This is a genomic window from Accumulibacter sp. (genome assembly GCF_023806635.1).
GTDB lineage: Bacteria > Pseudomonadota > Gammaproteobacteria > Burkholderiales > Rhodocyclaceae > Accumulibacter.
In genome coordinates, this window is sequence record NZ_JAMTDQ010000041.1 from 1 (window position 1) to 56,061 (window position 56,061).

Here is a 56,061-nt window from a genome sequence, read left to right on the forward strand (position 1 = left end):
ACGCTGGCGATCATCGCCGCCGGCTCGATGGCCGGCGTGCCGCTGCTCAACGGCTTCCTGAGCAAGGAGATGTTCTTTGCCGAGGCGGTCAGTTACAGCGAGCCGATCAGCTGGGCGCTGCCGCTGCTGGCGACGGTGGCGGGCATGCTCGCCGTCGCCTACTCGGCGCGTTTCGTGCATGACGTCTTCTTCAACGGCGAACCGGTCGAGCTGCCGCGACAGCCGCACGAGCCACCACGCTGGATGCGCGCCCCGATCGAACTGCTGGTGCTGCTCTGCCTGCTGGTCGGCGTCGTACCGGCGTGGACGGTGGCGCCGCTGCTCGATGCGGCAGCGGGCGCGACGCTGCAGGGCCCGCTGCCGGACTTCCACCTGGCGCTCTGGCACGGCTTCAACAAGCCCCTGCTGATGAGCCTGCTGGCACTCGCCGGCGGCGTCCTGATCTATGCCCTGCGGCGGCCGCTTTTCGCCTGGCAGGAGCAGTTGCCAGCAGTGCACCCGCGCACCGCGTTCGAGCGTTTCTACCGCTTGCTTGCGCTCACCGCCCGGCGCTGCATCTTCCTGCTCGACAACGGCTCGCTGCAACGCTACAGCGCGCTGCTGTTCACCTTCGTCGTCGTGCTCGCGACCTGGGCCCATCTCTCCGGGCCACCCGGCGGCGGCATCAGCGTACCGGCGCTGGTCGCCGACGAGGCAGCAGTCGCCGCGCTCTGCGTCCTGCTTCTGGGCAGCGTGGGCGCAACGGCGCTCTACCGCGAGCGGCTGCTGGCAGTCATCCTGGTCAGTCTCGTCGGCCTGGCGGTGACCCTCACCTTCATCCGCCTGTCGGCGCCGGACCTCGCGCTGACCCAGCTCGCGGTCGAGATGGGGACGATCATCCTGATGCTGCTCGTGCTCTACTACCTGCCGCCGCGCAGCGCACCGAAGAGCAGCGCCGCGCGCCTGTCGCGCGACCTGCTGCTGGCGCTGTTCGCCGGCGGCGGCATGGCCCTGCTGACCTTGTTGATGCTCAGTGCGCCGGTCGCCTCGATCGCCGGCTTCTATCTGCAGGAGTCGGTTCCCGGTGGCGGCGGCGCCAACGTGGTGAATGTCATCCTCGTCGATTTCCGCGGCTTCGACACCCTCGGCGAGATCACTGTCCTGGCGATGGTCGCCCTCGCCTCGCAGGCGCTGCTCGAACGCCTGACACTGCGCTCGCCGGCGCGCGACGCGGACGGTCGCCGCTGGGACAGGGACGTCCATCCGCTGTTTCTCGCCATGCTGACGCGGCCCTTGCTGCCGCTGGCGCTGACCGTCTCGGTATACATCTTCCTGCGCGGCCACAACGTCCCCGGGGGCGGCTTCGTCGCCGGCCTGATCACCAGCGTCGCACTGGTCATGCAGTATCTCGCCAACGGCATCGACTTCGCGCAGCCGCGCCTGCCAGCGAGACCAGCACCGCTGCTGGCGGTGGGCCTGTTGCTGGCAGCCGGCATCGGTGTCGCCAGCTGGCCTTTCGGCCGTCCCTTCCTGACCAGTGCGCACGGGCACGTGCAACTGCCGCTGCTCGGCGACATCGAACTGGCGACGGCGATGGTCTTCGACCTCGGCGTCTACGTCGTCGTCGTCACCGTCGTCGTCACCATTCTCGCGGGACTCGGCCGCCTGTCGCTGCGCGCCCGCTCCGGCGGCGAGGGGCCGGCCTGATGGAAGCGCTGCTGGCAAGCGCGATCGGCGTCCTGACCGCCTGCGGCGTGTTTCTCATCCTGCGCGCCCGGACGTTCCCGGTGCTGCTCGGCCTGACGCTGCTCTCCTATGCCGTCAACCTCTTCCTCTTCGCCAGCGGTCGCCTGCACCTGGATGCGCCACCGCTGATCCGTGCCGGCGCCACCTATACCGACCCGCTGCCGCAGGCACTGGTGCTGACGGCGATCGTCATCGGCTTCGGCATGACCGGCTACCTGGCGATGCTCGCGCTGCGCGCGCTGGCGGAAGCCGGCGACGACCGCGTGGATCCCGGCAAGGATTCGTGATGCACGCCCACCTGCCGATCCTGCCGATCCTCATCCCATTTGCCGCCGCCCTGCTGCAGATGGCCTGCTCCCGCCTGCCGTGGCAGCGCGCCGTCGGATTCGCTGCCACCGTCCTGATGCTGCTGGTCTGCGGCTGGCTGACACAGCTCAGCGATGATGGCCAGGTGCGCGTGTACGCGCTTGGCGACTGGCCTGCTCCCTTCGGCATCGTCCTCGTCGTCGACCGGCTGGCGGCGATGATGAGCCTGCTCTGCGCCGTCCTCGGGCTGGCGACCCTGCTCTACGCGAGCGCCGGATTCGACGAACGCGGACAGCACTTCCACCCCCTCTTCCAGTTGCAGCTCGTCGGCCTGTGCGGTGCCTTCCTGACCGGCGACCTGTTCAACCTCTTCGTCTTCTTCGAGGTCATGCTGCTCGCCTCGTATACGCTGCTGGCACACGGGGGCGGCCTGGCGAGGACGCGTGCCGGCATCGCCTACGTCGTCCTCAACCTCATCGGCTCGGCGCTCTTCCTGATTGCCCTCGGGCTGCTCTACGGCACGCTCGGCACCCTCAACCTCGCCGACATGGCGAGCCGGCTGCTCGGGCAGCAACATGACCCCGCGCTGGCGCGGGTCGCCTTTGCGCTGCTGATCGCCGTCTTCGCCCTGAAGGCCGGCTTGCTGCCGCTGTCGTTCTGGCTGCAACCGACCTACAGTGCTGCCGGAGCACCGGTCGCCGCGCTGTTTGCAATCATGACGAAGGTCGGCATCGTCGCCATCCTGCGCGTGCAGGCGGTGGCGCTGGCACCGGCGATCCCCGATCTCCTCTCCGGCTGGCTGACGCCGCTGGCGCTGGCAACGGTCGGCTTCGCCGCGCTCGGCACCCTGGTCGCCGACCGCCTGCGGGCGCTGGCAGCCTGGCTGGTCCTGCTGTCGGCGGGCAGCCTGCTGCTGACACCGGTGCATGCGAGCCCACAGGTGGTCACGGCGGCGATCTACTACCTGCTGCAGTCGACGCTGACCGGCGCTGCCTTGTTCCTCGTCGCCGGGCTCATCGCCAGCCAGCGCGCCGACTGTGGCGATTACTTCCGTGCCGGCCCGCCGGTCGCCAGCTGGATCCGCATCGCCTTCCTCGTCGTCGCCGCCAGCGCTGCCGGCCTGCCGCCGTTCGCCGGCTTCGTCGGCAAGCTGATGCTGCTGACGACCCTGCGCCAGACGCCGGCCGGAACCGCCATCTGGATCGTTCTCCTTGGCGCCGGTTTCCTGGTCATGGCGGCACTCGCGCGCCAGGGCTGCATCCTGCTCTGGAAGCCGCAGGCGCTGCGCGTTGCCGCCACACCGGCACCGGCGATCGGCTGGCAACGGGCGCTGGCGACGCTGCTTCTGGTCGCCGCGGCGCCGCTTCTGGCGATCTTCGCGGGCCCCCTGAGTGCCTACGCACAGCGCACGGCCAGCCAGCTGCACGCGCCGGGTGCGTACGTCGCCGGCGTCCTCGGGGCGCAGCGATGATGAGGCGCCGCCTGCTGCCACGACCGCTGCTCTCGTTCAGCGTCTTCGTCGTCTGGGCGCTGATCACCAATGCGGCGTCGCTCGCGCTGCTCGTCCTCGGCGCCCTGCTGGCGCTCGTCGTGCCGCGACTGACGGCGCCCTTCTGGCCGCAACCGCCACGCCTCGTCCGTCCACTGTCGGCCTTGCGCTTTCTCGCCGTTTTCGCCTTCGACATCGTCACCGCCAACTGGCGCGTCGCACGGCAGGTCGTCGGCCCGCTGCATCGGCTGTCGCCAGCCCTCGTCGAAGTGCCGCTCGAGCTGCGTGATCCCTTCGTCGCGACGCTGCTCGCCAGCGTCGTCTCGCTGACACCGGGCACGGTCGCCATCGACGTCGATCGGCGAAACTGGATCCTGCTCGTCCATGCCCTCGATGCCCCCGACCCACGGGCACTCATAGCCGAGATCAAGCAGCGCTACGAGCAACCACTGCGGGAGATCTTCGCATGCTGAACGCGGCCCTCGAAATCGCCTTCGTGCTCATCGCCGTCGCCCAGGCGCTCAACCTCTACCGCCTGCTGCGCGGACCCGACCTCTGCGATCGCATCCTGGCGCTCGACACGATCGGCATCAACGCGATCGCCATGCTCGTCCTGTTCGGCATCCGCAGTGCCAGCACCGCCTACTTCGAGGTCGCGCTGTTGCTGGCGCTGCTCGGCTTCGTCGGCACCATCGCGTTGTGCAAGTTCCTCTTGCGCGGCGACATCATCGAATGAACCCGACCAGCGAAGCGAGCGTCGCCGCGCTGATCGTGCTCGGTGCGCTCTTCGTCCTTCTCGGCTCGGTCGGCCTGGCGCGCCTGCCCGACTTCCTGACCCGCCTGCACGGACCAACCAAGGCGACCACTCTCGGAGTTGGCGCGATCCTGCTTGCCTCGGCGATCTTCTTCTCCAGTGGCGGGTCGGCGGCAATCAGCCTGCACGAACTGGCGATCCTCCTCTTCCTCTTCATCACCGCGCCGATCACCGCCCACCTGCTGGCGAAGGCGGCGCTGCACCGACAGGCGGGGACGAGCGACGAGGTCAACGCCGAAACACGCGCCGACGACGGGCACCAGGCACCGGACTGAGCGACTGCCGGTCGCCGGCAAAGGCGGCTCAGGCCGGCGAATGCTAGAATCCGGCTGCGGGCACAGGCCGCACCCGGGACACGCCACCGACACGGCAGGCGACGCGGGGAAACAACAAACGAACAACAAGGAGCAGCCCGCGATGTCCGAGGAAGGCCAGTTCTTTCGCCCGGTGAAGGACTTCTGTCAGCGCCAGGTCGTCACCTGCGCACCCGACGACCGGCTCGTCGATGTCGTCGGAGTCATGCGGGAAAAGAACATATCGAGCGTCGTCGTCCTCGATAACCGCTTGCCGCACGGCATCATGACCGACCGCGATCTGCGCAACAAGGTGGTTGCCGCCGGCCTGGATCCAACGACGCTCAGTGTGCGCGCGATCATGAACAGCCCGCTGTCGGTGATCCGGGAAAGCGATCTGCTCTACGAGGCCCTCTACCGCATGTCACGCCAGCGCATCCACCGTCTGGCTGTGGTCGATGGCAAGGGCAAGCTGTCGGGCATCATCACCGACAGCGACATCATCAGGCTGCAGGCGAACACGCCGCACCAACTCGTCCTCGACATCGAGCGCGCGACCAGCCTCGAGGACCTGCGCAGCGTCTTCGAGCGCATCCAGGGACTGGTCCTGCACATCAGCGACGGCGGCGCCGGAACGCGCAGCGTCCGCGACCTGGTGCGCATGATCGCTCATCTCAACGACCAGGTCCTGCTGCGACTGATCGCCCTGCTGCGCCAGGACCGCTTCGCCGACCTGCCGGCACGCTTTGCCCTCGTCGTCCTTGGCAGCGAGGGTCGCGGCGAGCAGACGCTGCTCACCGACCAGGACAATGCGATCGTCTATGGCGACGAGCTCGGCGCCGATGAAATCGGCCGCATCGAGGACTTCGCGCAGCACCTGATCGAATCGCTGACCGCCATCGGCATCCCGCCGTGCCCCGGCGGCATCATGGCGAGCAACAAGGAATGGCGGCGCAGCCTCGGCAAGTGGCGCGATCAGCTCGCCCGCTGGTTGCAGGCACCAACACCGAAACATGTCCTGAGCTGCGGCACCTTCGTCGATATCCGGACGATCTTCGGCGATCCCTCGTTCGAGCAGGAACTCAAGGATCAGCTCTACACGCACGTCCGGCGCGACAAGCTGTTCCTGATGCGAATGGTCGAGAATACGCTGCGCTTCGCGCCGCCGATCGGCTGGTTCGGCCGCATCAAGGCCGAGAGCGAGGGCGCGCATTCCGGCATGCTCGAGATCAAGAAGGCCGGCATCTTCGCCATCTCGGAAGGCGTCAAGGCGCTGGCGATCCAGGCCGGCAAGCTCGAAGGCAGCACGCACCAGCGGCTCGACATGCTGGTCAGGGACAAGGTGGTCAACCGCAAGATGGCGGCCACCATTTCCGAAAGCTTCGACTTCCTGGTCCTGATGCGCCTGCGCGCGCAGGTCGAAGCCGTGCGTGAGGGACGGCAGCCGGACAACTACGTCGTGCTCGAACGACTCAACACGATGGAACTCGGCCGCCTGCAGCTGGCGCTCAAGGGGGTCGAGAACTTCCAGGCGTTCATAAAGGGCCACTTCGCCCTGCATTTGCTGCGCTGACCTGCAGCGATGATACCGCTCGCTCAGAAGATGCCGGCGTCGGCATCGTCCTCCTTCTTGACACCCGGCTTGCGTCCACGCGCGGGCGTCGGCGGATCGCAGGAAAGGCGACAGCTGATTCCTTCGATCTTGCGGCCCTCGATGAAGCGGGTGACCCGGCAGCAGATCACGTCTCCCGAAGCGGCAAGCTGGGCGATCTGCTCGCGCAGTTCGGCAAGCGGAATGCGCAACGCCTCCGCCATATCGACGTCGAGCTGCTCGGCATGGGCTCGCAGGTAAGCAACAATCGTTTCGGTCATCAGACACCCCCAAGAAAACGCACCTGCCGATGCGGGAAGGCTGCAGTTTGCGCCAGCGACGCCGTTCTGGCAATTCCTGCCGCGGGCACCGGCATCGCCCTGCAGCTTATCCGCAGCACGACTCTGCCAAGCCCGACGATGGAGCGGGCCAAGAGCTGCCGGATGCCCACACTCGATGGCCACTGCCAACGGCACGCCCGAGACGTCCACCGGGGCGGCCGCAGCGCGCCAACGAACGACATGAGGCGCACTGCGAGGGCTGGATTCTAGCGATTGCGCGGCGGCTGTCAATTGCGATGCTGCGCTGCGACAAGAGACGGCTGCCAGCGCTACAATCATGCTTCGTCAGCAAACCGGGAGCTCGCGGCATGCAGGAACAGACCCTCTACCTCCTGCTTGGCGGCGAGACAACCGTCGCCAGGCTTTGCGACCGCTTTTACGAGCTGATGGCGCAGGTACCACAGTTCGCCACGATTCGCGCACTGCATCCAGACGACCTGCAGTCGTCCCGCGACAAGCTGTTCATGTTCCTCTCCGGCTGGCTGGGCGGGCCCGACCTCTATGTGCAGCAGATCGGCCACCCGATGCTGCGCCGCCGACACATGCCCTTTGCCATCGGCGAGGAAGAGCGCGACCAATGGGTGGCCTGCATGCTGCTGGCCATGGAGTCGATCGGCATCGAGGAGAGCCTGCGGGAAAAGCTGCTGGCGGCATTCTTCAATACGGCTGACTTCATGCGCAACCAGCCGGGCACCGTGCAACGGTAGCCGGCGCCGCTGCCTCCATCCGCTGCAGCCGGGCGGGGCGGCCGTGCTAGAATGTCGGCCCTTCTCCAGAGGCCTCAGCCGACATGTCCCGTGCCGTTCGCAACATCGCCATCATCGCCCATGTCGACCATGGCAAGACGACCCTCGTGGACAAGCTCCTCGTGCAGGCCGGCAGCTTCGCCGCGCACCAGCACATCACCGAGCGCATGATGGACTCGAACGAGCTCGAGAAGGAGCGCGGGATCACCATCCTGGCCAAGAACCTGGCCGTGGACTACGCCGGAATCCACATCAACATCGTCGACACCCCTGGCCACGCCGACTTCGGCGGCGAGGTCGAGCGCGTTCTGTCGATGGTGGATGGCGTCCTGCTGCTGGTCGACGCGGTCGAGGGTCCGATGCCGCAGACGCGCTTCGTCACCAAGAAGGCGCTCGCCCTCGGGCTGAAGCCGATCGTCGTCGTGAACAAGATCGACCGCGATGGTGCCCGCCCCGACTGGGTCGTCGACCATACCTTCGACCTCTTCGACAAGTTGGGTGCCAACGACGAGCAGCTCGATTTTCCGGTGATCTACGCTTCGGCAATCAACGGCCACGCGACGCCCGACCTGGCGAAGCCCTCGCCCGACATGCGCCCGCTGTTCGACGCCATCCTGCAGCACGTGCCGCCACCGCAAGCCGCCGGGATCGACGGCCCGCTGCAATTGCAGATCTCGGCGCTTGACTACTCGAGCTACGTCGGCCGCATCGGTATCGGCCGCCTGCAGCGGGGTCGACTGAGGCCGGCGCAACAGGTGACGGTGATGTATGGCCAGGCGGACGCGGCAGGCCGCTTCGAGCATGGTGCGCCAAAGGGCGCCAAGGTGAATCAGGTCTTCGGTTTTCGCGGCATGGAACGGGTGGCGATGGAAGAAGCGGTGGCGGGGGACATCGTTCTCGTCACCGGCATCGAGGATCTGTCGATCGGCTGCACGATCACCGACAGCGAGAGACCAGAGGCGCTGCCGATGCTGAAGATCGACGAACCGACGCTGAACATGACGTTCATGGTCAACAACTCGCCGCTTGCCGGCAGCGAAGGGCGCTTCGTCACCAGCCGGCAGATCGGTGAGCGGCTGCGCAAGGAACTGCTGACGAACATGGCGCTGCGCGTCGAGGAGACCTCCGACACGGACAGTTTCCTCGTTTCCGGACGCGGGGAGCTGCACCTGACGATCCTCCTCGAAACCATGCGCCGTGAAGGCTATGAGCTTGCCGTCGGGCGCCCGCGGGTGATTCTCAAGGAAATCGACGGCGAAGTCTGCGAGCCCTACGAAATGCTCACGCTCGACGTCGAGGAGTCGCATCAGGGCGCGGTGATGGAGGCGCTCGGCTACCGTCGTGGCGACCTGCAGGACATGTCCGCCGACGGCCGTGGCCGCGTCCGCCTCGAATACCGGATTCCTGCCCGCGGCCTGATCGGCTTCCAGGGCGAATTCATGAACATCACCCGTGGCACCGGACTCATCAGCCATGTCTTCGACGAGTACGCAGCGGTCAAGGGGGACATCCCGGGACGCCGCAATGGCGTCCTGATCTCGGCCGAGAAGGGCGAGGCCGTCGCCTACGCCCTGTGGAAACTGCAGGACCGCGGCCGCATGTTCTCGGTCCCCGGCGACAAGCTGTACGAAGGCATGGTGATCGGCATCCACAGCCGTGAGAACGATCTCGTGGTCAACCCGATCAAGGGCAAGCAACTGACCAACATCCGCGCCTCGGGATCGGACGAGGCGGTGCGGCTGGTACCGGCAGTGGCGCTGACGCTGGAATCGGCGGTCGAATTCATCGACGACGACGAACTGGTCGAGATCACGCCGAAGAGCATCCGCATCCGCAAACGCCTGCTCACCGACAACGAGCGCCGGCGCGCGGCACGCGAGGGTTAGCGGCGGCCGAGGTTGCCGCTGACCGGCCGCGCGAGCGGCAGGAGAACGAATGAACGCAAACCGACCCGCTGGCCTGATGCGCGGCAGCGACTACCGCGACTCCCTGCGCCGTTACCGGCCGACGGTCTATCTCGACGGCCACCGGATCGAATCGGTAGCCGACAGTCACGAGCTGCAGCCCGGCATCAACGCTCTCGCCGTCAGCTACGACTTCGCCCACGATCCGCGGCAGGCGCCGCTGATGACCGCACGGCAGACGAGCCGCGGGCGCACGGTGAATCGCATGCTGCACATCGACGAGTCGGCCGCCGACCTGCTGAACAAGATCGAGGCCGTGCGCCTGCTGTGCCAGGAGACCGGCTGCGCGCAACGCTACCTGGCACACGACGCGCTCAACGCGATCCACCAGCTCTGCGCGCGGGTCGACGCCGCAGTCGGCGACAACGAGCGGCGGGCACGCTTTGCCGCGTACCTCGAGCACGTCCAGGACGGCGACCTGGCGCTCGGGATCGCGATGACCGACGCCAAGGGCGACCGTTCGCAGCGACCACACCAGCAGGCAAGCCGCAACAGCTACGTGCACATCGTCGAGCGCCTCGCCACCGGCGTCGTCATTTCGGGCGCCAAGGCGATCGTCACCGGGGCGCCATACATGCACGAAATCCTCGTCATGCCAAGCCGCCACATGGGTCCGGCCGACGCCGATTTCGCCATCTGCTGTGCACTGCCCGTCGATGCAGCGGGCCTGACGATGATCGCCCGCCCGGCCGGACGGCCCGGTGAGAAGCTCGAACATGGTGCCGCTCCGTTCTCGCGCCGGTACGGTCAATCGACCGCCGTCCTCGTCTTCGACCGCGTCTTCGTCCCCTGGGACAGGGTATTCCTCGCCGGCGAGTGGGAGCATTCGGCCTCGCTGACCTACGCCTATGCCACACACCATCGACACAGTTGCATCGCTGCCCGCGCCGGCTTTGGCGATCTCCTGATCGGCGCCGGCGCGCTGATGTGCGAGGCGAACGGCTTCGATCCGGGGACGAAGGCGAGTCTGCGCGAACCGATGGTCGAGCTGATCAAGATCACCGAGGGCTTCTTTGCCTGCGGCGTCGCGGCCAGCGTCTATGGCGCTGCCGACTTGCACAGCGGCAGCTTCATGCCCGATCCGGTCTTCGCCAACATCGGCAAGCTGCTGCTGGCGACCCAGATCTACGACATGCACCGGCTGGCGCACGAGGTCTCCGGCGGCCTGATCGTCGCCCTGCCCGGCCCTGACGAAGACCACAATCCGGCGACGGCGGCAACGCTGGCCGAAGTCCTGCGTGCCAGTCCCGACGTTCCATACGACAGGCGGATCGAAGTCGCGCGCTTCATCGAAGACCTGACGGCGTCGTACCAGGGTGGCTGGTATTCGGTCATCAGCCTGCACGGCGGCGGCTCGCCGGCGGCGATGAAACAGGAGATCTGGCGCAACTACCCGCTCGGCAGCAAGGTCGAGCTGGTCGAGCGGCTGCTCGAGCGCGGTGTCCTGCACGACGAATCGCGTCCGATCACGCGCAACAGGCAACCAGGACGCTGCTGCGCTGCCGGCTGCTCGCTCCCCGGGCAGGCGATGATGGTACCCCTGCCGGCGACTGCCGGTGGCCGCCCGATTGCCGCTGCGGAGGAGCCAGCCGACGAGTAGGCGAGCCCGGCCACGTCAGCAGCAGGACGACCATGTTCGCGAGGTGGTAACATGCGAGCCGCGCCAGGTCAGTGCGGCGCCGCCGGCTGCACGACCCAGAGCCAACGGGAGCCGGTGCCGACATCAGCAAGGGAGGAGAGAACGATGCACAAGGCACACAGGCTGCTGCTTCTGGCAGCACCGGCGCTGTTCGCCGTCACTTCGGCGGTGGCGAAGGAGGGGCCGGATCAGTACCCCAACGGCTCCGAGAACTTCATGGCCGGCGCCCTGCCACCACCGGGAAACTACTTCATCAACTACCTCGGCTACTACGAGGGCGACTACCGCGACAACAAGGGCAACAAGGTCCCCGGCCTGAGCGTCAGTGCCACCTTCGATGCCCTGCGCTTCATCCACGTCACCGGCAACAAGATCCTGGGCGGCGACTGGGCGGTGCATGCCATCGTACCGGTCGCCTACCAGCGCCTGCACACGCCGATTCCCGGCATCGGCAGCGGCAGCACCTTTGGCCTCGGCGACATCGTCATCGACCCGATCATCATTGGCTGGCACTTCCCGCCCGACTGGCACCTGACGGTCGGCCTCGACATCTATCTGCCGACCGGCAAGTACGACGCCAATGATCCGACCCAGAGCATCGGCGCCAATTACTACAGCTTCGAACCGATCGTCGCTTTCACCTACCTCAACCAGAGCGGCTTCGAAGTGTCGGCGAAACTGATGTACAACATCAAGACGAAGAACAACGACACCGACTACCACTCGGGCCAGGAATTCCACATGGATTACCTGGTTGGCCAGCACTTCGGCCCCTGGGGAGTCGGCCTCGCCGGTTATTACCTGACACAGACCACCGACGACGAGCTCGCTGGCCGCAAGGTTCCTCCCGACGGCCGTCGCGGCAAGGTCTTTGCCTACGGACCCGCGGTCCAGTATAACCACAAGGGAACGAGCTTCATCGCCAGCTGGAACCACGAAGTCGGCGTCGACAACCGCTTCCAGGGCAACAAGTTCTTTCTCAAACTCGTCACCGGCTTCTAGGAAACCTGCGGCGATCGGCCGGCGATCGTCTACCCGTCATCGGCTGCCTGGCGACCGCCGACAACGCGCAGCCGCCCCCCGGCGCCGGTTGCGGGTGGCATCAGCCGCAGCAGCAGCACCTCGTCGCCGAGCAGGGCGAGCTGCGCAACACGACGATTGTCGCCCGTATCGCTGTACTCGAAGTCGTAGGTCCGTCGCAGGCGGAGCCGTCCGTCGTCGTCGCGCTGCAGGCGCAGATGCGCCAGCGCCACCGTATCATCGAGCAGCAACAGGCCATCGGCAGCGCAGGCGGCACGTGCCGCGCGCATCGCCGCCGCCCGCGCCTGGAAGCCGTCGAACCAGAGCCAGCCGGCGAGCAGCAGAACGCCCAGGCCGCAGATCTCCAGCCAGGGCATCATCGACTCTGCGGGCGAGGCAGGCACAAGGCGGACGGCGCCCGGAGCCTGCCCGACGACGGACGCCGCAGCGGCCGCATCAGGCAGGCGGCCGCGCAGCGCCGCCTGCCTCCGGCCCCTCCCGGTCCAGCCGCCGGCTGTGGCGAACGAGGCTGCCACTCAGTTGCTCGATGATCTCCGAAGCCGCGTTGACGATCTGCCGCGGCCCGAGACCGACACGATTCATCTCCTTGTAAAACGAGCGCGCGATGATGCGTGCCACCTGGTCCGGGTTTGGCAGTGGGCTCGCCAACGCCTGTCCGATATCCTTCTCTGCCAGGTCCAGGAGCGCCAACTGGGCAAAACGGGAGTTCAACAGACCCTGCAACTGGCGGATCTGGATGGCCTTGCCGACCAGCAGCGCGACGACTTCGAGCAGGTGCAGGTCATCCGTGCCGAAAGCACGTCCGGTGCGATGCGCGCTGACGTTGAGAACGCCGATGACCGAGCCGGCATGGCGAACTGGTACGCAGAGCAGGCTCTTGCGCGGGTCGTCCGCCCGCCGCGCGCAGCTCGCGAACTCGGAGCGGTCGATGTCGGTGACGAGCAGCGCTTCGCCACTGGCGGCGACGCGGCCGGCGATGCCTTCGCCGGCCCGGACATCCTCGAGGTAAGCACGCTCGGGGAGCGGACCGAAGCTGGCACAAACACGCCAGCGAAGCTGCAACTGCTCGTCCTCGCTGCGCAGCATCAACGAACAACGCTCGCTGTCGAGTATCCGCGCGGTCGTTTCGGCCAGCCGCTGCAGGCTGTCCTCGCCACCGGCCTCCTCGAGCAAGCCGGCAAACTGCTTCAGTCGAAGCAGAAGGTTCTCTGTTGCAGCCATCCACGTACCATTTCGCGAGTGCCGCCGCGACAAGCGGTGGCAGATCCATGCAGCGTCAGTGCCGAAAGGCTCATCGCTGCGGGTCGGGGCCGCCGGCAGCTGCAGCGCGGTAGCCGGCTTCGATTTCTTCGCCAACGACGTCGAAGATGCCACGCAGCCGCGGACTGAGGTTGGCGATCACCTGCGCCACGTCCATCATCGCCGGAACACGCAGGCCTCGGTGCTCGGCTGCTGCACCGATCTGCCGGTTGCCGATGCCCAAGTGATCGAGATGTCGGGACAGACGCGGCTCAACGAGAAGGAAGAGCGTATCCAGTCGATGGCGCTCGGCAAGGACGAATACCGCCATGTAGAGACCAACGAGCAGATAGGGAAAGCGCGGCTGCTCGGCGGTACCGAAGCTGGAAGCGAGCAGTGTGCCGGGCGAACCTTCCTCGCCTCGCCGCCGTCGGTAGTCACGCACAATGGCCAGGCGGGATACCTCGGCCGTCCGATCGCGTCTGCCGGCGAGCCGATCCATCAGCACACGGTCCAGCGTATCGCCACAGGTCAACTCGAATGGCAGGCGCTGACTGGCATCGTCCCCGCGGCCGAGAACCAGGCGCACGCAGCCGGCAAGCCGGCCGGACTGCCGGCTGCGGGCAAGGCAATGCAGCGAGTGCGCGTCGTAGTCATCCGTCTCGAGCGCATCGCTCCGCCGCTCCTCCCAGCCGAGATCCTCGCAATAGACCTGATGCCGCAGGCGAAAGGTCTGCTCCTGCTGTTCCCTGCTCAGCGCCGGCAGCATCTCGAAATACTTGCTGAAACCGGCGCCGGTATCGAAGGGGTCGGGAAGACCGCTCATCGCCGATCGCCGCCGCCGAGAACGAAGAACCGCCTCGCCCCGTGAAGCAATCGCCACGCGGCAAGCCGGCGAACGGCCGTCAGGGAGCACTTGTTGCCATCATAGCGGCTCACGGCCGTCCTGCCCGTTGCTGTGGCGGCGCCTCTCCCGGCAGCAACCTGTCCGAAAGCGCCTCCTGATCATCACCGACCAGAAAATACCGGTAGAGGCTCCTGCCGGCAGCCGGATCGTTCTTCCTGCCGCCGTAGAGTTCGATCTGCCGCGCCGCCACCTCATAGTCGAGACGCAGCAGCACCGCTGGCGCGTTGACCCGTGGGCAGTGCCGCTGCTCGCCAATACAGACGAAGTTGGCTCGACTCACGTAGTAGTCGACATGTCGCGGGTTCACCTCGATGATCGCATCGGTGAAGCCCTCTGCTCTGGCACAGGTGTAGAAGACATTCATCAGTGCGGCGACGACCTTTCGCGAATCCACGAAGCCACGATCGATCGCCAGCCTGCTGTACTCGACCAGCCGCCGTCCCTCCCTTCGCAGTCGATCCAACTCGGCGGGATAGAGCTCATCCGCCAGCAGTCCGCCGGGGCCATCGAAACGCAGGGTCGCCGTACCGACCGGCAAGCCATCATTTCCGTAGACCAGACCGGTGATCGTCAGCGCTCCCTCCTTACGGGCCAATGTCGCATCACCGCTCAGCTTGTAGCCTCGCCAGCCGTACATCTTCTCGACCAACACGGTCGCTGACCGGCGACGTTCCGGACTGCTGCCCGCCAGCCGCAACTTGAAACGCTCACGCTCCACCCGGGAAACGTGATCAGCCGCCAGCGACGGGCGCTCGAACGACATCGGCCGCGTCCGGTCCATGACCGAAAACTCCATGACCGTCTTCTGGATGTCGCTGGGCATGGGACCAGTGCTCGCGGGCGCCATCTGGCGTCCGATTCCCAACGTCTCACCCAGTCGTCGAATCCACTTCACGCGTTGCTGCCTCCTCCGGTCACGGAGATCGGATGCTCGCCCGGCGCAGTCTCTCGCAGCCACACCGCTCCGGGCACCCGAGGCTCGCGGTTCTCAGGCCATGTCAAGAGAGGCACCGATCCGCCCAGATGCAAGATGGATTGCCACCGGCAGCAGCTCCGCACCGCAGCTTGGTCACGACGCCCACCCGTTTCGGCAAACTCTCGCACAAAAGCCGCTCGCAGGCAAGACTCCCTCGAAGAAGGCAGCCCTGACGCATGACCCTGCCGAATCGGTCCGGTTTGCCGGGAGCCCCGCTTTTTGCCGCTGAGGCGGTCAGATCGCAGGGGGCTGGCGGCGAGAGGGTACGGGATGTACGGGGAGGCGCGGGAAGAGCCTCTTGAGCCGCTCGCTCAAACGCTCGAAGCCACGCAGCTCGCAATCCTGTTTCTGCGCTTCGGTATCGCCCAGCGCGTGTTCGGGGAACTCGCTGAGCAAGGGGATGACCAGGCCGTTGTGGAAGACGAGGCTGGCATGTCCGCACGCGCCGAACGTGTGGGAAGATCAGGAAGCGGCTGTTGTTGAGCACCCGCGGCAGGTTCTGGCGCCGGGCCTGGGCCCTCCAGCCGATCCACACGTCGCGCTCGGCCACCGCCCGCGCCGCCCCGGACAACAGGGCGCAGCCGACGAGCTGGGCTCCCTGCCAATCGGCAAGTTCGGCGCCGATGCGATCTTTCAGGTGATCAGCCAACCTCATGAGCGCGGCTCCATCGCCTTGACGACGAATCGAGCCTGCAAGTCCTGGCCGGAGATCTTCAACAATGACAGCTCGCTGAACTCTGCTTTCCTCGATCGCCTCCTCCATCACGCCGAAACCGTGGTCATCGAGGGGCCAAGCTACGGGATGGGTGAGCCGCTCGAGCACTCGGCCCGCCAGCGCCCTCGCCAGCCGGCCTACAGGCTTCCGCGCCCCCACCCGGCACGGCCTGCCTGGGCACCGCACCGGCGCGCGCTCTGACCGGCGCGATCCCGGAAGGAAAGGAGCCCGGCAGCCGATCAGGCCGAATGCGGGCCCGGCAGTGGCGACTGACGGCTCCGCATCCATCGCCGCATCACACCGGGCGTAACGGGTACCGGCGCCAACTGCAGCGCATTCATCCGCCGGAGCGGGGACCGGTCCACTAGCGCGTGGCTCAATGATTCTCGCGCAAAGCGCAGGCGATCGAGGTCCTCGCCACACGGCGGGCCGGCAACAACGCGGCCACGATCGTCGCCCCGGCGCCGACGGTACATGCCATGACAATCACCGAAGGCAGGACACGTACCTGTGCCGTATACCCGATAGTCGAGCTGGGAAGCGGCGGCATCGGAATGCCTATGGTCGAAATGAGCGTCGCCAGACCGACGCCGACGACAGCTCCAAGCAGAGCGCCAAGCAGACCGAGAAGCAGGTTTTCGAGAAGGATCAAGCGAAAGATCTCGCCGCCACGGCTGCCCGTTGCCATCAGTGTGCCAAACTCGCCGATCCGCTCGAAGACGCTCATGTTCACCGTGTTGACGACGCTCAGAAACACCATCACAAGAATGATGCCCTGCAGGACGCCGAACTGCTGGCGATACATGTCGACGGCCTTCTGATAGAAGTCGTTCAGCTCGGGCCAGGTCTTCACGTCGTAGCCGTCAGTGCGCAGTCGTTCATCCAGCCGGCGCGCGACCACGTCCGTGTCGGCCGTTCTGCGCAGCGATAGGACGATTCCGGTAACCCCCTTCACCGACAGCAACTCCTGCGCCGCCGCCAACGACATCCTGATGCCGCGCTCATCATACTCCCTCGAAAAACTCTGGAAAACCCCGACCACCTCAAACTCGATACTGTTCAGCGCGCCTTCGGGAGTATTCAGGAGAACGGTCGCGAAGTCGCCTGGTCGCAGCTTGAGCGCATCGGAAACACCCTGACCGATCAGGAGTCCATAGGGGTCAGCCGCCCCCAGTTGCCTGCCGGCAGAGATCGTCAGGAGGCTTCCGAGTCTGGCTTCCCGTTCCGGCTCGACGCCGTCACCGACGACCGCAAGGTTGCTCCGCCCGTTGCTTAGAAGCGCCGAGAAGTTCATTCGACCCATCACGTCATCCACAGCCTGATCCTCGACTATCTCCCGCCGCAGCCGAGGGTGGTCGTCGATCAGGTACTTCTCGGGACTTCGTGCGCCCTGCTCATAGAAGCCCTTGCGGAAGATCTGGATATGCCCTGACTGCGAGTGGATGGTCGTTTCGGCGAGCTGCCAAAGTACGTCTTCGACAAAACCGCCCGCCAGAATCAGTGCTGAAACGCCAAATCCTATCGCTGCCAGGGTCATCGCGCTGCGCAGCTTGTGCCGCAGGATGTTGCGCAGAGCCAACTTGTACATGTTCAGATCTCCCTCGTCCCCTGCGCGCGACGAGCAACCGCCTGAACCGCATAGAGTGGCCCCTCGCGCCCCCGGAGTACGCGCGTGCGAGGGCACGCAGCGGCACGGTCAGCGGTTGTAGCGCAGCGCATCGACGATCACCATCCGCGACGCCTTCCAAGCCGGGTAGATGCTGGCGACCAGTGTCGTCCCGAGGGCCAGCTCCATGGCGCCGGAAATGAGGCGCCAGCTGACCAGGATCTCCCCCTTGTAGCCCTGGGTCATCCCTGGTGGCGGCGGCATCGGGATACCGATCGTCGACACGATGTGCGCCAAAGCGACGCCGACGGACACGCCGACACCTCCTCCAATGACCCCCAGACAAAGGCCTTCAACGACGAACTGGCGCATCACCGCATCGCGGGTCATGCCGAGCGCCATTGAGGTGCCGATCTCCCCGGTACGTTCCAGGACACTCATGATCAGGGTGTTGGAAATGCTCAGCACGATGATGACCGCAATGATCAGCTTGACCATCAACACCTGCCTCGAGAACAACTCGACCGTCTTGTTGTAGAAGTCGGCCAGCTCATGCCAGGGGGTGACGTCGAACGCCTCGCCGGAAAGGCGCTGGCCCAGCTCGTGGGAGACGCCATCGACGCTCTCCGTCCGGTCCAGCAGAGCCACCCAAACGTGCGACCCTTCGGTCCGCAGCAACTGGCGTGCCAGTGCAATCGGCACGCGCAGGGCCGTATCGTCATAGGACTTGGTAACGGTGACAAAGACTCCACGAACGTAGCCCTCGACAGCATTGATGCCGCCCGCTGCGGTACTGGTCAACAGCACGACCTTGTCACCGACTTTCACACCGAGGCTGGCAGCCAGCCCTAGCCCGAGAATCACTCCCTTGTCGTCGTCGGCGGCGAGATTCCTGCCGCGTACCACCGTCAGCGCCCGGCTGACCAGAGCCTCCTGCTCGGAGTCGACTCCTTCTCCGAGAAAGGAAATGCTCGCGTCGCCGTGGCTGATCAGGCCGCCAAAAACAAGGCGCGGAGCAATCGCCCTGACCTGGGGCAAGGACTTCAGGATCTCCAGCTCCAGAGCATCCTTAGGCAAGAGGTAGGAGAACGGGTCGGCATGCCCGGCAAGCTTGTACCCGGGTCGGGTCACCTGAACATGGCCAAGGCGCGACTCGATCGTGCTCTCGCGCATGGCCCAAAATATCCAGTCGATGAAGCCGCCAGCGAGAATCAGTGCAATGATGCCAAAGCTTACCGCAGACAGAGCAATCAAGGCGCGCCGTCGCTGCCTGACGACATTTCTCCAAGCAACCTGGAAGACCAGAACGATGGTCCGCACTGGCTCAGGCCTTCCCGGCGATGAGCGCCTGCAGATCGACACGCAGTGGCCGCGTGCAAGCGGACACAAGATAGGTTAGCCAGGGTCGGGACCCGGTCAGCGGGAGCAGGCAAGCTGTCTGTAAGCGCATGGTCGGCAGGGGGGTAGTGTCCTTACGGGCACTGCGCGCCCAATGCAGAGAACCGCACGAAAGAAGGCTCGACGCGATGCCAAGCAAGGACAACGGCGACTGTCGCACAAAGATCGTCCTAATTCAAGGGCTCGTCAAGCTCGTCAAGCGCCGCAGCGCTGACGGCGCTGACGGCGCTGACGCATGACCTTGCCGAGTCGGAGCTGTTTGCCGGAACCCTCCACTTTCGCCGCTGGCGCGGTCAGATTGCCGGGGGCTGGTGGCAAGAGAGCGCTGGCTGGGCGGGTGGTATGCGGTCCGTGCAGAGGGTGTCGATAGGCAACGGGCGCTCCGGTCTGATCGCTGGACGATCGCTTCCCGGCCCCGGGGAACGCCTCGGCGCGCCCGCGCGATGCGCTTCGCCAACGTTTTCACCGTCGTCTCCACAGGCCAGCCCGAGCACCGGCCGGAGCCCTGCTCCCGCCATCGACCACGTGTTGCATCGCCCCCTTCCGAAGCTCCGGCGGGTCACTCCGATTCATTCTCTTCATGTCCAACCTTCACAAGGTCAAGATAAGAGAACTCTTGGCGTCCATTTCCTGGTACCAGCTCATCTGTCCTGGGTGTCAGATTCTTTTACACCTGCGTCGCCTGCAGCGGGACGAGCGCCCCGCCGGAAAGCTGATTATTCCATAAAACCATTGCCCTACAATTTTCCGACCATATCTGGCCTGTTTCTTGCTTCGTCGATAACGCATACTTATCGATGCGACCACCTCAGGAGAAATTTCAATGAAGGCTTCCAGAATCAAACTGCTCTCCGCAGCCGTGGCTGTGGGATTGGCGCCGGCGGTCGTGCACGCAGCGCCGGTGAAGGTCAACTTCTACAACGATGGCGTCACGGCTGCCGGCGTTGCCCAGTTCGACTGGGCGCCAGCGAACGTGATGGCGCAAGGCGGCAACCAGGCTTTCGCCAACTGGCTCAACTCCGGTGGCGCTTGCCCGAACAACGGATGTGACTTCACGGTCTACGCCCAGGGCCGCCTGCGCGGCCTTGCCAACAGCGCCAACGCCGCCATCCCGACGCCCGGACTGGATGTCGGGTACGAGGTGACCTTCATGATGGCGTTCCAGGAGCGCGTCACCACTGGTATCTCGGCTGGTGGCAACAACGTCGCTCTCTTCAGCTTCCTGCCGGGCGGCACCAACTACTTCAAGATGTATTACGACACCCTCGGTGGTGGCACGGTGAAGTCGAACGACCTCGCGGGTACCGGCTTCCATGATGGCGATCTCGTCTTCGACGGAACCGTGGCGCCACAGGGCGCCTTCGTCTCGAACTTCGCGACCACTGCGAACATCACGCCGATTGGCGGCGCCAATTCGACCACGCCTCCGGCGTGGGGTGCCCAGACGACGGTCAACGGTGCTGGCGCGAGTTCAGCGCTCAACCTTGCGGCCACCGGCGGGCAGACGACTCCCGAAGGCGATGCCTTCTTCCCGAACTTCCAGATCACCTCGTTCCTGATGGACAACATCAGCCAGAATCTGCCCTTCACCACTGTCGACCCGGCACTGCAGTTCGATGACGTGATGAACAATGCCATCTTCGCCACCCCGGCGCAGATCGGCCTGTTGAACGGCGGCACGAGTTTCGACCCCCTCAGCGGCCAGTGGCGCGTCTCCGGCCCGTCGATCATCTTCCAGACGGACCCGAACGGCCCGATCAATGGCCGCGACCTTCCCGAGCCGGCCTCAATCCTGCTCCTCGGCATGGGTCTGGCAGCTCTGCGGGCGAACCGCAAGCGCGAGTCCTGAGCCGCCGTACGCAACGCGGCTGGCGACGCCCCACGGGGCGTCGCCAGAGATGCGGGCACGGCCGCCGTCCTCGTTTCCCCTCCCACCTTCGGAAGCGTGGCCGAAGACCGGGCGTCACCGCTGTGTTGCTGGCGCGGCAGTGATCCAGTCGGGCTCGCGGCTGCCGATTGAGCCTGCGGTCACCCCACGGAAAGTGTCGGAATTTTTTACACGCGCCCCTGAGGACGCCCTGCCGGGTTCCCTAGAGAAGCCCGAAAAATAGTTTTTCTTGCCGTTAAATCAAATTGTTGTTGAATTCATGCCGAGATGTGGCCCGATCCTTGCTAGATGGGACTGCGCACGCGACAGCTGCGACAATCATTGGGAGAAAATCGTCATGACTGTTTCCAAGGTAAAACTTCTTTCCGCAGCGGTCGCTGTGGGCCTGTTGCCGGCGGCCGCGCAGGCCGCGCCGGTGAACGTAAACTTCTACAACGATGGTGTCTCGGCCACCGGCGTTGCCCAGTTCGACTGGGCTCCGTCGAACGTGATGGCTCAGGGCGGCAACCAGGCTTTCGCCAACTGGGTCAACTCCGGTGGCGCCTGCCCGGCCAACAGCTGCGACTTCACGGTCTACGCCCAGGGCCGCCTGCGCGGCCTCGCCAATAGCGCCAACGGCGCGATTGCGACACCAGGGCTCGACTCGGCTTACGAAGTCACCTTCGTGACCGCTTTCCAGGAGCGCATCACGACCGCGGTCTCCGCGGGCGGTGCCAACGTCGCGCTGTTGAGCTTCCTGCCAGGGGGCACGAACTACTTCAAGATGTACTATGACACCTTGGGTGGTGGCACCGTGCAGTCGAACGACCTGGCGGGCACGGGCTTCCATGATGGAGACAAGGTGTTCGACGGCACCGTCGGCCCGCAGGGTGGCTTCATCTCCAGTTTTTCCACCACTGGCTTGGTCGCTCCGATCGGCGGTGCGAACGCGACGACGCCTCCGGCGTGGGCCGGTCAGACCTCCGTCACGGGTGCCGGTGCCAGTTCCGCCCTCAACCTCGCGGTTACCGGCGGGCAGACGACACCCGAAGGTGATGCTTTCTTCCCGAATTTCCTGATCACCTCGTTCCTGCTCGACAACATCAGCCAGAACCTGCCCTTCACGACCGTTGATCCGGCACTGCAGTTCGACGACGTCATGAACAACGTCGTTTATGCCACCCCGGCTCAGATCGGTCCAGTGAATGGCGGTTCGTCCTTCATTCCCGGCGTTGGCCTCGTCGCTTCCGGTCCGTCGATCATCTTCCAGACCGATCCGAATGGCCCGATCGATGGCCGCAGTCTTCCCGAACCGGGCTCGCTGCTGCTCCTCGGCATGGGCCTCGCGGCCCTTCGCGCGGGCAAGAGCAGAAAGGCCTGACAGCGCGATGGCGTTGCTGCCAAGCAAGGCGGGGGCCATCAGGCCCCCGTTTTTTTTTCGCCAAGCGGCACCGACTGCCCGCTGCTGATGTCCTGCCTGCGCTGCTGCCACTGGCGGCCGGCAATCGGATCGGTGATAATGCGCCGGGCTCTTGGGCGGCGGGACCGAGCGGACATCGGGAAGTCGTCGCGCAGCGGGGAGGGACGGCATGCGGATATTGATCACCGGCGGTGCAGGATTCATCGGCTCGCACACGGCCGCAGTTCTGGTACGGCGCGGTCACGCGGTGCGGATACTGGATTGCCTCGACCCGCAGATTCACGGCCCAGGGGCTGCGTTCCCCGCGCACTTGCGCGACTTGGGTATCGAACTCCTGCATGGTGACGTGAGCTGTCTCGATACGGTGTCTACCGCCCTGCATGGGGTCGACGCCGTTTATCACCTTGCCGCCTTGACCGGCGTCGGTCAGAGCATGTACGACATGCGCAGCTACGTGGCAACGAACAATGGGGGTACTGCGACGCTGATTGAGGCGATCATCCGGACGGGAGCCCGGCTCAGGCGCCTCGTGGTCGCATCGTCGCGCGCCGTGTATGGCGAGGGGACGCATCGCTGCCGCGAACACGGTCTGCAACTGGCTCCGCCAAGAACCAGGAGTGATCTGGAGAACGGCTTGTTCGACGTGCGCTGTCCGCTGTGCGGTCAGCCGATGCATTCCGTGGCGACCGCAGAGGAGCGGGTGCTGATGCCGGTTTCCCTGTACGCGTGGACCAAGAGACATCAGGAGGACTACGGACAGTACGCCGCCCAGGTCTTCGGTCTGCCAGTCACCATCCTGCGCTACTTCAACGTCTTTGGTTCGCGGCAATCATTGACCAATCCGTACACGGGAATCGTTTCGATCTTCTACAACCGGCTGGCGCTGGGGCTGCCGATATCGCTTTATGAACATGGCCAGCCTGGTCGGGACTTCGTTCATGTCTCCGATGTGGCGCGGGCCAATTGGCTCGCACTTGAAGCGGATGTAGAGCCGGGAACGGCGATCAACATCGGCACCGGCAGCGAATGCCGGGTTGTCGATGTGGCGCAAGCACTGGCCAAAGCCTGCGGCACGACGGCAACGCTCCTCGATACGGCTGAGTTCCGGGTTGGCGACATTCACTCATGTTTCGCTGACCTCGAACGAGCCACCACGCTTCTCGGCTACGTACCGCAGGTCGATCTGGACGCTGGGATGCAGGAGTTCGTCGCTTGGGCAAGGCTGCAGACTGGCAGCGATGGCTACGACAGGACGGTGGCCGAACTTGCCCGCTTTGGCCTCTTTGGCAAGCCCGGCAAGGAGTCATGACCTCGCTCTCCGGACGCCGTCGGCGCGTCCTTTTCTTTTCCGAAACCGTATCGCTGGCCCATCTGGCGCGTCCTCTGGTGCTCGCCCAGGCTCTCGATCCGCAGCTTTACGAGGTGCAGTTTGCCGCCGGCGAGTCGTTCGCGTTCGCCTTGGCTGGCACCGGCTTTGCCTGTCATCCGATCGAGAGCATGAGCCCAGGGGAATTCATGCAGAGACTGGCGCGTGGCGCCCCGCTGTTCGAACGAAGCCGGCTGGAGCGCTATGTCGCCGAGGATCTGCGAATCATCGAAAAGAATCAACCGGACCTGATCGTCGGCGACTTTCGCGTCTCGCTGGCCGTCAGTGCGCGACTGGCGGGAAAGACTTATGTGACCATCAGCAACGCGCACTGGAGCCCCTACGCCAGTCATCCGGGATTCCCCTTGCCGGAACACATCTCTGCACGCCTGCTCGGCGTCAGGCTGGCCAGCACCCTGTTCAGGAAGCTGCAGCCGATCATCTTTGCCCGGCATGCGCGCCCGCTGAACGCCGTGCGCGAGAAGCACGGTCTGCCTGCGGTAGCCGATCTTCGGCAGGTCTATACCGATGGCGATCATACCTGGTATGCCGACATCCCAACCCTTGCGCCGACTGTCGGGCTGCCGCCGACACACGCATATCTGGGACCGATCATCTGGTCGCCCGAAATCGATCCGCCGCCTTGGTGGCATGAGTTGCGGTGCGATCGGCCGCTGGTGTACCTGAACGTCGGCTCGACCGGGCAGCTCGACGTCCTGCCGGTCGCGATGCAGGCACTGCAGGAAATGCAACTCGGCGTGATGGTGGCAACCGCCGGGCGCAAGGTGCAGCTGCCTACCGGCAACGGTGCGTGGGTTGCCGACTACCTGCCGGGCACCCTTGCTGCGGCGCGATCCGCCCTGATGATCTGCAACGGCGGCAGTGCATCAGTTTACCAGGCTCTCGATCAGGGCTGCCCCGTCATCGGGATTCCGTCGAACATGGACCAGTATCTGACGATGCAGCAGGTCGAGCACGCTGGTTGCGGCATCAGCCTGCGCTCCGGAACGGTGACCGCTGCGGCGATCAGGGCCAGCGTCGCACGCATCCTCGGCGAAGCGGTCTGGCGGGCACGAGCGACCGCCGCCGCCACGGAGATTCGCCAGTTCGACGCCCGTATGCGTTTTCGCAGTCTGGTGTCCGATCTGCTGCGCAGCGGGTCCTGAACTGGAGGTGTGCGGAACCCGTGAAGAAATCTGCGCGAGTGGGGCGCGTTGCCGGGGCAGATGGGGCAGGACGAGGCCCGATCATGCCTGGCGCGCAGTCGATCTCGGCAGCGCGGCGCTAGCCGGCTCGGACCAGAAGTTTGTCCAGCGGCAGCCGCAGCGAGCGCGCCCTGGCAGCCGAGCCAAAGCCAAGTCGGCCCATGAAGATCGCTCGTCCTGCGTGCTCCACGCCAATCGTCTCCTGCAGCCGGGCGGTGAGTTGCACGGCCTGGCCCCACAATGCAGGCGCCACCGAGAATCGCACACCGGCGCGAACATAGGCGGCAAACACCAGCGGCGTGTAGGCGGGTTGAAGCTGCAGGCCGTGATGTGTGGCCGTAAGCCAGAATCGCTGGACTTTCCGGCCGCCTGCAACGAAATGCTCGACAGCCTGCGGCTCGTCCCGGGCCACGATGACGAAATGCGCAGCGCAGGCCAGTGCCGGAATCAGGTCAAGCTGAATCCGGGGCGCCAGCGTGCCCGCCATGAAGCGATTCAGAAAGTCGACTCGCCCCCAACTCTGCATGGCCCATCTCATTGCCCGCGTCGTGACCGGGTCGAGGCCGAGCGCCTGGTCGGGAATGCGGTCTTCGGAGAACCGCGCGCCCCATTCGATGATGTCGCGGTGCACCGGGTACGCCTCCGGCATCGTCAGCCTGATCTGCGCATTGGCAAACAGCAGTCGGGCCATTCGCAGACGATCCGCGAAGCATTCCAGCCACAAGACGCTGTGATCCGGCCCGACGGCAGCCTCGAGCGCCGATTTCTGTTCGGCTCGCAATGGCCTGGTGCTCAGTGGGCGACGCTGGACGCTGCGCACCCGGATCGAATCCATCAACGGGTCGGCGCGGACCCCGGCGCCCGCCTGCAAATGGACGTCGAACGTGGGCCGCGTGTCGGGCAGGTGCATGCGTCTTTGCACCGAGACCACGAATCCGGAGCCACTGGCGGCGATGGTGATGGTTTCGAGGAGAGCGCCGAGCGATACCTGACTGGCGCGTCCAGAAAAATCATAGACGCAATGATCACGGGTGTCGAAACCATGGATCACGGCATGCTCTGGCCCCACCAGCTCAAAGCGCCAAGGCTGGGTATTGTCGCCGCTGGGCGCCCAGCGCGCGAAATCGAGGATATCGGCGAGTGCGCCCATCAACAGCCCCTCAGAGGTAGTGAATCAATCCACTGCGCGAGCGATCCGCGGCGTTGCTCAGTCGCTCACGCCTCGTCTATCGATCTGACATGTCCCGTCGTTCGCTCGCTCGCGCCTTGCATCCCGGCCTGCTCGCGACGACTTCTTCACGAGCCCTCAACCCGAACGCCGCCGCCCAAGAGCGATCATCAACCGCAGGATCGGGTTGGCGTTGCCGCCCGGGCGCCAAGTAGTGACCGCCCTGTTGCGATAGGCGTCGAAATGCACGCCCCGTGGGGCGGCAATGATCTTCCCGCGACCGAGCAGGATCTTCAGCGCCTCGCTCGCCGCGACGCCGGCGCAGAGCGAACAGCCCATCGGCGTCGAAGGGCCCCGACGCCCCTTGAAGTCGATGGTGCTCGGATCGACGAGATAGCTCTGCTGCAAGCGTGCCGGAGCCAGTCCGACAAAGAACCGCAGCCCCATTTCCTCTTCCGAGCAACCGTTCCAGCGGAAGTACTGTTCGAAGGTCATCCCTCCGGGCATGAAGTTGAGCAGGGCAGCTCCCATGCCGAGTGGCGCCACCGTGATCGCCGGCAGGCCGTGTCGGGCACAGCCGTCGAAAACGGCCTTGCGTGCGGCAAAGGCGTAGAAGTCGAGACCGTCCACGTAAACGTCAACGCCGCGCAGGAACTCGTCGACGTTGTCATCGTGAACCCCCTGATCGAAAGTCTCAAACTCGATTTCGGGATTGATGTCGTGCGCCAGCGCAATCAGCACATCCACCTTGCGTCTGCCCAGGGTGCTCATCGTCGCGCCGGCCTGCCGATTGAAGTTGGCCAGATCGAAGCGGTCGAAGTCAGCAACATGGAAACGCCCAACCCCCAGGCGAGCCAGTGTCAGCAGATGTGATCCGCCGACCCCTCCGAGGCCGGCGATGGCGACACGCTTGCCGCGCAGGAGTTGCTGCTCGGCACGCGTCAGCCAGCCAATATTTCGTGAGAAAGCCTCTTCGTAGTCGAATTCCTTGCTCACTGCCTGAGCGGCCCCTCTTTCCCCGGGAAGAGCCGGCACTCTAGCACCATTGACCGAGGATGAAAACCAGGAAGCCGGCCGCCCCGGCCGCCGTGCACCACCGGCGGTCGAAACATGCGGCAAACGACCCGAACACAGGGTACCATTGCCTCGCCCCCGCCACTGACCCAGCGAAGAGGATCGCGTAATGATCGTAACCCCCACCGGCATCGCAGACGTGCTGCTCATCGAACCCAGGGTGTTCGCCGACCAGCGCGGGCACTTTTTCGAGAGCTTCAACGCACGCGCCTTCGCCGAGGCTACGGGCCTCGCCGTCGAGTTCGTGCAGGACAATCAATCGCTGTCGACGCGCGGCGTGCTGCGTGGGCTGCATTACCAGCTTCCTCCGAAAGCGCAGGGCAAGCTGGTTCGGGTCGTGCACGGGGCCGTCTTCGACGTCACAGTCGACCTGCGCCACGGATCGGCGACCTTTGGCCGCTGGGAAGGGCATCGGCTGAGCGCAGAAAACAGGAAACAGCTCTGGATTCCAGCGGGCCTGGCGCACGGTTTCCTGGTGCTGTCGGAGACCGCCGAGTTCCTCTACAAGACGACCGACTACTACTCGCCGGAGCACGAACGAGCCCTGCTCTGGAACGATCCGCAGCTCGGCATCGAATGGCCGCTGCAGGGCAATCCGGTCGTCGCCGCCAAGGATGCCGCAGCACCGCCGCTGAGCGGAGCAGAGCCTTTCCCGTCTGGCTGAGCGCTGCTCTCGCCAGCAGCCCGACGGCGACGTAGCGGCCGGCCCGCTCTCCGGTCAATGCACGGTGCACACCATGCACGGATCGAACGAACGGACGACATGCTGCACGAGCAGGAGCAGCTCTTCGCCGTCGGCCACCTCCAGGCCCGACAGCGCCTGCTCGAGTGGCCCGGGAACACCGGCGGCGTCGCGCGGCGAGAAGTTCCAGGTTGTCGGGGCGACGATCTGGTAGCTGGCGATGCGACCCTTCTCGATGCGCAGCCAGTGGCCGAGCCCGCCGCGTGCGGCTTCGACCAGCCCGGCGCCGCTGGCCCCGTCGGGAATCGCCGCGTGCGCACAGAAGGCTTGGCCAGGTGCCAGGGCATGCACCCAGCGCTCCATCGCCGGCACCACCAGCGCCAGTTCCAGCAGGCGCGCGCAGACCCGTGCCAGGACGCTGCCACCGCTGGCCGCGACCAGAGCCCGCAGCAGCGGCTGCCCGGCGACCAGCTGGCGGGCAAGCGCACCCGTTTCGGCAACCCCTCCTTCGTAACGTGGCGCCTTGCACCAGGTGTAGGCCGCCGGCTTCTCGGCGAACTCGCCCATGAGCGGTCGCGTCTCGCCGCTTGCCGGATGCAGCGCCTGCTCGCCGAACAGCCAGGAATGCGCGACGTCCTCGCTGATCGACCGGGCGACGAGCGGCCGCCAGCCACCGTGCCAGATGCCACGGCTGAAGAGATGACCCGCGGCGGCGTCCGCGGTGCCGGCAGAGGTCGCGGCGGCATCGACCGTGGCATAGGCACCATAGCTCAGGAAGCAGTCGCTCGCCCGTCCGACCGCGCCGAGGCCGAGATCGGCAGCGATCTCGACGAAACGCGCGAAGTCCGCCGACCTGCCGCTTGCCCAGGCCGCGAGCGCGTCCCCCGACTCGATGGCGCTGACGTTCTCCAGCGTATCGCCGAAGACGACCCGGCTCAGGAAGCCACGAAAGTCGCGCAGCACGGCGAGCAGACGGACCTTCTCGGTAGCCGTGACGGCCCGCGTCGTGCCCCCCGGCTGCAGCGCCAGACTGTGCGGCCACTTGCCTGCGAGGTGGCCCATCAGACGCAGCAGATCGGCGCGTGCCGGCAGAACTTCACGCAGAGCCTCGCCGACCGTCGCCTTGAAGCGTTGCTCGGCCTGCCGGTGCCACGGACGACCGCGATACGCTGCGCGCGCAAAGTCCGGCATGAAGAACAGATAGAAGTGTGTCAGGTGATCGGCCAAGTTCTCGCAGGCCAGGATCAGGTTGCTCGCCAGGCGACCATTTGCCGGCATCTCCAGTCCCGCGGCGTCGGCGAGGGCTGCCGCTGCGGCAGCCGACTGCGAGACCGAGCAGATGCCACAGATGCGCGGCACGATGACCAGCGCGTCGAGCGGGTGCCTGCCGATCAGGATGTGCTCGAAGCCACGGTAGAGCGAGGAGCTGACACGTGCGGCAACGACGCGACCGGCTTCCACATCGAGCGTGACTTCGAGGTCACCCTCGACACGATTGAAGGGCCCGATCGTCAGACGCCGGCTCATCCGTGATCCCTGATTCCTCCCCGCGACCGCAGCGCGGTCGCGCAGTCGACAGCTTCACAACCTCGGAGGCCCAACTATAGCAGACGACGCGCAAGGCGACCCCGTGCTGCCTTGGCCCCCGACCGCACCCCGCACGACCGCGGCCGTTCGCATGCTCGGTGCCCGGACAGCGCCACGACCTGCCGCTCGCGCCACGCGTCTCAGGCAAAGGGCAGCGACAAGCCGTCGGGAAGGCGCTGCGCGCCAGCAGGACGGTCCTCGCGGCGCCGCCCGGCCACGGCGCCGTGGCGCCCGGCCCGCTGCGGCGTCCGCCCGGCTTCCGCCCGCTGACGCAGTTCGGCCAGCCGCAGGGCGCCGCGCTCCCGCAGCAGGCGCAGGTGGTCGGGCCTCCGCTTGCCGTGGCTGAGGGCGAGGCGATCGACGTGCTCGAGCCAGTCCTCTTCGCTTTGGCTGTCGTTCGGACCGGCCTGCCCGGGCAAGCGGCCGCCCCACACCTCGTAGCAGTAGGCAAACCTGGCCCAGTCGTAAAGCGACTGCTCGCAACGACGGTCGGCACCGGCTGGCGGCGAACCGCGACCGGCACCGGCGAGGATGCGCAGCATGGCGTTGGGGTCGGCGCCAGCGTCGAGCAGAATGCGCAGCAGACCGCTGTCCATGTTCATCGAGGCCTGGAACAGCGGGCTGGCACCATCGCGGCCAACCGCACCCGGATCGGCGCCGAGCTGCAACAGCTCGCTGATCGCCTGATAGCGCCGCAAGACCGGACACGGCTCAAGGGCGGTGATCACGTGCTGCAGAATGGTGTCGCCCAGTTGATCGTAGCCGTTGAGGTCGAGGCCGCCGGCCACCTGTGCCCGCATCGCCGCCGTGTCACCCGCACAGGCGCTGGCGACGAAGGCGGCCAACGGATCCCGAAGATCAGGCAGCTCGTGTCTGCAATGTTCCATCTGCAACCCCTTTCCCGCTCAGTCGCCAGCTGCCCCCGTCCGGCAGCACGCGCACCCCGCTCGACGCGAGCCAGCAGCCGCGTCACCCCCAGCCGCTGCCCGCCGGACCGACCCGCACACCGACCGTACATGCGGCAGCGGCTGCAGGTCCGTCCAGTCGAGCATGGGCGACGATACGCTTCGCGCACCCGCCACTGCAGCCGCGCTGGCGTCGCCGCAAGTCTGTGAACTCATTTTCCCGCCGGACGACAAGGGTCGACGGTGACGAAAGTCACGGAAGACCTGACGAGACGGTCGCCGCCCGCGCTCGACACCGCTGTGCGGCGAGGTTCAGCCGCCTCTTCCGGACTGTGCCAGGCGCCTGCCGATGGGTACGACATGCGGGCCGAGCCGGCGCAGCGAGGACTCGAAGCACCCGGGCGGCAACGGCTGGCTGAACAGATGGCCCTGCGCCTGCTGGCACCCGCTACGCTGCAGAAATGCTCTTTGCGCTTCGTTCTCGACGCCCACGGCAACCGTCTGCAGGCCGATCGCATGCGCCATGCCGACCGTTGCGGCGACGACTGTCGCGGCGTCCGCGTCGGTTACCACACCGGCAACCAACGAACGATCGATCTTCATCCGGTGCACGCGCAGGCGCCTGAGGCAAGCGAGCGAAGAACGGCCGCTGCCGAATCCGTCGACCGACAGCAGCACCCCCAGCGCGCGCAGGCTGTCGACCGTTGCCAGTGCCGCGGATGGCTGACCCATCAGCACGTGCTCCCTGATCTCCAGTTCCAGAAAGCGCGGCGACAAGTCCTCCTGGGCAAGAATCCGCCCCACCAGATCGGCGAGGCCGGCCTGCCGGAACTCGACCGCCGAAAGGTTGACGGTCACGCGCAGCGGCGGCAAACGCAGCTGCCGCCAGAGCCGCACTTGCCGGACCGCGGCTCGCAGCACCCATTCCTCGAGATCGAGGATGAGGCCGCAGCCCTCGGCAATGGTGATCAGCTCGGCCGCGGGCACCACCCCGAGGACGGGATGTTGCCAGCGCAGCAGCGCCTCGGCTGCGTGGAGGCGCTTGTCGGCGAGGCCAACCTGCGGCTGGTAGTACAGGCACAGCTGGCCGTTGTCGAGCGCCGAGCGCAGATCGTTCTCGATCATGGCGGCCCGCGCCGCACGTCGCTGCATCTCGGTCGTAAAGAAGCAATAGTGGTGCGGCCCGCCCTGCTTGGCGCGGTACATCGCTGCGTCCGCGCACAGCGACAGGCTGGCGAAGCTCTCTCCGTCCGCCGGATACATCGCGATCCCCAGCGACATCGTGCACAGGAGTTCATGTCGCCCGATGCGATGGGGCGGTGTCGCCGTCTCGAGCAGCTTGGCCGCCACATGCGCGGCGCCATCGGCATCGGTGTTCGGCAGGACGACGATGAACTCGTCACCACCGAGCCGCGCGACCGTATCGCCATCGCGCATGGCGCCCTGCAGGCGCTTCGCCACCTGTACCAGGAGCGCATCGCCCACGCGGTGCCCGAGGACGTCGTTGATGCTCTTGAAGCGGTCGAGATCGATGAACATCAGGGCCAGCGACTCGCGGCCGCGATGAGCACGGGCGAGGTCATGCCTGACCCGTTCTTCCAGCAGGCTGCGGTTGGCCAGCCCGGTCAGCGGATCTCGGTGCGCCAGGTGCAGCATCCTCGCCTGCGTCTCCTTGTGCCGCGTGATGTCGACGAAGCTCGCGACATAGTGCATCTGCATGCCGTCGCCATCGACGCGGCTGATCGTCAGCCATTGCGGATACGCGCTGCCGTCGCTGCGCCGGCTCCAGACCTCGCCTTGCCAGTAAGCGCGCGCTGCCATTGATGACCGGATACGGCGGTGAATGCCGGCATCGTCCGTTGGCGAGAACAGGAAACCTGCGTCGCGGCCAAGCGATTCCACGGCACCATAGCCGGTAATCCTGATGAAGGACTGGTTGATACGGACGATCCGCCAGCCCGCGTCGATGATGGCGATGCCCCTGACGGTGTCGGCGGAGAGCCAGCCGGCAACATCGAAGTCGGCCTTCGCCGGCACCTGCCGGCCACACTGCGGCGACCTCTCATGGCGGCCCCCTGCCGCGCCCAGAGGCGCAGCCATCGCGAGTCCTTCGACCGCGGTCGCGGAGCACGACTCGTTCCTGCATGCCTCAGAGCTGTTGCTCATCCACCCACCTTCACCTCGCACAGGTTGTCCAGTCGGCGCACGAACCGCCACCACTCGTCGTGCATCCTGTACCGTCAGAGGTGCCGCCTCAAGGGGCACGAGTCCCGGGCAAGGCGGGAAAGATTCCCGGCCGCCGGCACGAAGAGCGGCGGCCCGGTCGCACAGGCAGCTCGATATCGCGCGGCTTCTCGGCAATAATGCCGCCATGATGAGAACGACGAAGCCCGCCAGCCCGCTCGCCGACGGTCATGCCGACTCGATCGCCGTGCTCGACGAGCGCGGGGTCATCCTCAGCGTCAATCAGGCGTGGCGGGACTTTGCCCATGGCAGCGGCGCCAGCGCCGAGCTGGCTGACGGTCGCGGCATCGACTACCTCGCCGCCGTGCGACGGGCGGCGGTCGACGACGTCCTGGCCGCTGCCGCACTGCGGGGTCTGGAAGAGGTGCTGGCCGGGCGACAGACCTGGTTCGCCCTGCAGTATCCGTGTGACGCACCCGGCGGCGAACGCTGGTGCGAATGCCGCGTGGAACCCTTGCCGGCGCCACGCCGCGGAGCAGCGGTCCGTCATCGTGCGCTCGACCGACGCGAGCGTACCGAGACCGCCGTCGACAACCACCAGCGCCCGCAGCCCGACTTGGCGACGGTTCTGAACAGTCTGCCGTCGATGATCGGCTACTGGGACTGCGGGCTGCGCAACCGCTTCGCGAACCACGCCTACCGCGACTGGTTCGGTATCGACCCGGCGACGATTCCGGGCAAGCACATCCGGGAAGTGATCGGTGACGAACGATACCGCCTCAATGCGCCCTATATCGAGGCGGTGCTGTGCGGCAGTGCGCAACAGTTCGAACGTGCCATCCCGTCGCCCGATGGCCGCGCGCTGCGCCACTCCCTGGCGCGGTACATCCCCGATGTGGTCGATGGCCAAGTGCAGGGCTTCTTCGTGGAGGTCACCGACGTCACGCCGATCAAGGCCGGCGAACAGGCCCTGCAGCGCGCCCAGGAGGTGGGCCGCCTCGGCAGCTACACGGCCGACCTCGCTTCCGGGCAATGGCTTGGCAGCCCGATGCTCGAGCGAATCCTCGGGGTCGGCCCGGAGCACGAGCATACGACCGACGCCTGGCTGCAGATGGTGCATGCCGACGATCGCCAGAAGGTTGTCGACCACGTCCGACGGACAGTCCGCGACAGGGGCGTCTTCGACTGCGAGTACCGGATCATTCGCCCGCGTGACGGAGCCATCCGCTGGCTGCACGGCCTCGGCGAACTCGAGTGCGCGGCGGATGGCCAGCCGCGGCGCATGATCGGCACGGTACAGGACATCACCGAGCGGAACCACTCAGAGAAGGCCACGCAGGCCCTCCTCGACGAAAATACGCGCCTGGTGCGACGATTGATCGCGCTGCAGGAACGTGAGCGCGCCGACCTCGCCCGCGAGTTGCACGATGAACTGTCGCAGCACCTGACGGCAATTCGTGCCTTTGCCGGCGCGCTGCGGCGCAACGAGCGCTGCGACCCCGAAGCGATCCGGCGCAGCGCCGTGGCAATCGACGGTTCGGCACATGCCATCTACGAGGTGTCGCACCGACTGATGGAGGGCCTGCATCCGAGTCTTCTCGACTCGCCCGGAATCGCCGAGGCACTGGGCACCCTTATCGACAACTGGGGACAGCAGCACCCGGAAATCGAGTGGCAGGCTTCCCTGCCGCCGAACCTCGTCTGCGAAGGAAAGCAGGTCCGGGTGACACTCTATCGCATCGTCCAGGAGTGCCTGAGCAACATCGCCCGCCATGCTGCGGCCCACCGCGTACGACTGATCCTGGGCAACAGGTGGTCGGCAGAGGGCGAGTTGCTGCGCCTGGTGGTCCGCGACGATGGCACAGGCATGGAGATGGATGCGGCACACGCCGGCTTCGGTCTGCTCGGAATGCGCGAACGCGTCCTGTCTCTCGGCGGTACACTGCAGGTCAGCAGCCGCAAGGGCTGCGGCACCCGGATACGGGTGATCGTCCCCAACGTCTGAGGGCATCCTGCCGACGGCGTCGCAAGCGTGCGTCCGACGAGTCCCCGCACGAGGCTCGTCTGGGGCGCGCTGCGCGCTGCACACGGCAGCCGGCGCGTCACCGCAGCCCGGCTGCGGACGAGCGGCCCTCAGCAGGGCGGAACGGCATCTTCGGGAACCGCCTGCCTGATCTTCACGGCGATGTGCTCGGCGCTGGCGAGGTCTCCTCGCTCGTAGAAACTGGCGAACAGGTCGAAGAGCAGATCGATCATCGACTGTCCCGGTCGAAGGGAAGCTGTCCTGGCGGCAGCCGGCAGCGAGCGCATCGCGGTGACTTCATGCACCGATTCTGCCGCGGCGCGGCCCCGACGGCCAGCGACGAGACTCCCGATCGGTACGGGAAAATTTCCCTGTCGTCTCGGCGCAGGGGGCTGCCGGCACGAGCAGGCGCTGCCGCGGCGACCATCGCGCGCGAAGGGTCGCGGGACCTCCGTCAGGGTTCCACCAACCCCTGCCGGATCGCCAGGCGCGCCATTTCCGCCAGGCTCGCGACGCCCAGCTTGAGCTTGATCTGGGTGACATGGTTGCTCACCGTCTTGCTGCTCAGGTGCAGGATGCGCGCGCATTCGGCCTGTGAGTGACCCTCGCTGAGCAGCCTGAAGACCTGGAACTCACGTTGCGTCAGCGTGCCGAAGGGCGCGGACTCCGGCGAACGCTGCCGCTGGATGAGGGTCGGCACCATGTCGGGACTGACGAAGGGTTGACCCTTCGCCACCGTGCGGATGCCCAGCAACAGGCTATCGACGTCGCTTCCCTTGGTGACAAAACCCAACGCGCCTGCCTCGAAGGCCCGATCGAGCAGCACACGCGAGTCATGCACGCTGTACACGAGGATCGCCACCTGCGGATCCACGCTCCGGATGCGTCGAATGGCCTCGATTCCACCGAAGCCTGCCATGCTCAGATCCATGACGACGACGTCGGGGCGCAGCGCCCGGTACTCACCGTAAGCCGCCTCGCCGCTGGCCACGTCGAGCAGCACCCGCAGGCCGGCGTCGGATTCGATGAGGCTGCGCAATCCGGCCCGCAGCGCCGGATGGTCGTCCACGACCATCACCGACAGCACGCGGCCGGGCGTGGCCTGGGAAGGACCTCCGTCACCCTTGGCCGTCATTCGCCCCTCCATGTCGCGCCGGCGGGCCGGGTGGCCCACGCCGCGAAGCGAGCGGCGGGCAGCGGTTGGCTGAACAGGTGGCCCTGTGCCTGATCGCAACCCTTCGCCCGCAGGAACGCCAGTTGCGCCTCGCTCTCGACACCCTCGGCGATGGTCTGCAGGCCCAGGTTGTGCGCCAGACTGATCGTCGCCGCGACGATCGCTTCGTCATCGGGGTCGGAAGCCAGATCGGCGACGAACGAGCGGTCGATCTTCAGCTTGTGCACCGGGAAGCGCTTGAGATAGCTCATCGACGAGTAACCGGTTCCGAAATCGTCGATCGACATCCGCACGCCCAGCGCACGCAACTGGTCCATGGTGACGATCGCTGCCAACGGCTGGTCCATCGCCACGCTCTCGGTAAGCTCGAGTTCGAGGAAGTGCGCCGGCAGCCCCTCGTTGTCGAGAATCCGTGCCACCAGGGCGGGCAGGCCCGCCTGGCGGAATTGCATTGCCGACAGATTGACCGCCACACCCAGCTCCGGCAGTCCGCTCCCATGCCAGATCCGCATCTGCCGCACCGCCATCCGCAGCACCCACTCGCCAATCGAAAGGATCAGCCCGCAGTCCTCTGCGATCGGGATGAACTCGGCCGGCGAGACCATCCCCAGCTCGGGATGCTGCCAGCGCAGCAGCGCCTCGGCGCCGAGCAGACGGCCATCGTCGAGCGCGAACTGTGGCTGGAAATGCAGACTCAGCTGGCCGAGCTCGACCGCCCGCCGAAGTTCGTTCTCGATCTGCAGGGTGCGCGCCGAACGCTGCTGCATTTCGACCGTGAAGAAGCAGTAGTCATTGCGGCCGACCTGCTTGGCGCGATACATCGCCGTATCGGCGCACATCGACAGGCTCTCGAAACTGTCGCCATCTGCCGGGTACATCGCAATACCCGCCGAGATCGTGCAACTCAGCTCGTGCTGCCCGACGCGATAGGCCGGTGCCGTCACCTCGAGCAACTTGCTCGCCACATGCGCCGCTCCATCGGCATCGGTGTTCGCCAGGACGACGATGAACTCGTCGCCGCCGAGCCGGGCCACCGTATCGTCATCGCGCACGGCCCTCCGCAGGCGCCGGGCCACCTGCACGAGCAGTTCGTCACCGACCTGGTGCCCGAGCGAGTCGTTGACGTTCTTGAAGCGGTCGAGATCGAGGAACATCAGCGCCAGCGGCTCCCGGGCACGATGCGCACGGGCGAGGTCATGCCGCACCCGCTCGGCAAGCAGACTGCGATTGGGCAGGCCGGTCAGCGCATCGTAATGGGCCAGCCGCTGGATGCTCGCTTCCGCCTCCTTGTGCCGGGTAAGGTCGATGAAGCTGCCGAGATAGTGCGTGGTCACCCCTTCGCTCTCGACACGGCTGATCGACAGCCACTCGGGATAGACGCTGCCATCCTTGCGCCGGTTCCAGATCTCGCCCTGCCACGATCCCTCGCTTTCGATCGCCTCCCACATGCCGCGGAAGAAGGCGGCATCGTGCCGCCCCGAGGCGAGCATGCCCGGGTTGCGACCGAGCACCTCGGCAGCACTGTAGCCGGTGATGTGGGTGAACGCCCGGTTGACCATCACCATGCGGCAGGAGGCATCGGTGATGGCGATCCCCTCGCCTCCCCGCTCGAACACCTGGGCGGCGAGATTGAGCTCCGCCGCTGCCCGCTTCTGCTCGCTGACGTCGACGACCGTCCCGAGGTAGCCTTTGAGCTGCCCGCCGTCGTCACGCATGACGGTCACCGCCAGGCGCACGCTGATGCGGCGACCGTCCTTGCGGATGCAGGACATCTCGCGCTCGTCGGCCTCGCCGCTGACCCGTGCCCGGACGACCAGCGCATCGAAACCGGCCTCGACGTCGATGCCGAGCGTCGCCCGCAGCGCCACTGCCACCGCCCTGACTTCGTCGGGATCATGCCACAGCATCGGCGTCGCGCGGCCGAGCACTTCGTCCGCGCGGTAGCCGAAGATGACTTCGGCGCCGGGGTTGAAAAGCGTGATCAGGCCATCTGGGTCGGTCGCCACGATGCCGCAGGCGGCGCTGGCGAGAACCAGAGCCTGCTGCGCTTCGCTCTCGCGCAGGGCGACCTCGACGCGCTGCCGCTCGGCGAGCAGGGCGGCGTTCTCGAGCGCGACGGCCGCGCTCGCCGCCAATCCCTGCAACACGCCCACATCCTCGGCATCGAAACCACCCGGCTTGTCGTGAATCTCGAAGCAGCCGAGCAGCTCACCGTCACGCCCGATGATCGGGATGTCCAGCAGGTTGGCGAAACCGATCGCCCGCCGGATCTCCGGAATGACCCAGGGATCGTTCGCGGCATCGTTGCTGAGGTGGAAGCAACGCGTCTGCAGCACCCGTCCCGGCACGCCGTGGCCGGCAGCGAAGCGATAGTCGACCGGCAGCCACTCGCCGGCGCGGCAATACTCGCGGAACACCATCTGGTCTTCCTGCAGGCGTGCCGCGGCGCCGCCACCGGCACCGACCAGTTTGAGCGCCGCGACGACGAGCTGGCGCAGGATCACCGCCAGGTCGAGGCGGCGGTTGATCTCCTGGCTGACACGCGACATCAGCTCGAGCTGCTCACTGCGTCGCAGCAGCGCGGCCTCGGCCCGCTTGCGCTCGCTGACGTCGCGCACGAGGACGACGAAACGCGGCTCACGACCGCCCGCCTGCGCCTTGCGCGCCACCGACAGCTCGAACCAGAACCGTCCTTGCGGCAGATCGAGCGCGAGCAGGCGGCCCGCCGAGTAGCCGCTGGCCTGCGCCTCGCGCAGGGCAGCGAGACAGGTGGCGGCGGCAGCGGGCTCGAGGACGTCCGACACCCGTCGGCCGACCAGGTCGGTCGAGCGAGCAGGCAACAGCCCGGCGCGCAGCGTATGGGCTTCATGGCAGATGCCATCGAGTCCAAGCTCGAACATCGGATCGGGAACGGCGTTCAGCGTCGCCGCCAGCTTGGCCGTGCGCTGGCGAACGACGCGTCGCAGGGTGAACACCCAGACCAGGAGCGCGGCGCCGACCAGCGAACCGACAAGCAGGGCGTAGGCGAGATGGCGGGTGCGCGGCGAGGCGAACAGGGGCGTGCCCATCCACTTCGCCCGCAAACGCCGCTCTTCAGCCGGGGAGATGGCGGCAAAGCCACGTTGCAGCAATGCCAGGCTGGCAGCGTCCCCCTTGTGTACGGCCCGGTGGAAGTCGCCGGCGTACAGGGTGAATGCCCTGTTGAAGAGTTCCTCGGCATTCTTGCGGTAGAGCAGGTAGTTGGCCGGCGGCTCGTCGAGGCAGAAGACGCGTACCTTGCCGTCGATCGCCGCCTGCACCAGCGCCTCGTAGCTGGCAAAGGGCTGGACAGCGTCGATGCCGGCAGCCGCGAGGTGCTCGACACAGGCATCACCGGCCTTCACCCCAACCATGAACCCGCGCAGCGTGCTGGTATCGACGATGCCGCCGATGCTGCCATGCGTATGGATCGCCACCGGGATCGTTTCGTAGGGCGGCGAGAAATCGAGGCTGCGCTCACGTTCCGGCGTCCTGAAGGCGGTGTCGAGGACATCGCCCTGGCGCTCCGCCATGCGCCGCTGCGCCGTTTCCCAGTCGCTGGCCTGCAACTCGACGCGGACGCCGGTCCTCTCCTCCCACAGGCGCCAGAGATCGACGAGGTAACCGGTGAGCGTGCCGCCGGCATCACGGAAGACATAGGGTGGATAGTTGTCGTCGATCAACACGCGCAGCGCCGCGCGCGGCTGCGGATCGGTCCCGTCGTTCGCGAGCGCGGGGCAGGCGGCGGCGCACGCCGCGAAGAGCAGACCAAGGAGCCAGCAGGTGCGCAGGAAACTCATCAAGCAGTCTCGTCCTGTGCCAGATGTTCGACGCCCAATGATAGACGACCGGCCATTCCGACGACAGGGGCAAGCCACCCTCCGGGATGAGCCACTGTGCCGACGCCGGCACGGGCGCCGCCGGTCAAAGTCCGAGTTGATGCCACATTTCGTCGACGCGCCGCTTCACTGTGGCGTCCATGACGATCGGCCGGCCCCACTCGCGAGTGGTTTCGCCCGGCCACTTGTTGGTGGCGTCGATCCCCATCTTGCTGCCGAGACCGGCGACCGGGCTGGCGAAGTCGAGATAGTCGATCGGCGTGTTCTCGGCGACCAGCGTGTCGCGTGCCGCATCGACGCGGGTCGTCATCGCCCAGATGACTTCCTTCCAGTCGCGGACGTCGACGTCCTCATCGACGACGATGATGAACTTGGTGTACATGAACTGGCGCAGGAAGCTCCAGATGCCGAACATGACGCGTTTGGCGTGCCCCGGATACTGCTTGCGCAGGCTCACCGCCGCCAGGCGGTAGGAGCAGCCCTCGGGCGGCAGGTAGAAGTCGACGATCTCCGGGAACTGCTTCTGCAAGAGCGGCACGAAGACCTCGTTCAGCGCGACGCCGAGCATCGCCGGCTCGTCGGGCGGCTTGCCGGTGTAGGTGCTGTGGTAGATCGGCTGCCGCCGCATGCCCAAGCGCTCGACGGTAAACACCGGGAAGCGTGCCTGCTCGTTGTAGTAGCCGGTATGGTCACCGTAGGGACCTTCGAGCGCGCTTTCCTGCGGGTCGATGAAGCCCTCGAGAACGATCTCGGCGGCGGCAGGCACCTGCAGGTCCGATCCCAGGCATTGCACCACTTCCGTCCTGCTGCCGCGCAGCAGGCCGGCGAACTGATACTCGGAGAGGCTGTCGGGAACCGGCGTCACGGCGGCAAGAATCGTCGCCGGGTCGGCGCCGAGGGCGACCGCGACCGGGAACCGCTGGCCTGGATGCTGCAGGCAATGCTCGCGGAAGTCGAGCGCGCCACCGCGATGCGCCAGCCAGCGCATGATCAGCTTGTTCGGCCCGAGGACCTGCTGGCGATAGATGCCGAGGTTCTGGCGTGTCTTGTGCGGCCCGCGCGTCACCGTCAATCCCCAGGTGATCAGCGGTGCCGCATCGCCCGGCCAGCACCACTGGATCGGCAGACGGGCCAGATCCACGTCGCGACCCTCGTAGACGACCTCCCGGCACGGCGCCGAGGAGCGCAGGCGCGGCGCCATGTTGAGCACCTGGCGCAGGACCGGCAGCTTGTCCCAGGCGTCCCGGAGGCCCCGTGGCGGCTCCGGCTCCTTGAGGTAGGCGAGCAGCTTGCCGACCTCGCGCAGCGCCTGCACGGACTCCTGCCCCATCCCCAGGGCGACGCGGCGCGGCGTGCCGAACAGGTTGGCCAGTACCGGCATGTCGTGGCCGGTCGGCTGCTCGAAGAGCAGCGCCGGCCCACCGGCCCGCAGCACGCGATCGCAGATCTCGGTCATCTCGAACCGCGGGTCGACGGCAACGGCGATCCGCCGAAGCTCGCCCATCGTTTCCAGTTGCGCGATGAAATCGCGCAGGTCGTGATACTTCATCGGCAACAGATCCGTGCGTCATTCGACCGCCGATTATAGCCGCCGCAGCCGCCGGCCAGCCGTTCGTCATGGTTCGGCCAAAGGCGGCAGCCGGTCACTGACTCAGTGGCCGCCTCCCGCCGCCGGCTTGCCATCCTCGCGCGCAGCCTTCCTGGCCACCCGTTCGGCGTCGTCGCGCGCCCGCTTCTCCTGTTTCGCCTGTCTGCGCGCCTGCTCTGCGGCAGCCTTCTGCCGGCCCTCGGCCGCCTGCCGCTGCTTCTCTGCCAGTTTGCGCTCGCGCGCCGCGACCTTCTCCGCCTGCTCGGCGCGATGGCGCTCGCCGTCCTGCAGTTGCTCGGCTTCCCGTCGCGGCTGCTCGGCGTGTCGCAGCGCTTCCTTGTCGGCGACTTCCTGCCGCCGCGCCGCACGTTCGAAGTCGCGCGCCGGCTGGTCGATGGCGCGCGACTCGATGATGGTCGCGGTACGGCGTTTCTTCGCCTCATCGAGACAATCATTGACGAGGAAACGCGAGTAGCAGCGATCCTGCTCGGCCTTGTAGTCGCGCTCCGCCTGGTCGCGCATGGCCTTGGCCCGCTGTCTCTGCTGCTGCGCCTCCGCGAGCGTCTGCGGCAGCGGCGCAGCGGCCTCCGGCGGCTCGGCGGCGGCGGCCACGGGCAGCACGAGCGAGAGCAACAGCAATGAAGCGACACCGACCTGCATCCTTCCTCCTCCTTCGAACGCGCGCCCAGACACCGGCAAGGGCTGCCGGCCGACGCACGCCGCCACTATAAACCGAGACGCGGGTGCACGAGTGCTGCGACGCCAGACGCCTGCCGACGACGGCGGTCAGGCGTGGCGAAGGCCCACCATCGGCGGATTTGGTAGAATCGCGCCTTCACGCCATCCGTGGTCCGCTGGGAGCCTGCCGTGCAAATCGTCTGCCTCGATCTCGAAGGCGTACTCGTCCCCGAAATATGGATCGAGTTCGCCACCCGCACCGGCATTCCGGAACTGCGTCGAACGACGCGCGACGAACCGGACTACGACAAGCTGATGAAGTACCGTCTCGCCCTCCTCGCCGAACACCGGCTGGGCCTGCCCGACATCCAGCAGGTCATCGCCGCCATGGGTCCGTTCGACGGCGCGCGGGCCTTCGTCGACGGGCTGCGCGAGGACTACCAGCTGATCATCCTCTCCGACACCTTCTATGAATTCGCCCACCCGCTGATGCGGCAACTGGGCTGGCCCACCCTTTTCTGCCACAGCCTCGAAGCCGGTGCCGACGGCATGCTGGTCCGTTACCATCTGCGCATGCCCGACCAGAAGCGAGAGGCGGTACGGCGACTGAAGGAACTGCGTTTCACCGTCGTCGCCGCGGGCGACTCCTACAACGATACGGCGATGCTCGCCGAGGCGCACGCCGGCATTCTCTTTCATCCGCCCGAGAACGTCATCCGCGAGTTCCCGCAGTTCCCCGTCACACGCTCGTTCAGCGAACTGCGGCAGGCGATCGACACGGCTTTCAGCGCCTGCAGCAGCCGGCGGGACTGACCGGCGATGCACGCAAGGCGTTTCTATACCCTCTCCGGCTCGTGCCCCGACCAGGTCGGCATCATCGCCCGCGTTTCCGGCTTCATCGCCCAGCACGCGGGCTGGATCCTCGAATCCAGCTACCACGCCGACGACGGCAGCGGCGACGGTGACGGCCGCTACTTCATGCGCATGGAGGTGAAAGCCGATTCTCTGCCCTTTCACCTGGCCGAGTTCCGCGAGCGCTTCCGGCCGCTCGCCGAGGAACTGGCGATGGACTGGAAGATCAGCGATTCCGCCGTCAAGCGGCGGGTCGTGCTGATGGTCAGCAAGCAGGAGCACTGCCTGTACGACCTGCTCTCGCGCTGGCAGTCACGCGAGCTCGACATCGAGATTCCCTGCGTCATCTCGAATCACGACCGCTTCAAGGCCTTGGTCGAATGGCACGGCATCCCCTTCCACTGCGTGCCGGTGAACGCCGACAACCGGCAGGCGGCGAATGCCGAGATCCGCCGCATCTACGATGAGGTGCGCGGCGACACGATGGTCCTGGCCCGCTACATGCAGATCCTGCCGGCCGATTTCTGCGACAGTTATCCGGGACAGATCATCAACATCCATCACTCGTTCCTGCCCAGCTTCGTCGGCGCCCGTCCCTACCACCAGGCTTACCAGAGGGGCGTCAAGCTGATCGGCGCCACCTGCCATTACGTCACCCGCGACCTTGACCAGGGCCCGATCATCGAGCAGGACGTCATTCGTATCGACCACTCGGATTCGGTGGAGGACATGGTGCGCTACGGCAAGGACATCGAGAAGGCCGTGCTGGCACGCGGGTTGCGCTACCACCTCGAGGACCGCGTGCTGGTACACGCCAACAAGACCGTGATCTTCCGTTGAAACCAACCATTGGTAGAGCCCTCCCGCCGGCCGGCGGGCGCTGCGCAGGATGATCGCGCTCCGCAACCTGGGCCTGCGCCGCGGCAGCAAGGTCCTGCTCGACAACGCCTCGGTGATGATCAACGCCGGCGAGCGCGTCGGCCTCGTCGGCCGCAACGGCGCCGGCAAGTCGAGCCTCTTTGCGCTCCTCGACGGCAGCCTGCACGAGGACAGCGGCGAGTTCTCGCTCCCCGCCGGCTGGCGCCTGGCGCAGGTGGCGCAGGAGATGCCGGCGACCCGGGAGAGCGCCACCGACTTCGTCATCGCCGGCGACAGCCGACTGCTGGCCGCGCGGCAGGACGTTCGCCGGGCCGAAGCGGCAGGCGACGGCGATCGCCTGGCGCACGCCTACATGGCTTTGCACGACGCTGGCGAGAACGAAGCGCAGGCGCGTGCGCAGGCGCTGATTCTCGGACTGGGTTTCCGGGCGAGCGAAGTCGAGCAGCCGGTCGACAGCTTCTCGGGCGGCTGGCGGATGCGCCTGCAACTGGCGCGCGCCCTGATGTGTCCGTCAGACCTCCTGTTGCTCGACGAACCGACCAACCACCTCGATCTCGATGCCCTGGTCTGGCTCGAGAGCTGGCTCAGGCGCTACGCAGGCACGATGCTGGTGATCAGCCACGATCGCGACTTCCTCGATGCGGTCACCAGCGTCACGCTGCACCTGGAGAATGCCAGGCTGACCCGCTACGGGGGCAACTACAGCGCCTTCGAGGAAACCCGGGCACAGCAGATCGACTTGCAGCAGAACGCCTACCTCAAGCAGCAGGAACGGATCGCTCACCTGCAGAGCTTCATCGCGCGCTTCAAGGCGAAGGCGACGAAGGCCCGGCAGGCGCAGAGCCGGGTGAAGGCACTGGAAAGAATGGAGCGTCTCGCCCCGGTGCTGACCAGCGCCGACTTCGCTTTCGAATTCGGCGAGCCGGCCAGCCTGCCGAACCCGATGCTGGTGATGAGCCATGCCAGCTTCGGCTACCCACCGCCGGCCGGAGCAGCTGCCGGTACGCCGGCGAACATCGTTGTCGCCGAGGTCAATCGTTCGGTCATGGCCGGCCAACGGATCGGCATTCTCGGAGCCAACGGACAGGGCAAGTCGACTCTGGTGAAGACCATCGCCGGCGTCCTCGCGTGTGCCGGCGGCAGCATCGGTGCGGGCCGGGGGCTCAACATCGGCTACTTCGCGCAGCAGGAACTGGACGTGCTGCGCCCTGGAGAGACGCCGCTGCAGCACATGCTTCGCCTGGCCAGGGAGAAGCAGGCGACCGACCGCAGTGGGCGCGAGCAGGATCTGCGGACTTTTCTGGGCAGCTTCAACTTTGCCGGCGAAATCGTCAGTCAGCCGGTTGGCACGCTCAGCGGCGGCGAGAAGGCGCGGCTGCTGCTGTGCATGATCGTCTGGCAGCGACCCAACCTGCTGCTGCTCGACGAACCCACCAACCACCTCGATCTGGCCACCCGTGAAGCACTGGCCGTCGCCCTCAACGAGTTCGAAGGGACCGTGATGCTCGTCAGCCATGATCGCTCGCTGCTGCGCTCGGTCTGCGACGAGTTCTGGCTCGTCGCGCGCGGCGCCGTCGGCGACTTCGCCGGCGACCTCGAAGACTACCAGCACTACCTGCTCGAGGAGGCGAAGAAACGGCGGGACAGCCTCAGGGAACTCGCCAGAACTGCGCGCGATCGGGCCGGCCGCGAGTTGCCGGCCACCAAGCCGGGAAAAATGGCGGCCAACGATCTGCGTGCCCTGCGACGCGAACTGGAACGGGTCGAGCAGCGGATGCTCGCCCTGCAGGACGAACAGCGTTCGCTGGAGGCGGGCCTGTGCCTGCCCGCAGGTGCCGCGGAGCTGGCGGAACTCGGCCAACGGTTGAACCAGCTCAGCGCTGAACTGTCACCGCTTGAGGACCGCTGGCTCAGCCTCAGCGAGCGCATCGAGACGGTTGACCGCGCACGGTCATCGTGACGCACAGTCGGGGATTCCACTTTGAATGGAGCAGGCAATGAGTTTTGAGTTGGCCCAATGGTCGGCGAAGATCGAGGTGGGCTTGCCGACGATCGATTCGCAACATCGACAGTTGTTCGACCTGGCCGCAACCTTCACAGGTGACGGCGACCAGATCAGGATCCTGAAATCGCTGGTCATGCTGACCGACTACGTCAAGGTCCACTTCCGCGAAGAGGAGGAGATGATGGCCGCCTGCAATTATCCGGAGCTGGAGGCGCATCGGAGGCTGCACGGCGAGTTTCGCCGCATGCTCTTCGATCTGCTCGAGAACGCCAAGCAGATGACGCTCGACGAGATCGCCGATGAGGTCAAGTACCTGATCAACGGCTGGTTCTACAACCACATCCTGGTCGCCGACTTCCAGTACGCACCCAGCGTCAAGGCCGCCCTCCAGGACCAGGGCGGCTGACCCGGTCAACGCGGTGAGGGTGGGGCTACCGGCGGCCTCTTGATCCGTGCCTCACCGCGCGCGGCCGGCAGCGGGCCCGGCATGTCATCGCCGAGGTTTCGCCAATGTCGTCGGAGCCGAAGCGAAGGAGGGCAAGTGCCGCCACAGCATGCCTCGCCGGCCACCCATCGCCTGCTTCGCACCCTGCCGCTGAGGACATGCGTCGATGAAGCTGCTGCAATACCTGTCACTACGCCAGATGCTGACGCTGCCGTATGTGCTCCTGGTCCTGCTGCTGGCAGCGACGATCAGCGCCCTCTCCTACGCCGCCGGCCGGGTCGCTGTCGATACCCTTTCAAAGCAGTTGCTTTCGGAGATGGTGTTTCGCATCGCGCAGGCCGTCGAACACCACGTCTCCGGCTCGAGCGCCGTCCTCGATACCGCTTTTCCAGCCGACGTCGCTGCCCCTGACGACATCGCCGACGACCTCGCCAACCTGCGGACGCGTTTCTGGCTGGCCACCTCGGTGCATCGTCAGCCCAACAACTACGCCTACTACGGCGATCGCAACGGCCAGTTCTTCGGCCTCTGGCGACATTCCGCGAGCGACGCCGAACTGCGCCTGCGAACGAGCGGCGATGGCCCAAGAACGATCCATCGCTTCACCGGCATCAGCGGCGAGCTGCGCGACCCGGTGCGCGAGACGCGCATTTTCGAACCACGCGAGCGGCCCTGGTTCAAGTCGGGCCAGCAGGCGCTGCTGCACACATGGACCCCGGTTTACATCGATTTCAAGACCGGGGAACTCGTCGCGACCCGTGCCCGCCGGGTCAACAACGCGCACGGCGAGTTCCAGGGCGTGGTCGCCACCGACCTCTCGCTGCAGCATGTCAACGACCTCCTGCGCTCGCTCAAGCTGAGCGCGAACGGCATCGCCTACGTCGTCGAGACCGATGGCAACCTGATCGGCACCTCGCGGGGTCCGCACCTGCGGCAGGACGCGAGCGGCAGCAATGTGCGGCTCAACGCCCGCGACAGCGACGATCCACTGATCGTCGCCGCGCAGCGCGCGATCGAAAGGCTGGTGCGTGATGCCGGCGAGGGTGTGCAGCCGCGCACCGTGGTCTTCGAGACTGCCGCAGGACAGCAGGTCGAGGCAGCATACGCCCGCATCCGTGACGCCGCCGGTCTCGACTGGATCATCGTCACGGCCGTGCCACGTTCCGATTTCCTTGCCGAGGTGACGAGGAACTTCGAACGTACCGTCATCGTTGCCCTGTTCGCCTCACTGCTGACCATCGTCATCGGCCTCATGGTTCTCTCGGTCGTTGCCCACGACCTCAAGCAGTTGGCACTGGCGGCACGGCGGGTCGGCGACGGTGATCTCAATGCTGCCTTCGACGTCGCCCGCAGCGACGAGATCGGTGATCTGGCGAAGAGCTTCCGGCTCATGCAGACGAAACTGCTCAGCGACCGCCTGACCGGCCTGGCCAACCGCGAGGCCTTCATGCGCCGGGTGGCCGAACGGCTGGCGCGGCAACTGGAGCGGCCCGAACCACGCCCCTTCGCCATCCTGTTCGTCGACCTCAATGACTTCAAGCACATCAACGACCGCTTCGGTCACGACGTCGGCGACCGGGTGCTGCAGGAAATGGCGCAGCGGATGCGCGCCGGGCTGCGCAGTCGCGATCTCGTGGGACGCTATGCCGGCGACGAGTTCGTCGTCATGCTCGATGCCGTACACAGTCGCGACGACGCCGAAGGCGCCCGCGCCCACATCGAGGCAATGCTCGGCGCGCCGTTGCTGGCAGTCGGTCCGACGGCGGCCGCGCCCGGCACCGGGGCATCGGTCGGACTGGCGATGTATCCCGAGGATGGCAGCGACGTCGAATCGCTCGTCCAGCACGCGGACGCCGACATGTATCGCCGCAAGCAGTCCCGGCAGCAACGGCCTGCGATTCCCGCCATGCCTGCGCCACCTTGATCGCCTGGCTGCCCGCGAGCGACCATCCCGGCCCGGAAGGGCGCGGCGAGGCCCACCGACCAGTCCGCCGACCGCCGGCTGGATCTGCGCCTTGACCGGACGCGCCTGTTGAATCTATAGTCCGGCCCATGCTGAATGAACTCACCGCACTCGAGAGCAAGGTGACCGAGGTGATCGCCCTCTGCCGCAGCCTGCGCAGCGAGAACGAACGGCTGCGCGAGCAGCTCACCGTCGCGGAAAGCGACAGGAACAGTCTCGCCGAGCGAATGGCGGCCGCCACTGCCCGCCTTGAGCGGCTTGCCGGGCAACTGCCCGAAGGCAAGAGCTGAAAGGCCCGAAACGATGCCCAACGACACCAGTTTTCTCGACATCACCCTGCTCGGCAAGGAGTACCGGGTGGCTTGCCCGCCCGAACAGCGAGGCGCACTGCTCGACGCCGCCGGCTACGTCGACGGCAAGATGCGCGACATCGCCGAGAAGACGCGGAACAACATCGCCGAGAGAATCGCCGTCATGGCGGCCCTCAACATCGCCCACGAGCACCTCGGTCTTGATCAGGGAATCGTTGCGCAACATCAGAAAATTGAATCCGAAATAGGTCTGGACATGGAAGCGCTTAGGCGTAGAATTTCCGCCATGGAAGCCGAACTCGACGCGGTTCTGAAGTCGCAGTGAGTGCCGGTTCTGGCCTCCAGCAGGGTTCCCTGCGGTGTTCGTCAAGGTCATAGATTCCTTGAACCAATGCAAATTGGCATTGGTCGCAGACCATGGAAACCGCTGTTGTGTGCGCCCCAAAATGTCGGGCGTGCCTGATGCGGAAGGGAAGTGACCTAACTGAACCGAGGTTCAGGATGCCGGCCTGACGGCACTCGCGGGGACAACATTCGACAGCGCGGAACCATCGGTTCCGCGTTTTTTTTTTGCGCCGCGCCTGCCGGCAACGAAGTCTGTGCTGACATGATCGTCGGACCATCGCCGCGCCGCCACGACTGGGCCAGCTTCTTCGCCGCGCTGCAGTGGCGCCCGGAGAGGCGCCAGGTTCATCGATGGCAAGACGCGCCACGCGCCTGCGCGCGCGGTCGCTCAGCCCTGTCCGGCGAGCAGGAAGTCCTGGACGATCCGGACCTGCAACTCGTCGAGGAACATCGGCGCATGTCCGACCCCCGCGACCTCGACCAGTTGGGCGCGCGGCCCGCGCGTCGTCATCTCGGCTGCCGTGTCGTGCAGCAGGATGTCCGACTGCGCACCGCGCAGCACCAGGGTCGGGCAGCCGATGGCATCGTACATCGGCCACAGGTTGATGTCCTTGGCCTCGAGATAGGCCTTCTGGTAGGGCTGCGCAATCGCCCGGTCGTAGTTCATCTCGAGGCTGCCATCGGGCTTGCGTCGCGTTCCGACGACCGCCATGTAACGCCACTGCGCATCGGTGAGGTTGCCGAAAGGCGCGCAGACGACCCGCACGTAGGCCTCGGCGGCGGCAAGGTCGGGAAAATCGGGTGCCTTGCCGAGGTACTCGCCAATCCGTTGCAGCGCATCCATCGCGATCACCGGACCGACGTCGTTGAGCACCATGCGCCTGATCGGCGATCCCGGCAGGCTCGACAGGAACATACCAATGAGACCGCCCATCGACGTCCCCAGCCAGTGCACGGTATCGACCTCGAGGCGAGCGATCAGGGTCATGATGTCGTTGGCGTAAACCGGCAGCGCATAGTCATCGGCAAAGGGCAGCCGATCGCTGCGCCCGCGACCGACGATGTCGGGACAGACGACGCGGTAGTCACCGGCCAGCGCGTTCGCCAGGACATCGAAATCGCGCCCGTTGCGCGTCAGGCCGTGGACGCAGATGAGGACGCGCGGATTGGTGGCATCGCCCCATTCGCTGTAGCTCATGCGGTGCAGACCGTGCGGACCGAGGCACTGCACCGTCCCCTCGCGCATCTCGTTGACGACCCCGGCCCCCTGCCCGGGCCGTGGACTGACCAGCAGTTCGCCGAATTCCTTGAGTATTGCCATCATCGCACCCCGACGTCGTTGAGAAAGCCAGCTTCGCTGACGAGAGTATCCTCGCATCCGGTGAACGAAGTCAATCGCCGCTCGCGGGCAGCGCGCAGGCGGCTGCGTCCGCTTCCCCGCAGCCGCCTGAAGGCCCGCTCTCAGGCGCGCTTGCGACCGGTGATCATCGCTCGCACGAGGTTCTCGCGATGCAGCACGCTCTCCCAGACGACGCCGAGAAGATGCCCGGCGATCAGCAGCAGGGTCACGTCGGTGGCGACCTCGTGCGTCTCCTTGATGCCGTCGATGAGCGCCTCACTGCTGTCGACGAAGAAGGCAGCCAACGGTCCCAGTCCCTTGTCGGCCGCGTACAGCGCCAGACCGCTGAGAACGGTGGTCAGCAGGCCGAGCAGCATGGCGACGATCATCGCGCCACCAGCCGGATTGTGGCCAAGGTAGCGCCGGGCGCGCAGCGTCAGCACATCGCGCAGGTAGCCGAGGACGATGCGCGGACTGAAGACGAAGTCGCCGAAGCGCGCGTGACGGGGACCGACGAAGCCCCACAGCAGGCGCCACAGCAGGAGGCCGGCGATGGTGTAGCCGGCCCAGACATGCAGCGCCTGCATCAGTTCGCCGTCGAAGCGGTCGGCGAACGATTCGAAGCACTCGCCCTCGGAAAACCAGGCGAGACAGAAGGCGGTCAGCAGGGTCCAATGGAAGAGCCGCAACAGAGGATCCCAGACGGGAACACTGTCGGCATCGTTGACGGTCATGGGGATCCTCCGGCAGCGCTTCCCTGCCCCGCGATGGACAGGGAAGCCGGTGCCTGCCGCGATTGGCAGGCGGAGCGGGAATTACTTGCTCTCCTCCGAGACCAGCGCACCGGTCTTGATCTCGTAGTGCACTTCCCACTTCTTGCCGTCGGTGCCGTTGATCTTCACTTCCCAGGTCTGCTTGCCCTTCTTGCTGTCCTGGTAGGCCTTGGTGACTTCACCCGGATGCGCCTTGAGGGCCATCTCGACGGCCTGCTCCTTGGTGATTTCACGAGCCGGAGCGGCAGCCGCCGGCGTGGCTGGTGCGGCTGCAGCAGCGGCGGGCTTGCTGTCGTAGGCGAGCGTGCTGCCGCTGAAGGCGGCAGCAAGGATCAGGAGGGCGGCGGAGCAGTATGCGGCAGGCTTGTTCATTCTTTGGGTCTCACGGTCAGGTTGAAGAGGGGGAAAATCGCGACTCGCCGTGCTGCCCGCATCGCGGGCCGCCACCGCAAGCACGGGTGCGACTTTACGGCGACTTCCTTAAACCGGGCTTAGGACTTGCCGCAACCGCGCGTCGCCGGGCCTCGCTCCTGCCCCCCGGCGTCGTTCCCCAACCACCGGCGTGCTCGCCGCCTCCTGCCGCAGCCGATGCTGCTCAGCGCGGCACCCCGCAAGCGGCGCGGGCACGCAGATCGTCGAGTTCCTCGAGCAGGTCGGCCATCAACGCCGCGAGCTCGGGCACCGCGTCGAAGTCCCGCTCGAGCTGCCGCATGCGTCTTGCGCGGCGCAGGCTGGTACTCGAGAAGCACCAGACGCCGGCAACGCTCTCGGCGTGCGGAAACAGTCCGTCCTCGATATGGCGCAGCAGCCACTGCGGGTCGACGGTGCAGGCGGCGGCCACCTGCTCGAGCGTCAGCCAGCTGTTCTCCATCAGGCTGCCGACGAGGATCTCGTCTTCACGCATGGCTCACCCCCTCTCTTCCGGGCGCGGGTCGAAAGCCAGTTCACGCGCCATCCGTTCATAGAATTGCCTCGCCTGCGGCGTCGTCGCCGGCGGCACCACGACCTCGATGTCGAGCAGCAGGTCGCCCGCCGCCCCGCCCTGTGCCGCCGGAATTCCCTTGCCCCGCACGCGCAGCTGGCGGCCGCTCTGCGCCCCCTCCGGAATCCGCAGCCTGACGCTGCCGCCCGGCAGATCGACGCTGATGACCGCGCCCAGCGCGGCTTCCCACGGCGCCACCGGCAACCGCAGGTGAAGGTCGCGGCCATGCGCGCGCAGCCGCGGATGCGGCCGGAACTGCACCTCGAGCAGCAGGTCGCCGGCGGTGGCACCGCCGAGCCCCGGCGCACCCTGACCCGCCAGGCGGATCACCTGCCCGGCGTGCACCCCCTGCGGAATCTTCACGTTCAGCGTTCGCTCGACCAGCGTCAGCCGCCCCTGTGCGTCGCTGCGCGGCGCGCGCAGGCTGACCTGGCGGGTGGCACCGGTGAACGCGTCTTCGATGTCGAGCAGCACCTTGGCGTGATGATCCTCGCCCCGCGCCGCGAAACGGCCGCGCTGCGCACCGCCGAAACCCTGCCGCGAAGCCATGCCGCCGAACAGCTCGGCGAAGAAATCGGAGAAGTCCGCCGCCTCGCCGGGCGAAAAGCCGCGGCCGGAGAACTCGAAACCGGCATCCCAGTCGGGTGGCGGCCGGAATTCCTGCCCCGGCTGGTAACCGCGGCCCAGCTGGTCGTAGGCGGCGCGCTTCTCGGGATCGGCGAGCACCGCGTTGGCCTCGTTGAGTTCCTTCATGCGTGCCTCGGCATCCGCCTCCTTCGAGACGTCCGGGTGATACTTGCGCGCCAGCTTGCGGAAGGCCTTCTTGACGTCCTCCGCCGTCGCGTCACGCGGCACGCCCAGAATCCGGTAGTAGTCCTTGAATTCCATGCACCATCCTCGAGTCGAACAGCGGCACGGGCCGCAACCCCATAGATAGTCGCCTTTGTCGTGGAAATCAAGATATTGAACTTTCCCCTGCCGCCCCCAACTTGGTCCACAAGCGCCACTCCCGGCGCTCCCGACCAACCGATGGAGGATTCATCATGATCTATCGCTCGCTTTTTCCCCGTGACGTCCTGTCCGAACTGGACCGTCTGCAACGTGAACTGCAGCAGACCTTCCATTTCTCGCCAAGCATCCGTGGCATCGCCCGTGGCGGCTTCCCGGCGATGAACGTCGGCGGCACGCCGCAATCCGTCGAGATCTACGCCTTCGCCCCGGGAATCGACCCGGCGACACTCGAGGTGCAGATCGAGAAGGGCGTGCTCACCGTCGCCGGCGAACGCAAACTGCCGACGGCCGCAGAAGCCGCGACCGTACACATCGACGAGCGCTTCGCCGGCCGCTTCCGGCGCGTCGTGACGCTGCCCGACGACATCGACGCCAATGCCGTCGACGCCCGCTATCGCGATGGCGTCCTGCGCATCAGCATCGCCCGCAAGCAGTCGGCCCAGCCTCGCCGCATCACCATTCAGTAAGGAGGAACGAACATGTCAGACACCACTCCCGTCAAGAAGCAGTCGGTCGCGGATGATGCCGCATTGCTGCCACCGGTGGACGTCATCGAGGACGCCTCTGGAATCACCCTCTATGCCGACCTGCCGGGCGTTCCGAAGGACAAGCTGCACCTGCAGGTCGAGGCCGACACGCTGACCATCGAGGGCGAGATCGACCTCGAAATGCCCGGCGGCATGGAGGCCAGCCATGCCGAGGTCAGCCTGCCGCGGTACCGGCGCGTCTTCACGCTGTCGAAGGAACTCGACGCCGGCAAGGTGGCGGCCGAATTCAACCAGGGCGTGCTCAAGTTGTCGATCCCGAAAGCCGAGCACGCGCAACCGCGCAAGGTCGAGGTCCGCATCGCGTAGGCAGCCGACCCGCGGGCGGCGCCCCAGGCAGTTGGACGCTGCCCGCGTGGAGCGTCGGCGTCGCAGCACGCGACCGGCTGCGACGCCGAGTGAACGCACCGGACTGGTGGCGCCGGCCGGCGCGCTGTGCAGCCACCGCCCCACTGCGGCCCGGCTCTGATAACAAAAGAAATTATCCCCACCAGAAGCATTGTACGGCTTCAGTTTAATTCGGTATGATCGCTTTCAGGGCCTTTCCGCGCACTTTCCACCAAACCACTCCTATGGAGCTCGATCATGGCAAAAGCCGATAAAGTCAAGAAAGCGAAAGAAGTCGAACAGGCAGTCGAAGCGGAACCCGTCATCACCCCGGAATTCACCAAGATCAGCAAGGTCGTCGGCAGGCAGATTCTCGATTCGCGTGGCAACCCGACCGTCGAGGTCGACATCATCCTCGACGATGGCTTTCTCGCCCGCGCCGCCGTTCCCTCAGGTGCCTCCACCGGTGAGTTCGAGGCCTGCGAGCTGCGTGACGGCGACAAGAAGGTCTACCTCGGCAAGGGCGTGCTGCAGGCCGTCGCCGCCGTCAATACGCGCATCGCCAAACTGCTCAAGGGCAAGAACCCGCTCGACCAGCGCGAACTCGACGAAGCGATGATCGCCCTCGACGGCACGCCGAACAAGGCGAATCTCGGTGCCAATGCGATCCTCGGCGCATCGATGGCGATCACCATGGCCGGCGCCCACGTCAGCAAGCTGCCGCTGTGGAAGTACATCGGCAAGCTGCACAAGAACCGCAGCTTCGTCCTGCCGACGCCGATGGCCAACATCATCAATGGCGGCAAGCATGCCGACAACCTGATCGACTTCCAGGAGTTCATGATCATGCCGGTCGGCGCCGAGAGCTTCTCGCAGGGCCTGCAGTGGATCACCGAAGTCTTCCACGCGCTGAAGACGATCCTCAAGAAGGGCGGCCACGTCACCGCTGTCGGTGACGAAGGTGGCTTCGCGCCCAACCTGTCGAACGACGAGGCACTGGAAGTCGTCATGCAGGCGATCACCGCCGCCGGCTACAAGCCTGGCAAGCAGATCGCGATCGCCCTCGACTGCGCGTCGTCCGAACTGTTCGACGAGGGTGGCCGCCAGGGCTACAAGTTCTGGAAGTCGAACCCGGACAAGCTGTTCACCGACGACGACATGATCGCCAAGTACACCGAGTGGTGCAAGAAGTACCCGATCGTCTCGATCGAGGACGGCCTCGACCAGAGCGACTGGGAAGGCTACGTCAAGTTCACCAAGGCCCTCGGCGACAAGGTACAGATCGTTGGCGACGACTTCTTCGTCACCAACCCGACGCGGCTGAAGCAGGGCATCGACATGAAGGCGGCGAACGCCATCCTGATCAAGGTCAACCAGATCGGCACCGTCACCGAAACCCTCGACGCCATCCGCATGGCCCAGAAGGCAGGCTACGGCGTCATCTCGTCGCATCGTTCGGGTGAGACCGAGGACTCGTTCATCGCCGACCTCGCAGTCGGCACCGGCGCCGGCCAGATCAAGACCGGTTCGCTGTCGCGCACCGACCGCGTCTGCAAGTACAACCAGTTGCTGCGCATCGAGGAGCAACTCGGCAGCAAGGCCGCCTACAAGGGGCTGAAGTCGATCAAGGGCGCCGGGTTCTAGGCGGCTCCCGGACGACAGAAGACAAAGGCACCGCCACGGCGGTGCCTTTTTTCCTTGGGCTCACGAGGCCTCAGGCAAGCAATCCGCCGCTTCCCTCCACCCGCCACGCGACCGACGCCGCTCGACCCGCGTCGGCCGAGCGACGATCCTTCGCCACGCCACCCGACCCGCCACGACCGCCCGCATCCCCTGCATCAGAGCAACTCGGTATCGTCATGCGCGTACGCAGGCGAGCAGCAGCACAGCAGCACCAGCGGACCGCTAATCGATGCGCTGACGCGATGCGGGGTGCGCGGCGCGATGCAAATGGTGTCGCCGGGGCCGATCGCGAACGACTCGGCGCCAAGAACCATCTCCCCCTCGCCGGCGGTGACGTGGTAAATCTCCTCGCTCAGCAGATGCCGGTGCAACAGGGTGGTCGCGCCGGCGGCAACGGTGGCTTCGGCCAGGCTCTGCCGGCGGTTGCCGTGAATGGCCGGATGCATCAGCTCGCGGATCAGCGAGCGATCGGCGGTGCGGTAAGGATCGACGCTCGCGTACGGCTGACGCAGCGGCCGGGCGAGAAAGGCATTCTCGACCTCCTCGACCGCCAGGCGGCCCACATCGGGCAGATTGTGCAGCTGGCCGCAGCGAAGGGAGGCAACGACTTCATCGACGGTCGTCAGGCCGTAACGCAGCAGGAGCCTGCGGACGCGCGGGCTGATCTGTTCGAAAGGCTCACTGGCAGCTCTTTTTTTCATGTCTGGATCCCGGTTGCGGAGAGGTTGCAGGATGCGGCCAAGATACCTCAAATCCGCGCCGCCGACACCGCGTGACCGGCCTCGATGATGCGATGCGACGTGACGCGGCGGTACCGCTATACTGTTTGCCTCGTGGTGAACCTGCGCTTCTACGCCGAACTGAATGATTTCCTCGCCGCCGATCGCCGGCAGCGGGATTGCGCGCTGGCGTGCGCCGCCGACGTGCCGGTCCGGCAGCTGATCGAATCCTGCGGCGTGCCGCATACCGAGGTGGCGCTGATCCTGGTGAATGGCGACCCGGTCGGCTTCGACCGGCGGCTGTGCGCCGACGA

At 66.2% G+C, this 56,061-nt stretch carries 53 protein-coding genes (1 of these 53 only partly in view); 29 read left to right on the forward strand and 24 right to left on the reverse strand.

The features are described from left to right. From mbhE to NFW30_RS06870, 7 genes are all read left to right on the forward strand, one after another. On the forward strand, nucleotides 1-1,686 hold a 1,686-nt coding region (mbhE, locus tag NFW30_RS06840), incomplete at its 5' end, for a hydrogen gas-evolving membrane-bound hydrogenase subunit E (RefSeq protein ID WP_295371921.1). After that, on the forward strand, nucleotides 1,686-2,012 hold the full coding sequence (locus tag NFW30_RS06845) for a Na+/H+ antiporter subunit C (protein ID WP_295353748.1): 327 nt from the start codon (nucleotides 1,686-1,688) through the stop codon (nucleotides 2,010-2,012). The genes mbhE and NFW30_RS06845, both read left to right, overlap by 1 nt. Then, nucleotides 2,012-3,502, forward strand: coding sequence for a monovalent cation/H+ antiporter subunit D (locus NFW30_RS06850; protein WP_295353745.1), 1,491 nt, complete (start codon nucleotides 2,012-2,014; stop codon nucleotides 3,500-3,502). Before NFW30_RS06845 ends, NFW30_RS06850 begins: the two co-directional genes overlap by 1 nt. Next, the gene (locus tag NFW30_RS06855) at nucleotides 3,499-3,993 is read left to right on the forward strand and encodes a Na+/H+ antiporter subunit E (RefSeq protein ID WP_363322080.1); all 495 of its coding nucleotides are present in this window, start codon (nucleotides 3,499-3,501) and stop codon (nucleotides 3,991-3,993) included. Before NFW30_RS06850 ends, NFW30_RS06855 begins: the two co-directional genes overlap by 4 nt. Continuing rightward, nucleotides 3,987-4,256 (forward strand): K+/H+ antiporter subunit F, encoded by a 270-nt coding sequence (locus tag NFW30_RS06860; protein ID WP_295353742.1) that lies wholly within the window; start codon nucleotides 3,987-3,989, stop codon nucleotides 4,254-4,256. Before NFW30_RS06855 ends, NFW30_RS06860 begins: the two co-directional genes overlap by 7 nt. After that, entirely contained in the window at nucleotides 4,253-4,609 is a 357-nt protein-coding gene (locus NFW30_RS06865) for a Na+/H+ antiporter subunit G (RefSeq protein ID WP_295371924.1), read from the forward strand. Before NFW30_RS06860 ends, NFW30_RS06865 begins: the two co-directional genes overlap by 4 nt. A gap of 142 nt (nucleotides 4,610-4,751) precedes the next feature. After that, on the forward strand, nucleotides 4,752-6,200 hold the full coding sequence (locus tag NFW30_RS06870) for a DUF294 nucleotidyltransferase-like domain-containing protein (protein WP_295353736.1): 1,449 nt from the start codon (nucleotides 4,752-4,754) through the stop codon (nucleotides 6,198-6,200). Nucleotides 6,201-6,223: 23 nt separating this feature from the next. On the opposite strand, the gene NFW30_RS06875 is transcribed toward NFW30_RS06870, so the two are convergent. Continuing rightward, nucleotides 6,224-6,499 (reverse strand): ArsR family transcriptional regulator, encoded by a 276-nt coding sequence (locus tag NFW30_RS06875; protein WP_295353733.1) that lies wholly within the window; start codon nucleotides 6,497-6,499, stop codon nucleotides 6,224-6,226. Between the two features lie 368 nt (nucleotides 6,500-6,867). On the opposite strand from NFW30_RS06875, the gene NFW30_RS06880 reads away from it, so the two are divergent. The 4 genes from NFW30_RS06880 to NFW30_RS06895 all read left to right on the forward strand — a co-directional run bounded on the left by NFW30_RS06880 (nucleotide 6,868) and on the right by NFW30_RS06895 (nucleotide 11,910). Further along, nucleotides 6,868-7,266: a group II truncated hemoglobin gene (locus NFW30_RS06880; protein ID WP_295353730.1), complete on the forward strand. Its 399-nt coding sequence runs from the start codon at nucleotides 6,868-6,870 to the stop codon at nucleotides 7,264-7,266. Nucleotides 7,267-7,349: 83 nt separating this feature from the next. Then, nucleotides 7,350-9,191, forward strand: coding sequence for a translational GTPase TypA (typA, locus tag NFW30_RS06885; RefSeq protein ID WP_295353727.1), 1,842 nt, complete (start codon nucleotides 7,350-7,352; stop codon nucleotides 9,189-9,191). Between the two features lie 49 nt (nucleotides 9,192-9,240). Beyond that, complete coding sequence (locus NFW30_RS06890) at nucleotides 9,241-10,869, forward strand: 4-hydroxyphenylacetate 3-hydroxylase N-terminal domain-containing protein (protein ID WP_295353724.1); 1,629 nt, start codon at nucleotides 9,241-9,243, stop codon at nucleotides 10,867-10,869. A gap of 144 nt (nucleotides 10,870-11,013) precedes the next feature. Next, complete coding sequence (locus NFW30_RS06895; protein ID WP_295353721.1) at nucleotides 11,014-11,910, forward strand: transporter; 897 nt, start codon at nucleotides 11,014-11,016, stop codon at nucleotides 11,908-11,910. 29 nt (nucleotides 11,911-11,939) lie between these two features. Here NFW30_RS06895 and NFW30_RS06900 read toward each other — a convergent pair whose 3' ends face one another. From NFW30_RS06900 to NFW30_RS06920, 5 genes are all read right to left on the reverse strand, one after another. Next, nucleotides 11,940-12,308 (reverse strand): DUF3301 domain-containing protein, encoded by a 369-nt coding sequence (locus NFW30_RS06900; RefSeq protein WP_295353718.1) that lies wholly within the window; start codon nucleotides 12,306-12,308, stop codon nucleotides 11,940-11,942. A 76-nt stretch (nucleotides 12,309-12,384) separates the two neighbouring features. Then, the gene (locus NFW30_RS06905; protein WP_295353715.1) at nucleotides 12,385-13,170 is read right to left on the reverse strand and encodes a GAF domain-containing protein; all 786 of its coding nucleotides are present in this window, start codon (nucleotides 13,168-13,170) and stop codon (nucleotides 12,385-12,387) included. A gap of 70 nt (nucleotides 13,171-13,240) precedes the next feature. Beyond that, a complete protein-coding gene (locus tag NFW30_RS06910) occupies nucleotides 13,241-14,014 on the reverse strand; it encodes a PEP-CTERM/exosortase system-associated acyltransferase (RefSeq protein ID WP_295353711.1) in 774 nt (257 codons plus the stop codon). A 109-nt stretch (nucleotides 14,015-14,123) separates the two neighbouring features. Further along, nucleotides 14,124-14,918: a long-chain N-acyl amino acid synthase gene (locus NFW30_RS06915; RefSeq protein ID WP_295353709.1), complete on the reverse strand. Its 795-nt coding sequence runs from the start codon at nucleotides 14,916-14,918 to the stop codon at nucleotides 14,124-14,126. Nucleotides 14,919-15,093: 175 nt separating this feature from the next. Next, nucleotides 15,094-15,726, reverse strand: coding sequence for a Druantia anti-phage system protein DruA (locus tag NFW30_RS06920; protein ID WP_295353769.1), 633 nt, complete (start codon nucleotides 15,724-15,726; stop codon nucleotides 15,094-15,096). On the opposite strand from NFW30_RS06920, the gene NFW30_RS06925 reads away from it, so the two are divergent. Continuing rightward, entirely contained in the window at nucleotides 15,661-15,987 is a 327-nt protein-coding gene (locus NFW30_RS06925) for an ATP-binding protein (RefSeq protein ID WP_295353767.1), read from the forward strand. The two genes, NFW30_RS06920 and NFW30_RS06925, sit on opposite strands and share 66 nt — an antisense overlap. Before the next feature lie 175 nt (nucleotides 15,988-16,162). Here the strand turns inward: NFW30_RS06925 and NFW30_RS06930 are convergent, their stop codons facing one another. Together NFW30_RS06930 and NFW30_RS06935 are read right to left on the reverse strand one after the other, a co-directional pair. Then, on the reverse strand, nucleotides 16,163-17,374 hold the full coding sequence (locus tag NFW30_RS06930) for an ABC transporter permease (protein ID WP_295353765.1): 1,212 nt from the start codon (nucleotides 17,372-17,374) through the stop codon (nucleotides 16,163-16,165). A 108-nt stretch (nucleotides 17,375-17,482) separates the two neighbouring features. Further along, entirely contained in the window at nucleotides 17,483-18,646 is a 1,164-nt protein-coding gene (locus tag NFW30_RS06935; protein ID WP_295353707.1) for an FtsX-like permease family protein, read from the reverse strand. Nucleotides 18,647-19,613: 967 nt separating this feature from the next. Between NFW30_RS06935 and NFW30_RS06940 the strand changes: the two genes are divergently transcribed. The 4 genes from NFW30_RS06940 (at nucleotide 19,614) to NFW30_RS06955 (ending at nucleotide 24,609) form a co-directional block, all read left to right on the forward strand. Next, nucleotides 19,614-20,639 (forward strand): PEP-CTERM sorting domain-containing protein, encoded by a 1,026-nt coding sequence (locus NFW30_RS06940; RefSeq protein ID WP_295353704.1) that lies wholly within the window; start codon nucleotides 19,614-19,616, stop codon nucleotides 20,637-20,639. Between the two features lie 376 nt (nucleotides 20,640-21,015). Further along, complete coding sequence (locus NFW30_RS06945) at nucleotides 21,016-22,038, forward strand: PEP-CTERM sorting domain-containing protein (RefSeq protein WP_295353701.1); 1,023 nt, start codon at nucleotides 21,016-21,018, stop codon at nucleotides 22,036-22,038. Between the two features lie 208 nt (nucleotides 22,039-22,246). Then, complete coding sequence (locus NFW30_RS06950) at nucleotides 22,247-23,386, forward strand: NAD-dependent epimerase/dehydratase family protein (protein ID WP_295353698.1); 1,140 nt, start codon at nucleotides 22,247-22,249, stop codon at nucleotides 23,384-23,386. Further along, nucleotides 23,383-24,609, forward strand: coding sequence for a nucleotide disphospho-sugar-binding domain-containing protein (locus NFW30_RS06955; RefSeq protein ID WP_295353695.1), 1,227 nt, complete (start codon nucleotides 23,383-23,385; stop codon nucleotides 24,607-24,609). The genes NFW30_RS06950 and NFW30_RS06955 overlap by 4 nt, the downstream gene beginning before the upstream one ends. A gap of 118 nt (nucleotides 24,610-24,727) precedes the next feature. On the opposite strand, the gene NFW30_RS06960 is transcribed toward NFW30_RS06955, so the two are convergent. After that, entirely contained in the window at nucleotides 24,728-25,798 is a 1,071-nt protein-coding gene (locus NFW30_RS06960; protein ID WP_295353692.1) for a molybdopterin biosynthesis protein MoeY, read from the reverse strand. 156 nt (nucleotides 25,799-25,954) lie between these two features. Continuing rightward, complete coding sequence (locus NFW30_RS06965; RefSeq protein WP_295353689.1) at nucleotides 25,955-26,812, reverse strand: ThiF family adenylyltransferase; 858 nt, start codon at nucleotides 26,810-26,812, stop codon at nucleotides 25,955-25,957. Nucleotides 26,813-26,999: 187 nt separating this feature from the next. On the opposite strand from NFW30_RS06965, the gene rfbC reads away from it, so the two are divergent. Further along, nucleotides 27,000-27,554 carry a dTDP-4-dehydrorhamnose 3,5-epimerase gene (rfbC, locus tag NFW30_RS06970; RefSeq protein ID WP_295353686.1) on the forward strand — a complete coding sequence of 185 codons (555 nt, stop codon included), beginning with the start codon at nucleotides 27,000-27,002 and terminating at the stop codon, nucleotides 27,552-27,554. 54 nt (nucleotides 27,555-27,608) lie between these two features. Here rfbC and NFW30_RS06975 read toward each other — a convergent pair whose 3' ends face one another. From NFW30_RS06975 to NFW30_RS06985, 3 genes are all read right to left on the reverse strand, one after another. Next, entirely contained in the window at nucleotides 27,609-29,099 is a 1,491-nt protein-coding gene (locus NFW30_RS06975; protein WP_295353683.1) for a nickel-dependent hydrogenase large subunit, read from the reverse strand. 200 nt (nucleotides 29,100-29,299) lie between these two features. After that, nucleotides 29,300-30,046, reverse strand: a complete 747-nt coding sequence (locus NFW30_RS06980) for a hypothetical protein (RefSeq protein WP_295353680.1) — start codon at nucleotides 30,044-30,046, stop codon at nucleotides 29,300-29,302. 330 nt (nucleotides 30,047-30,376) lie between these two features. Next, nucleotides 30,377-32,164, reverse strand: a complete 1,788-nt coding sequence (locus tag NFW30_RS06985; RefSeq protein WP_295353678.1) for an EAL domain-containing protein — start codon at nucleotides 32,162-32,164, stop codon at nucleotides 30,377-30,379. Nucleotides 32,165-32,435: 271 nt separating this feature from the next. Between NFW30_RS06985 and NFW30_RS06990 the strand changes: the two genes are divergently transcribed. Beyond that, nucleotides 32,436-34,253, forward strand: coding sequence for a PAS domain-containing protein (locus NFW30_RS06990; protein ID WP_295353675.1), 1,818 nt, complete (start codon nucleotides 32,436-32,438; stop codon nucleotides 34,251-34,253). A 128-nt stretch (nucleotides 34,254-34,381) separates the two neighbouring features. Here the strand turns inward: NFW30_RS06990 and NFW30_RS06995 are convergent, their stop codons facing one another. The 5 genes from NFW30_RS06995 to NFW30_RS07015 form a co-directional block, all read right to left on the reverse strand. Further along, a complete protein-coding gene (locus NFW30_RS06995) occupies nucleotides 34,382-34,504 on the reverse strand; it encodes a hypothetical protein (protein ID WP_295353672.1) in 123 nt (40 codons plus the stop codon). Nucleotides 34,505-34,725: 221 nt separating this feature from the next. Beyond that, nucleotides 34,726-35,406: a response regulator transcription factor gene (locus NFW30_RS07000; RefSeq protein ID WP_295353669.1), complete on the reverse strand. Its 681-nt coding sequence runs from the start codon at nucleotides 35,404-35,406 to the stop codon at nucleotides 34,726-34,728. Further along, a complete protein-coding gene (locus NFW30_RS07005; protein WP_295353667.1) occupies nucleotides 35,403-39,263 on the reverse strand; it encodes an EAL domain-containing protein in 3,861 nt (1,286 codons plus the stop codon). The genes NFW30_RS07000 and NFW30_RS07005 overlap by 4 nt, the downstream gene beginning before the upstream one ends. 124 nt (nucleotides 39,264-39,387) lie before the next feature. Continuing rightward, nucleotides 39,388-40,851: a 4-hydroxy-3-polyprenylbenzoate decarboxylase gene (gene ubiD / locus NFW30_RS07010; protein ID WP_295353665.1), complete on the reverse strand. Its 1,464-nt coding sequence runs from the start codon at nucleotides 40,849-40,851 to the stop codon at nucleotides 39,388-39,390. Between the two features lie 102 nt (nucleotides 40,852-40,953). Further along, nucleotides 40,954-41,550, reverse strand: coding sequence for a hypothetical protein (locus tag NFW30_RS07015; protein ID WP_295353662.1), 597 nt, complete (start codon nucleotides 41,548-41,550; stop codon nucleotides 40,954-40,956). 207 nt (nucleotides 41,551-41,757) lie between these two features. On the opposite strand from NFW30_RS07015, the gene thrH reads away from it, so the two are divergent. The 7 genes from thrH (at nucleotide 41,758) to NFW30_RS07050 (ending at nucleotide 48,348) form a co-directional block, all read left to right on the forward strand. Then, a complete protein-coding gene (thrH, locus tag NFW30_RS07020; protein WP_295353660.1) occupies nucleotides 41,758-42,381 on the forward strand; it encodes a bifunctional phosphoserine phosphatase/homoserine phosphotransferase ThrH in 624 nt (207 codons plus the stop codon). Between the two features lie 6 nt (nucleotides 42,382-42,387). After that, nucleotides 42,388-43,260, forward strand: a complete 873-nt coding sequence (purU, locus tag NFW30_RS07025; RefSeq protein ID WP_295353657.1) for a formyltetrahydrofolate deformylase — start codon at nucleotides 42,388-42,390, stop codon at nucleotides 43,258-43,260. A 49-nt stretch (nucleotides 43,261-43,309) separates the two neighbouring features. Further along, on the forward strand, nucleotides 43,310-45,259 hold the full coding sequence (locus NFW30_RS07030) for an ATP-binding cassette domain-containing protein (protein ID WP_295353654.1): 1,950 nt from the start codon (nucleotides 43,310-43,312) through the stop codon (nucleotides 45,257-45,259). Nucleotides 45,260-45,296: 37 nt separating this feature from the next. Then, nucleotides 45,297-45,710 carry a hemerythrin family protein gene (locus tag NFW30_RS07035; protein WP_295353652.1) on the forward strand — a complete coding sequence of 138 codons (414 nt, stop codon included), beginning with the start codon at nucleotides 45,297-45,299 and terminating at the stop codon, nucleotides 45,708-45,710. A 205-nt stretch (nucleotides 45,711-45,915) separates the two neighbouring features. Continuing rightward, nucleotides 45,916-47,673, forward strand: a complete 1,758-nt coding sequence (locus tag NFW30_RS07040) for a diguanylate cyclase (protein WP_295353649.1) — start codon at nucleotides 45,916-45,918, stop codon at nucleotides 47,671-47,673. A gap of 128 nt (nucleotides 47,674-47,801) precedes the next feature. After that, the gene (locus NFW30_RS07045; RefSeq protein ID WP_295353647.1) at nucleotides 47,802-48,002 is read left to right on the forward strand and encodes a hypothetical protein; all 201 of its coding nucleotides are present in this window, start codon (nucleotides 47,802-47,804) and stop codon (nucleotides 48,000-48,002) included. Nucleotides 48,003-48,015: 13 nt separating this feature from the next. Continuing rightward, nucleotides 48,016-48,348, forward strand: coding sequence for a cell division protein ZapA (locus NFW30_RS07050; protein ID WP_295353645.1), 333 nt, complete (start codon nucleotides 48,016-48,018; stop codon nucleotides 48,346-48,348). A 408-nt stretch (nucleotides 48,349-48,756) separates the two neighbouring features. Here NFW30_RS07050 and NFW30_RS07055 read toward each other — a convergent pair whose 3' ends face one another. The 5 genes from NFW30_RS07055 to NFW30_RS07075 form a co-directional block, all read right to left on the reverse strand. After that, on the reverse strand, nucleotides 48,757-49,689 hold the full coding sequence (locus NFW30_RS07055; RefSeq protein ID WP_295353763.1) for an alpha/beta hydrolase: 933 nt from the start codon (nucleotides 49,687-49,689) through the stop codon (nucleotides 48,757-48,759). A gap of 140 nt (nucleotides 49,690-49,829) precedes the next feature. Then, complete coding sequence (locus tag NFW30_RS07060) at nucleotides 49,830-50,441, reverse strand: cytochrome b/b6 domain-containing protein (RefSeq protein WP_295353643.1); 612 nt, start codon at nucleotides 50,439-50,441, stop codon at nucleotides 49,830-49,832. A gap of 81 nt (nucleotides 50,442-50,522) precedes the next feature. After that, on the reverse strand, nucleotides 50,523-50,852 hold the full coding sequence (locus NFW30_RS07065) for a PepSY domain-containing protein (protein ID WP_295353640.1): 330 nt from the start codon (nucleotides 50,850-50,852) through the stop codon (nucleotides 50,523-50,525). A gap of 223 nt (nucleotides 50,853-51,075) precedes the next feature. Next, entirely contained in the window at nucleotides 51,076-51,384 is a 309-nt protein-coding gene (locus tag NFW30_RS07070) for a chaperone modulator CbpM (RefSeq protein ID WP_295353637.1), read from the reverse strand. A 3-nt stretch (nucleotides 51,385-51,387) separates the two neighbouring features. Continuing rightward, a complete protein-coding gene (locus NFW30_RS07075; RefSeq protein WP_295353634.1) occupies nucleotides 51,388-52,350 on the reverse strand; it encodes a DnaJ C-terminal domain-containing protein in 963 nt (320 codons plus the stop codon). A 155-nt stretch (nucleotides 52,351-52,505) separates the two neighbouring features. On the opposite strand from NFW30_RS07075, the gene NFW30_RS07080 reads away from it, so the two are divergent. The 3 genes from NFW30_RS07080 to eno all read left to right on the forward strand — a co-directional run bounded on the left by NFW30_RS07080 (nucleotide 52,506) and on the right by eno (nucleotide 54,989). Further along, nucleotides 52,506-52,940: an Hsp20/alpha crystallin family protein gene (locus NFW30_RS07080; protein WP_295353632.1), complete on the forward strand. Its 435-nt coding sequence runs from the start codon at nucleotides 52,506-52,508 to the stop codon at nucleotides 52,938-52,940. Nucleotides 52,941-52,952: 12 nt separating this feature from the next. Further along, nucleotides 52,953-53,327: an Hsp20/alpha crystallin family protein gene (locus tag NFW30_RS07085; protein ID WP_295353630.1), complete on the forward strand. Its 375-nt coding sequence runs from the start codon at nucleotides 52,953-52,955 to the stop codon at nucleotides 53,325-53,327. Nucleotides 53,328-53,603: 276 nt separating this feature from the next. Continuing rightward, a complete protein-coding gene (gene eno / locus NFW30_RS07090; protein ID WP_295353627.1) occupies nucleotides 53,604-54,989 on the forward strand; it encodes a phosphopyruvate hydratase in 1,386 nt (461 codons plus the stop codon). A gap of 194 nt (nucleotides 54,990-55,183) precedes the next feature. Here the strand turns inward: eno and NFW30_RS07095 are convergent, their stop codons facing one another. Continuing rightward, a complete protein-coding gene (locus NFW30_RS07095; RefSeq protein ID WP_295353761.1) occupies nucleotides 55,184-55,540 on the reverse strand; it encodes a cupin domain-containing protein in 357 nt (118 codons plus the stop codon). A 276-nt stretch (nucleotides 55,541-55,816) separates the two neighbouring features. Between NFW30_RS07095 and NFW30_RS07100 the strand changes: the two genes are divergently transcribed. Further along, nucleotides 55,817-56,061, forward strand: partial view of a Mut7-C RNAse domain-containing protein gene (locus NFW30_RS07100; RefSeq protein ID WP_295353759.1) — the start only. The gene runs 634 nt beyond the window's last position; the window shows 245 of its 879 coding nt (coding positions 1-245); the start codon lies at nucleotides 55,817-55,819; its stop codon lies beyond the right edge, outside the window.

Excerpts from the sequence above, each read along its gene's own strand:
- NFW30_RS06845 (WP_295353748.1), top strand. The coding sequence starts at position 1,686 with ATGGAAGCGCTGCTGGCAAGCGCGATCGGCGTCCTGACCGCCTGCGGC.
- NFW30_RS06850 (WP_295353745.1), top strand. The coding sequence starts at position 2,012 with ATGCACGCCCACCTGCCGATCCTGCCGATCCTCATCCCATTTGCCGCC.
- NFW30_RS06855 (WP_363322080.1), top strand. The coding sequence starts at position 3,499 with ATGATGAGGCGCCGCCTGCTGCCACGACCGCTGCTCTCGTTCAGCGTC.
- NFW30_RS06860 (WP_295353742.1), top strand. The coding sequence starts at position 3,987 with ATGCTGAACGCGGCCCTCGAAATCGCCTTCGTGCTCATCGCCGTCGCC.
- NFW30_RS06865 (WP_295371924.1), top strand. The coding sequence starts at position 4,253 with ATGAACCCGACCAGCGAAGCGAGCGTCGCCGCGCTGATCGTGCTCGGT.
- NFW30_RS06870 (WP_295353736.1), top strand. The coding sequence starts at position 4,752 with ATGTCCGAGGAAGGCCAGTTCTTTCGCCCGGTGAAGGACTTCTGTCAG.
- NFW30_RS06875 (WP_295353733.1), bottom strand. The coding sequence starts at position 6,499 with ATGACCGAAACGATTGTTGCTTACCTGCGAGCCCATGCCGAGCAGCTC.
- NFW30_RS06880 (WP_295353730.1), top strand. The coding sequence starts at position 6,868 with ATGCAGGAACAGACCCTCTACCTCCTGCTTGGCGGCGAGACAACCGTC.
- typA (WP_295353727.1), top strand. The coding sequence starts at position 7,350 with ATGTCCCGTGCCGTTCGCAACATCGCCATCATCGCCCATGTCGACCAT.
- NFW30_RS06890 (WP_295353724.1), top strand. The coding sequence starts at position 9,241 with ATGAACGCAAACCGACCCGCTGGCCTGATGCGCGGCAGCGACTACCGC.
- NFW30_RS06895 (WP_295353721.1), top strand. The coding sequence starts at position 11,014 with ATGCACAAGGCACACAGGCTGCTGCTTCTGGCAGCACCGGCGCTGTTC.
- NFW30_RS06900 (WP_295353718.1), bottom strand. The coding sequence starts at position 12,308 with ATGATGCCCTGGCTGGAGATCTGCGGCCTGGGCGTTCTGCTGCTCGCC.
- NFW30_RS06905 (WP_295353715.1), bottom strand. The coding sequence starts at position 13,170 with ATGGCTGCAACAGAGAACCTTCTGCTTCGACTGAAGCAGTTTGCCGGC.
- NFW30_RS06910 (WP_295353711.1), bottom strand. The coding sequence starts at position 14,014 with ATGAGCGGTCTTCCCGACCCCTTCGATACCGGCGCCGGTTTCAGCAAG.
- NFW30_RS06915 (WP_295353709.1), bottom strand. The coding sequence starts at position 14,918 with ATGCCCAGCGACATCCAGAAGACGGTCATGGAGTTTTCGGTCATGGAC.
- NFW30_RS06920 (WP_295353769.1), bottom strand. The coding sequence starts at position 15,726 with ATGAGGTTGGCTGATCACCTGAAAGATCGCATCGGCGCCGAACTTGCC.
- NFW30_RS06930 (WP_295353765.1), bottom strand. The coding sequence starts at position 17,374 with ATGTACAAGTTGGCTCTGCGCAACATCCTGCGGCACAAGCTGCGCAGC.
- NFW30_RS06940 (WP_295353704.1), top strand. The coding sequence starts at position 19,614 with ATGAAGGCTTCCAGAATCAAACTGCTCTCCGCAGCCGTGGCTGTGGGA.
- NFW30_RS06945 (WP_295353701.1), top strand. The coding sequence starts at position 21,016 with ATGACTGTTTCCAAGGTAAAACTTCTTTCCGCAGCGGTCGCTGTGGGC.
- NFW30_RS06950 (WP_295353698.1), top strand. The coding sequence starts at position 22,247 with ATGCGGATATTGATCACCGGCGGTGCAGGATTCATCGGCTCGCACACG.
- NFW30_RS06955 (WP_295353695.1), top strand. The coding sequence starts at position 23,383 with ATGACCTCGCTCTCCGGACGCCGTCGGCGCGTCCTTTTCTTTTCCGAA.
- NFW30_RS06960 (WP_295353692.1), bottom strand. The coding sequence starts at position 25,798 with ATGGGCGCACTCGCCGATATCCTCGATTTCGCGCGCTGGGCGCCCAGC.
- rfbC (WP_295353686.1), top strand. The coding sequence starts at position 27,000 with ATGATCGTAACCCCCACCGGCATCGCAGACGTGCTGCTCATCGAACCC.
- NFW30_RS06975 (WP_295353683.1), bottom strand. The coding sequence starts at position 29,099 with ATGAGCCGGCGTCTGACGATCGGGCCCTTCAATCGTGTCGAGGGTGAC.
- NFW30_RS06980 (WP_295353680.1), bottom strand. The coding sequence starts at position 30,046 with ATGGAACATTGCAGACACGAGCTGCCTGATCTTCGGGATCCGTTGGCC.
- NFW30_RS06985 (WP_295353678.1), bottom strand. The coding sequence starts at position 32,164 with ATGGCTGCGCCTCTGGGCGCGGCAGGGGGCCGCCATGAGAGGTCGCCG.
- NFW30_RS06990 (WP_295353675.1), top strand. The coding sequence starts at position 32,436 with ATGATGAGAACGACGAAGCCCGCCAGCCCGCTCGCCGACGGTCATGCC.
- NFW30_RS06995 (WP_295353672.1), bottom strand. The coding sequence starts at position 34,504 with ATGATCGATCTGCTCTTCGACCTGTTCGCCAGTTTCTACGAGCGAGGA.
- NFW30_RS07000 (WP_295353669.1), bottom strand. The coding sequence starts at position 35,406 with ATGACGGCCAAGGGTGACGGAGGTCCTTCCCAGGCCACGCCCGGCCGC.
- NFW30_RS07005 (WP_295353667.1), bottom strand. The coding sequence starts at position 39,263 with ATGAGTTTCCTGCGCACCTGCTGGCTCCTTGGTCTGCTCTTCGCGGCG.
- ubiD (WP_295353665.1), bottom strand. The coding sequence starts at position 40,851 with ATGAAGTATCACGACCTGCGCGATTTCATCGCGCAACTGGAAACGATG.
- NFW30_RS07015 (WP_295353662.1), bottom strand. The coding sequence starts at position 41,550 with ATGCAGGTCGGTGTCGCTTCATTGCTGTTGCTCTCGCTCGTGCTGCCC.
- purU (WP_295353657.1), top strand. The coding sequence starts at position 42,388 with ATGCACGCAAGGCGTTTCTATACCCTCTCCGGCTCGTGCCCCGACCAG.
- NFW30_RS07030 (WP_295353654.1), top strand. The coding sequence starts at position 43,310 with ATGATCGCGCTCCGCAACCTGGGCCTGCGCCGCGGCAGCAAGGTCCTG.
- NFW30_RS07035 (WP_295353652.1), top strand. The coding sequence starts at position 45,297 with ATGAGTTTTGAGTTGGCCCAATGGTCGGCGAAGATCGAGGTGGGCTTG.
- NFW30_RS07040 (WP_295353649.1), top strand. The coding sequence starts at position 45,916 with ATGAAGCTGCTGCAATACCTGTCACTACGCCAGATGCTGACGCTGCCG.
- NFW30_RS07045 (WP_295353647.1), top strand. The coding sequence starts at position 47,802 with ATGCTGAATGAACTCACCGCACTCGAGAGCAAGGTGACCGAGGTGATC.
- NFW30_RS07050 (WP_295353645.1), top strand. The coding sequence starts at position 48,016 with ATGCCCAACGACACCAGTTTTCTCGACATCACCCTGCTCGGCAAGGAG.
- NFW30_RS07055 (WP_295353763.1), bottom strand. The coding sequence starts at position 49,689 with ATGGCAATACTCAAGGAATTCGGCGAACTGCTGGTCAGTCCACGGCCC.
- NFW30_RS07060 (WP_295353643.1), bottom strand. The coding sequence starts at position 50,441 with ATGACCGTCAACGATGCCGACAGTGTTCCCGTCTGGGATCCTCTGTTG.
- NFW30_RS07065 (WP_295353640.1), bottom strand. The coding sequence starts at position 50,852 with ATGAACAAGCCTGCCGCATACTGCTCCGCCGCCCTCCTGATCCTTGCT.
- NFW30_RS07070 (WP_295353637.1), bottom strand. The coding sequence starts at position 51,384 with ATGCGTGAAGACGAGATCCTCGTCGGCAGCCTGATGGAGAACAGCTGG.
- NFW30_RS07075 (WP_295353634.1), bottom strand. The coding sequence starts at position 52,350 with ATGGAATTCAAGGACTACTACCGGATTCTGGGCGTGCCGCGTGACGCG.
- NFW30_RS07080 (WP_295353632.1), top strand. The coding sequence starts at position 52,506 with ATGATCTATCGCTCGCTTTTTCCCCGTGACGTCCTGTCCGAACTGGAC.
- NFW30_RS07085 (WP_295353630.1), top strand. The coding sequence starts at position 52,953 with ATGTCAGACACCACTCCCGTCAAGAAGCAGTCGGTCGCGGATGATGCC.
- eno (WP_295353627.1), top strand. The coding sequence starts at position 53,604 with ATGGCAAAAGCCGATAAAGTCAAGAAAGCGAAAGAAGTCGAACAGGCA.